This is a genomic window from Georgenia sp. M64 (assembly GCF_038049925.1).
GTDB lineage: Bacteria > Actinomycetota > Actinomycetes > Actinomycetales > Actinomycetaceae > Georgenia.
Map to the genome: position 1 here is coordinate 3,676,694 of NZ_CP145809.1, position 54,760 is coordinate 3,731,453.

At 73.6% G+C, this 54,760-nt stretch carries 55 protein-coding genes and 1 riboswitch (2 of these 56 cut by a window edge); of the genes, 29 read left to right on the forward strand and 26 right to left on the reverse strand.

Going from position 1 to position 54,760, the window contains the following annotated elements:
* Positions 1 to 785, reverse strand: partial view of an AEC family transporter gene (locus tag AAEM63_RS16305; RefSeq protein WP_341359276.1) — the 5' portion only. Its footprint begins 283 nt before the window's first position; 785 of the gene's 1,068 nt are visible here — the first part of the coding sequence; the start codon lies at positions 783 to 785; the stop codon falls past the left edge of the window.
* A gap of 169 nt (positions 786 to 954) precedes the next feature.
* Here AAEM63_RS16305 and AAEM63_RS16310 point away from each other — a divergent pair, with 169 nt between their 5' ends.
* The 3 genes from AAEM63_RS16310 (at position 955) to AAEM63_RS16320 (ending at position 2,809) form a co-directional block, all read left to right on the forward strand.
* Complete coding sequence (locus tag AAEM63_RS16310) at positions 955 to 2,118, forward strand: mandelate racemase/muconate lactonizing enzyme family protein (RefSeq protein WP_341359277.1); 1,164 nt, start codon at positions 955 to 957, stop codon at positions 2,116 to 2,118.
* 71 nt (positions 2,119 to 2,189) lie between these two features.
* Positions 2,190 to 2,420 (forward strand): hypothetical protein, encoded by a 231-nt coding sequence (locus tag AAEM63_RS16315; protein WP_341359278.1) that lies wholly within the window; start codon positions 2,190 to 2,192, stop codon positions 2,418 to 2,420.
* Positions 2,417 to 2,809 carry a TA system VapC family ribonuclease toxin gene (locus tag AAEM63_RS16320; protein ID WP_341359279.1) on the forward strand — a complete coding sequence of 131 codons (393 nt, stop codon included), beginning with the start codon at positions 2,417 to 2,419 and terminating at the stop codon, positions 2,807 to 2,809. The genes AAEM63_RS16315 and AAEM63_RS16320 overlap by 4 nt, the downstream gene beginning before the upstream one ends.
* Positions 2,810 to 2,943: 134 nt before the next feature.
* On the opposite strand, the gene AAEM63_RS16325 is transcribed toward AAEM63_RS16320, so the two are convergent.
* The 3 genes from AAEM63_RS16325 to AAEM63_RS16335 form a co-directional block, all read right to left on the reverse strand.
* On the reverse strand, positions 2,944 to 4,302 hold the full coding sequence (locus AAEM63_RS16325; RefSeq protein ID WP_341359280.1) for an extracellular solute-binding protein: 1,359 nt from the start codon (positions 4,300 to 4,302) through the stop codon (positions 2,944 to 2,946).
* Positions 4,303 to 4,403: 101 nt separating this feature from the next.
* Positions 4,404 to 5,264, reverse strand: coding sequence for a carbohydrate ABC transporter permease (locus AAEM63_RS16330; protein WP_341361398.1), 861 nt, complete (start codon positions 5,262 to 5,264; stop codon positions 4,404 to 4,406).
* Between the two features lie 76 nt (positions 5,265 to 5,340).
* Positions 5,341 to 6,279 carry a sugar ABC transporter permease gene (locus AAEM63_RS16335; protein ID WP_341359281.1) on the reverse strand — a complete coding sequence of 313 codons (939 nt, stop codon included), beginning with the start codon at positions 6,277 to 6,279 and terminating at the stop codon, positions 5,341 to 5,343.
* A 270-nt stretch (positions 6,280 to 6,549) separates the two neighbouring features.
* On the opposite strand from AAEM63_RS16335, the gene AAEM63_RS16340 reads away from it, so the two are divergent.
* Together AAEM63_RS16340 and AAEM63_RS16345 are read left to right on the forward strand one after the other, a co-directional pair.
* On the forward strand, positions 6,550 to 6,699 hold the full coding sequence (locus AAEM63_RS16340; RefSeq protein ID WP_341359282.1) for a hypothetical protein: 150 nt from the start codon (positions 6,550 to 6,552) through the stop codon (positions 6,697 to 6,699).
* 161 nt (positions 6,700 to 6,860) lie between these two features.
* A complete protein-coding gene (locus AAEM63_RS16345; protein ID WP_341359283.1) occupies positions 6,861 to 8,939 on the forward strand; it encodes a DUF6807 family protein in 2,079 nt (692 codons plus the stop codon).
* 602 nt (positions 8,940 to 9,541) lie between these two features.
* Here AAEM63_RS16345 and AAEM63_RS16350 read toward each other — a convergent pair.
* On the reverse strand, positions 9,542 to 10,891 hold the full coding sequence (locus AAEM63_RS16350; protein ID WP_341359284.1) for a Gfo/Idh/MocA family oxidoreductase: 1,350 nt from the start codon (positions 10,889 to 10,891) through the stop codon (positions 9,542 to 9,544).
* Between the two features lie 321 nt (positions 10,892 to 11,212).
* Between AAEM63_RS16350 and AAEM63_RS16355 the strand changes: the two genes are divergently transcribed.
* On the forward strand, positions 11,213 to 12,373 hold the full coding sequence (locus tag AAEM63_RS16355) for a PatB family C-S lyase (RefSeq protein WP_341359285.1): 1,161 nt from the start codon (positions 11,213 to 11,215) through the stop codon (positions 12,371 to 12,373).
* Positions 12,374 to 12,488: 115 nt separating this feature from the next.
* On the opposite strand, the gene AAEM63_RS16360 is transcribed toward AAEM63_RS16355, so the two are convergent.
* Complete coding sequence (locus AAEM63_RS16360) at positions 12,489 to 13,049, reverse strand: hypothetical protein (protein WP_341359286.1); 561 nt, start codon at positions 13,047 to 13,049, stop codon at positions 12,489 to 12,491.
* Between the two features lie 124 nt (positions 13,050 to 13,173).
* Here AAEM63_RS16360 and AAEM63_RS16365 point away from each other — a divergent pair, with 124 nt between their 5' ends.
* The 11 genes from AAEM63_RS16365 to AAEM63_RS16415 all read left to right on the forward strand — a co-directional run bounded on the left by AAEM63_RS16365 (position 13,174) and on the right by AAEM63_RS16415 (position 21,972).
* Positions 13,174 to 13,854, forward strand: a complete 681-nt coding sequence (locus AAEM63_RS16365) for a response regulator transcription factor (protein ID WP_341359287.1) — start codon at positions 13,174 to 13,176, stop codon at positions 13,852 to 13,854.
* On the forward strand, positions 13,851 to 15,146 hold the full coding sequence (locus AAEM63_RS16370; protein WP_341359288.1) for a HAMP domain-containing sensor histidine kinase: 1,296 nt from the start codon (positions 13,851 to 13,853) through the stop codon (positions 15,144 to 15,146). Before AAEM63_RS16365 ends, AAEM63_RS16370 begins: the two co-directional genes overlap by 4 nt.
* Before the next feature lie 85 nt (positions 15,147 to 15,231).
* Positions 15,232 to 15,975 carry a hypothetical protein gene (locus AAEM63_RS16375; protein ID WP_341359289.1) on the forward strand — a complete coding sequence of 248 codons (744 nt, stop codon included), beginning with the start codon at positions 15,232 to 15,234 and terminating at the stop codon, positions 15,973 to 15,975.
* Positions 15,975 to 16,373 carry a hypothetical protein gene (locus tag AAEM63_RS16380; RefSeq protein WP_341359290.1) on the forward strand — a complete coding sequence of 133 codons (399 nt, stop codon included), beginning with the start codon at positions 15,975 to 15,977 and terminating at the stop codon, positions 16,371 to 16,373. Before AAEM63_RS16375 ends, AAEM63_RS16380 begins: the two co-directional genes overlap by 1 nt.
* Positions 16,370 to 17,344: an FAD:protein FMN transferase gene (locus tag AAEM63_RS16385; protein WP_341359291.1), complete on the forward strand. Its 975-nt coding sequence runs from the start codon at positions 16,370 to 16,372 to the stop codon at positions 17,342 to 17,344. Before AAEM63_RS16380 ends, AAEM63_RS16385 begins: the two co-directional genes overlap by 4 nt.
* Positions 17,337 to 18,059 carry a hypothetical protein gene (locus tag AAEM63_RS16390; RefSeq protein ID WP_341359292.1) on the forward strand — a complete coding sequence of 241 codons (723 nt, stop codon included), beginning with the start codon at positions 17,337 to 17,339 and terminating at the stop codon, positions 18,057 to 18,059. The genes AAEM63_RS16385 and AAEM63_RS16390 overlap by 8 nt, the downstream gene beginning before the upstream one ends.
* The gene (locus tag AAEM63_RS16395; RefSeq protein ID WP_341359293.1) at positions 18,056 to 19,360 is read left to right on the forward strand and encodes an NADH-ubiquinone oxidoreductase-F iron-sulfur binding region domain-containing protein; all 1,305 of its coding nucleotides are present in this window, start codon (positions 18,056 to 18,058) and stop codon (positions 19,358 to 19,360) included. Before AAEM63_RS16390 ends, AAEM63_RS16395 begins: the two co-directional genes overlap by 4 nt.
* Complete coding sequence (locus tag AAEM63_RS16400) at positions 19,357 to 19,569, forward strand: ferredoxin (RefSeq protein ID WP_341359294.1); 213 nt, start codon at positions 19,357 to 19,359, stop codon at positions 19,567 to 19,569. Before AAEM63_RS16395 ends, AAEM63_RS16400 begins: the two co-directional genes overlap by 4 nt.
* 493 nt (positions 19,570 to 20,062) lie before the next feature.
* Complete coding sequence (locus AAEM63_RS16405) at positions 20,063 to 20,662, forward strand: hypothetical protein (RefSeq protein ID WP_341359295.1); 600 nt, start codon at positions 20,063 to 20,065, stop codon at positions 20,660 to 20,662.
* 99 nt (positions 20,663 to 20,761) lie between these two features.
* Positions 20,762 to 21,400, forward strand: a complete 639-nt coding sequence (locus tag AAEM63_RS16410) for a signal peptidase I (RefSeq protein ID WP_341359296.1) — start codon at positions 20,762 to 20,764, stop codon at positions 21,398 to 21,400.
* Positions 21,397 to 21,972 carry a TasA family protein gene (locus AAEM63_RS16415; RefSeq protein ID WP_341359297.1) on the forward strand — a complete coding sequence of 192 codons (576 nt, stop codon included), beginning with the start codon at positions 21,397 to 21,399 and terminating at the stop codon, positions 21,970 to 21,972. Before AAEM63_RS16410 ends, AAEM63_RS16415 begins: the two co-directional genes overlap by 4 nt.
* 62 nt (positions 21,973 to 22,034) lie before the next feature.
* Here the strand turns inward: AAEM63_RS16415 and AAEM63_RS16420 are convergent, their stop codons facing one another.
* From AAEM63_RS16420 to AAEM63_RS16460, 9 genes are all read right to left on the reverse strand, one after another.
* Entirely contained in the window at positions 22,035 to 22,256 is a 222-nt protein-coding gene (locus tag AAEM63_RS16420; protein ID WP_341359298.1) for a hypothetical protein, read from the reverse strand.
* A gap of 214 nt (positions 22,257 to 22,470) precedes the next feature.
* A complete protein-coding gene (wecB, locus tag AAEM63_RS16425; protein ID WP_341361399.1) occupies positions 22,471 to 23,331 on the reverse strand; it encodes a UDP-N-acetylglucosamine 2-epimerase (non-hydrolyzing) in 861 nt (286 codons plus the stop codon).
* Positions 23,328 to 24,464, reverse strand: coding sequence for a YibE/F family protein (locus tag AAEM63_RS16430; protein WP_341359299.1), 1,137 nt, complete (start codon positions 24,462 to 24,464; stop codon positions 23,328 to 23,330). Before AAEM63_RS16430 ends, wecB begins: the two co-directional genes overlap by 4 nt.
* Entirely contained in the window at positions 24,445 to 25,608 is a 1,164-nt protein-coding gene (locus tag AAEM63_RS16435; RefSeq protein WP_341359300.1) for an ATP-binding protein, read from the reverse strand. The genes AAEM63_RS16430 and AAEM63_RS16435 overlap by 20 nt, the downstream gene beginning before the upstream one ends.
* A complete protein-coding gene (locus tag AAEM63_RS16440; protein ID WP_341359301.1) occupies positions 25,605 to 26,309 on the reverse strand; it encodes a response regulator transcription factor in 705 nt (234 codons plus the stop codon). Before AAEM63_RS16440 ends, AAEM63_RS16435 begins: the two co-directional genes overlap by 4 nt.
* A 118-nt stretch (positions 26,310 to 26,427) precedes the next feature.
* Positions 26,428 to 27,018, reverse strand: coding sequence for a peroxiredoxin family protein (locus tag AAEM63_RS16445; RefSeq protein WP_341359302.1), 591 nt, complete (start codon positions 27,016 to 27,018; stop codon positions 26,428 to 26,430).
* Positions 27,015 to 27,980, reverse strand: a complete 966-nt coding sequence (locus AAEM63_RS16450) for a cytochrome c biogenesis CcdA family protein (RefSeq protein WP_341359303.1) — start codon at positions 27,978 to 27,980, stop codon at positions 27,015 to 27,017. The genes AAEM63_RS16445 and AAEM63_RS16450 overlap by 4 nt, the downstream gene beginning before the upstream one ends.
* Positions 27,980 to 28,267 carry a glutaredoxin gene (locus AAEM63_RS16455; RefSeq protein ID WP_341359304.1) on the reverse strand — a complete coding sequence of 96 codons (288 nt, stop codon included), beginning with the start codon at positions 28,265 to 28,267 and terminating at the stop codon, positions 27,980 to 27,982. Before AAEM63_RS16455 ends, AAEM63_RS16450 begins: the two co-directional genes overlap by 1 nt.
* A 160-nt stretch (positions 28,268 to 28,427) precedes the next feature.
* Positions 28,428 to 29,096: a DUF305 domain-containing protein gene (locus AAEM63_RS16460; RefSeq protein WP_341359305.1), complete on the reverse strand. Its 669-nt coding sequence runs from the start codon at positions 29,094 to 29,096 to the stop codon at positions 28,428 to 28,430.
* Positions 29,097 to 29,399: 303 nt separating this feature from the next.
* Positions 29,400 to 29,544: riboswitch (cyclic di-AMP (ydaO/yuaA leader) on the forward strand.
* Between AAEM63_RS16460 and AAEM63_RS16465 the strand changes: the two genes are divergently transcribed.
* A complete protein-coding gene (locus AAEM63_RS16465; protein WP_341359306.1) occupies positions 29,542 to 30,360 on the forward strand; it encodes a C40 family peptidase in 819 nt (272 codons plus the stop codon). (Overlaps the previous riboswitch by 3 nt.)
* Before the next feature lie 141 nt (positions 30,361 to 30,501).
* Here AAEM63_RS16465 and AAEM63_RS16470 read toward each other — a convergent pair whose 3' ends face one another.
* Entirely contained in the window at positions 30,502 to 31,533 is a 1,032-nt protein-coding gene (locus AAEM63_RS16470) for a F510_1955 family glycosylhydrolase (protein WP_341359307.1), read from the reverse strand.
* Between the two features lie 282 nt (positions 31,534 to 31,815).
* Between AAEM63_RS16470 and AAEM63_RS16475 the strand changes: the two genes are divergently transcribed.
* The 3 genes from AAEM63_RS16475 (at position 31,816) to AAEM63_RS16485 (ending at position 33,650) form a co-directional block, all read left to right on the forward strand.
* The gene (locus tag AAEM63_RS16475) at positions 31,816 to 32,157 is read left to right on the forward strand and encodes an SHOCT domain-containing protein (RefSeq protein WP_341359308.1); all 342 of its coding nucleotides are present in this window, start codon (positions 31,816 to 31,818) and stop codon (positions 32,155 to 32,157) included.
* On the forward strand, positions 32,157 to 32,258 hold the full coding sequence (locus tag AAEM63_RS16480) for a twin-arginine translocation signal domain-containing protein (protein ID WP_341359309.1): 102 nt from the start codon (positions 32,157 to 32,159) through the stop codon (positions 32,256 to 32,258). The genes AAEM63_RS16475 and AAEM63_RS16480 overlap by 1 nt, the downstream gene beginning before the upstream one ends.
* 93 nt (positions 32,259 to 32,351) lie before the next feature.
* Positions 32,352 to 33,650 carry a multicopper oxidase family protein gene (locus AAEM63_RS16485; RefSeq protein ID WP_341359310.1) on the forward strand — a complete coding sequence of 433 codons (1,299 nt, stop codon included), beginning with the start codon at positions 32,352 to 32,354 and terminating at the stop codon, positions 33,648 to 33,650.
* Between the two features lie 66 nt (positions 33,651 to 33,716).
* Here the strand turns inward: AAEM63_RS16485 and AAEM63_RS16490 are convergent, their stop codons facing one another.
* Positions 33,717 to 34,220 (reverse strand): DUF4190 domain-containing protein, encoded by a 504-nt coding sequence (locus AAEM63_RS16490; protein WP_341359311.1) that lies wholly within the window; start codon positions 34,218 to 34,220, stop codon positions 33,717 to 33,719.
* Between the two features lie 158 nt (positions 34,221 to 34,378).
* On the opposite strand from AAEM63_RS16490, the gene AAEM63_RS16495 reads away from it, so the two are divergent.
* Positions 34,379 to 35,023: a cation transporter gene (locus AAEM63_RS16495; RefSeq protein ID WP_341359312.1), complete on the forward strand. Its 645-nt coding sequence runs from the start codon at positions 34,379 to 34,381 to the stop codon at positions 35,021 to 35,023.
* Between the two features lie 62 nt (positions 35,024 to 35,085).
* On the opposite strand, the gene AAEM63_RS16500 is transcribed toward AAEM63_RS16495, so the two are convergent.
* The 7 genes from AAEM63_RS16500 to AAEM63_RS16530 all read right to left on the reverse strand — a co-directional run bounded on the left by AAEM63_RS16500 (position 35,086) and on the right by AAEM63_RS16530 (position 42,848).
* Positions 35,086 to 36,123 (reverse strand): hemolysin family protein, encoded by a 1,038-nt coding sequence (locus AAEM63_RS16500; protein ID WP_341359313.1) that lies wholly within the window; start codon positions 36,121 to 36,123, stop codon positions 35,086 to 35,088.
* Positions 36,120 to 37,484, reverse strand: a complete 1,365-nt coding sequence (locus AAEM63_RS16505) for a hemolysin family protein (RefSeq protein ID WP_341359314.1) — start codon at positions 37,482 to 37,484, stop codon at positions 36,120 to 36,122. The genes AAEM63_RS16500 and AAEM63_RS16505 overlap by 4 nt, the downstream gene beginning before the upstream one ends.
* 132 nt (positions 37,485 to 37,616) lie before the next feature.
* Positions 37,617 to 38,942 carry an AI-2E family transporter gene (locus AAEM63_RS16510; RefSeq protein ID WP_341359315.1) on the reverse strand — a complete coding sequence of 442 codons (1,326 nt, stop codon included), beginning with the start codon at positions 38,940 to 38,942 and terminating at the stop codon, positions 37,617 to 37,619.
* A 302-nt stretch (positions 38,943 to 39,244) separates the two neighbouring features.
* Positions 39,245 to 39,565, reverse strand: coding sequence for a hypothetical protein (locus AAEM63_RS16515; RefSeq protein WP_341359316.1), 321 nt, complete (start codon positions 39,563 to 39,565; stop codon positions 39,245 to 39,247).
* 66 nt (positions 39,566 to 39,631) lie between these two features.
* On the reverse strand, positions 39,632 to 40,486 hold the full coding sequence (locus tag AAEM63_RS16520) for a hypothetical protein (protein ID WP_341359317.1): 855 nt from the start codon (positions 40,484 to 40,486) through the stop codon (positions 39,632 to 39,634).
* A 228-nt stretch (positions 40,487 to 40,714) separates the two neighbouring features.
* Positions 40,715 to 40,933: a hypothetical protein gene (locus tag AAEM63_RS16525; protein ID WP_341359318.1), complete on the reverse strand. Its 219-nt coding sequence runs from the start codon at positions 40,931 to 40,933 to the stop codon at positions 40,715 to 40,717.
* A gap of 52 nt (positions 40,934 to 40,985) precedes the next feature.
* Entirely contained in the window at positions 40,986 to 42,848 is a 1,863-nt protein-coding gene (locus AAEM63_RS16530) for a DUF4012 domain-containing protein (RefSeq protein WP_341359319.1), read from the reverse strand.
* Positions 42,849 to 43,128: 280 nt separating this feature from the next.
* On the opposite strand from AAEM63_RS16530, the gene AAEM63_RS16535 reads away from it, so the two are divergent.
* Genes AAEM63_RS16535 through AAEM63_RS16550 form a run of 4 tightly spaced genes read left to right on the forward strand, consistent with a single transcriptional unit; the run spans position 43,129 to position 48,767 of the window.
* A complete protein-coding gene (locus tag AAEM63_RS16535; protein ID WP_341361400.1) occupies positions 43,129 to 44,301 on the forward strand; it encodes a glycosyltransferase in 1,173 nt (390 codons plus the stop codon).
* A complete protein-coding gene (locus AAEM63_RS16540) occupies positions 44,301 to 45,491 on the forward strand; it encodes an LCP family protein (protein WP_341359320.1) in 1,191 nt (396 codons plus the stop codon). Before AAEM63_RS16535 ends, AAEM63_RS16540 begins: the two co-directional genes overlap by 1 nt.
* Positions 45,488 to 47,350 (forward strand): exopolysaccharide biosynthesis polyprenyl glycosylphosphotransferase, encoded by a 1,863-nt coding sequence (locus tag AAEM63_RS16545; RefSeq protein WP_341359321.1) that lies wholly within the window; start codon positions 45,488 to 45,490, stop codon positions 47,348 to 47,350. The genes AAEM63_RS16540 and AAEM63_RS16545 overlap by 4 nt, the downstream gene beginning before the upstream one ends.
* Positions 47,351 to 47,357: 7 nt before the next feature.
* Positions 47,358 to 48,767 (forward strand): glycosyltransferase, encoded by a 1,410-nt coding sequence (locus tag AAEM63_RS16550; protein ID WP_341359322.1) that lies wholly within the window; start codon positions 47,358 to 47,360, stop codon positions 48,765 to 48,767.
* Here AAEM63_RS16550 and AAEM63_RS16555 read toward each other — a convergent pair.
* Positions 48,734 to 49,837 (reverse strand): glycosyltransferase family 1 protein, encoded by a 1,104-nt coding sequence (locus tag AAEM63_RS16555; protein WP_341359323.1) that lies wholly within the window; start codon positions 49,835 to 49,837, stop codon positions 48,734 to 48,736. The genes AAEM63_RS16550 and AAEM63_RS16555 overlap by 34 nt on opposite strands.
* Before the next feature lie 43 nt (positions 49,838 to 49,880).
* Here AAEM63_RS16555 and AAEM63_RS16560 point away from each other — a divergent pair, with 43 nt between their 5' ends.
* From AAEM63_RS16560 to AAEM63_RS16570, 3 genes are all read left to right on the forward strand, one after another.
* A complete protein-coding gene (locus AAEM63_RS16560; RefSeq protein ID WP_341359324.1) occupies positions 49,881 to 51,038 on the forward strand; it encodes a glycosyltransferase family 4 protein in 1,158 nt (385 codons plus the stop codon).
* Positions 51,039 to 51,142: 104 nt separating this feature from the next.
* Positions 51,143 to 51,946: a polysaccharide pyruvyl transferase family protein gene (locus AAEM63_RS16565; RefSeq protein ID WP_341359325.1), complete on the forward strand. Its 804-nt coding sequence runs from the start codon at positions 51,143 to 51,145 to the stop codon at positions 51,944 to 51,946.
* Positions 51,947 to 52,025: 79 nt separating this feature from the next.
* Positions 52,026 to 53,930: an ABC transporter ATP-binding protein gene (locus tag AAEM63_RS16570; RefSeq protein WP_341359326.1), complete on the forward strand. Its 1,905-nt coding sequence runs from the start codon at positions 52,026 to 52,028 to the stop codon at positions 53,928 to 53,930.
* Here AAEM63_RS16570 and AAEM63_RS16575 read toward each other — a convergent pair.
* Positions 53,893 to 54,760, reverse strand: the 3' portion of a protein-coding gene (locus tag AAEM63_RS16575; protein WP_341359327.1) for a hypothetical protein. The gene runs 17 nt beyond the window's last position; only the last 868 of its 885 coding nucleotides appear in the window; its start codon lies off the right edge, out of view; its stop codon occupies positions 53,893 to 53,895. The two genes, AAEM63_RS16570 and AAEM63_RS16575, sit on opposite strands and share 38 nt — an antisense overlap.

Sequence of the window (54,760 nt, forward strand, 5' to 3'; positions counted from 1 at the left end):
CCCCGCAGCGACATCCCGAAGACGAGGAGGGTGAGCGGGACCGCGGCCCCGGCCAGCAGCGACACGGGCTCGGTCACCCAGTCGGGCAGGTCCAGGCTCAGCAGGTTCGCGGCCAGGCCGAGCAGCGACGCGACGATGAGGGGGTTGCGCAGCGGCCTGGTCCACCGTGCCAGGCGGGCGCGGCGGTCGGGGTGGTCGGCGCCGGCAGCGCCCACGCGACGGTCGGCGTCGCCCTGGCTCGCGGCGCGCGGCCGGTCTGCCAGGTCCGGACGATCGGCCCGGTCCACCCGGTCAGCCCGGTCAGCCCGGTCAGCCCGGTCAGCCCGGTCAGCCCGGTCAGCCCGGTCAGCGACGATGTCGAGCACGGCCAGGGCGACGGGCGCGGCGAGGACGAGCTGGAAGAGCAGGACGGGTGCGACGTAGGAGGCGTCCCCGAGCACGTAGAACGCGATCGGGATGCCGAGGTTGGCGCCGTTGACGTACGACGACGCCAGGCCGCCGATGACCAGCTCACCGGTGCGACGCCCCCACCACCGGGCGACGACCACGAACACCAGGGCCACGATCGTGCTCGAGAGCGCCACCCCGACGAGCAGGAGCGAGAGCACCGTCTCGACGGGCGCGTCGAGGAGCGTGGTGAACAGCAGCGCCGGCGAGGCGTAGGTGAACGCGACCTTCGCCAGCACCTCCTGGCTCCCGGGCGGGAGCGTGCCCCGCCGGGCCGCGAGGTATCCGATCGTGACGAGGACCAGCAGGATCGCGAAGCCCGTGAGGATCCCGCCCACACCGTCTCCCGTCGTCCTGTCGTCTGCCGGCGACCGGCTGGACCCGCCTGTCGTCGGCCGGCGCACGGCCGGACCCGGTCGCCGGTGGTGGCGGCGCTCCCACCGGCGCATGTGAAAGCGCTTCCGCTAGGCTACACGAATTCAGTCGCCAGCCCGCCGGGAGACCACGATGCGCATCGTCGACATCCGGGAGCGGACGCTCCCCATCAGCTCGCCCATCCGCAACGCCTACATCGACTTCTCGACGATGACGCTGAGCCTGGTCGCCGTCGTCACCGACGTGGTGCGCGACGGCCGGCCGGTGGTCGGGTACGGCTTCAACTCCAACGGCCGTTACGGCCAGGGCGCGCTCCTGCGGGAGCGGTTCATCCCGCGCGTCCTCGCCGCGGACCCGGCGTCCCTGGTCGACGACGACGGCACGAACCTCGACCCGCACCGCATCTGGGCGACGGCGATGACGAACGAGAAGCCCGGCGGGCACGGCGAGCGCTCGGTCGCCGTCGGCACGCTCGACATGGCGGTGTGGGACGCCGTCGCCAAGATCGCCGACCGGCCGCTGCACCACCTGCTGGCCGAGCGGTACGGCAGCGGGACCGCGGACCCGCGGGTGTTCGTCTACGCCGCGGGCGGCTACTACTACCCGGGCAAGGACGTCTCGGCGCTCCAGGACGAGATGCGCGGCTACCTCGACCGCGGGTACCGCGTGGTGAAGATGAAGATCGGCGGCGCCGGGCTGGGCGAGGACGTGCGCCGGATCGAGGCGGCCCTCGACGTGCTCGGCCCGGGCCGGCAGCTCGCCGTCGACGCCAACGGCCGCTTCGACCGCGACACCGCCCTCGCCTACGCCGACGCCCTGAGCGCCTACGACCCCTTCTGGTACGAGGAGCCCGGCGACCCCCTCGACTACGCCCTCAACGCCGCCGTCGCCGAGCGCTACGCCGGGCCGCTCGCCACCGGCGAGAACCTCTTCTCCGCCCAGGACGCGGCCAACCTGCTGCGTTACGGCGGGATGCGCCCGGACCGTGACTGGCTCCAGCTCGACTGCGCCCTGTCCTACGGGCTCGTGGAGTACCTGCGGGTCCTCGACGTCGTCGGCGAGCACGGCTGGTCCGCGAGCCGGTGCATCCCGCACGGCGGCCACCAGATGTCGCTCGCGATCGCCGCGGGGCTCGGGCTCGGCGGCAACGAGTCCTACCCGGACCTCTTCCAGCCCTTCGGGGGCTTCCCCGACGGCGTCGCCGTGGTCGACGGCTACGTCACCCTGCCGGACCTGCCAGGCATCGGGTTCGAGGGCAAGAAGGACCTCATCGAGGTCATGCGCTCCCTCGCGTAGGGGGTCGCGCTCCGCCTGCGACCTGTGCATCCAGCCTTCTGCATCATAGGTGCATCACCTATGATGCACCCATGCGCACGACGATCGACCTCCCCCCGGCAGTGCATCGTCGGGCTCGTGAGCTGGCGGCTCAGCGCGGGAAGTCCCTCTCCGCCGTCCTCGTCGACCTCACGGTCCGGGGCCTGGCGCAGCTGGACAGCCCGGTCGAGCTCCTCACCGACGAGCAGACCGGCCTGCCGGTCCTCTCGCTCGGACGGCGCATCACCTCCGCCGAGGTGGCAGACGTCCTGGACGACGAGTGAGCCCCTGTCTCCTCGACGCCAACGTGCTCATCGCCCTGGTGGTCGCGGAGCACGAGCACCACGACCGGGCCGGCCACTGGCTCGCGAGCGTTCCCACCTTCGCCGTGTGCCCGGTGGTCGAGGGCGCACTGGTCCGCTTCGTGCTGCGGATGGGCGAGAGCACCGCCACCGCCACAGCCCTGCTCGAGCGGATCACCGCGCACCCGCGGTGTCTCTTCTGGCCCGACGACATCTCGTACAAGGATGTTGCTCTGACCGGCCTGCAGGGCCACCGCCAGGTCACCGACGCCTATCTCGCCGAGCTCGCCGCCGCCCATGGCGGAAAGCTGGCCACCTTCGACCGGGCACTGGCCGCCCTGCGCCCTGAGACCACCCTCGTCATCCCCTGACCAGTCATCCCCTGACCCGCACACGGCGACGGCGCCACCCCCTCGCGGGAGTGGCGCCGTCGTGGCACCCGGTCCGGACAGCCGGTGCCGGTCCGCGGTCGGCGCCGGCTGCTCGCCGACGCCGACCCTGTGGATCAGCCGGTGACCGAGGCGGCCTCCTCGATGAAGGCCTCGGCGGCGGCCATGGGCTCCATCTGGCCGAAGAGCACCTGCTCGTTGTAGCGAGCCAGGATCGCGGCGACCTCACCGGCGCCGACGGGCGGCGGGGCGGGGGCGTCCTCGATGTCGGCGCTGACGTCCTCGATGAACTCGGCCGCGTACTGCTCGGCCTCGCCCAGCTCGGGCAGGATCGCCGCACGCACGTCCTCGTTCGCGGGCAGGCCACGGTCGGAGAGGATGATCTTCCCGGCCTCCTCGCTGTTGAGCATCCAGTCGATGAACGTGGCCGACGCCTCGGGGAACTCCGTCTCGGCCGACATCGAGATGGCCATCGCCGGCTTGAGGTACAGGCCGGTCCGGTCGAACTCGGTCTCGCCCGGGTAGCGCAGCATCTCCAGGTCGCGGCCGGCGGCCGAGGAGATCGCCTCGAGCTGGTTGGTCCAGAACCGGGCGACAGCGGCGCGGTTGGTCGCGATCAGGGACTGCTCCGGACCACCGGCGTCGATCTCGAGCGCCTCGCTGGCCGGCGGGGCGCCGCCGTCCTCGATGATCTGCAGTGAGCGCTCCCACAGCTCGGCGATGAGCTCGGCGTCGACGGCGATCTCACCGTTCTCGTCCCAGAGCGCCTGGCCGTGCTGGCGGGCCCAGATCGACAGGTCGGGCTCGATGAATCCGTAGTCCTGGGCGCCGTAGCCCTCGGTGTTCTCCGCGATCTGCACCATGAGGTCGTGGTACTCGTCCCACGTCCAGGTGGTGTCGTCCGGCATCTCGACGCCGGCCTCCTCGAAGATCTGCGGGTCCGCCATCATCACGCGGACGTTGACGCCGGTGGGGATGCCGTACAGGCCGCCGTCCAGCTCGCCGGAGGAGACGAGCGCCTCGTCCATCGCCGAGGTGTCGATGTCGTACTCGCTCAGGTCGGCCAGGACCCCGCGGTCGGCGTACTCGCGCAGGTAGCGCTCCTCCTGCATGAGCACGTCGGGCGTGTCACCACCGGCGGTCTGGGTGGCGAGCTTGTCCCAGTAGCCGCCCCAGTCCGTGTAGTCGGGCACCACGGTGATGTCGGGGTGCTCCTCCATGAAGGCGTCGATGAGGTCCTGGTTCAGCTGGTGGCGGGTGTCCGAGCCCCACCAGGAGAAGCGGATCTCCGCCTCGCCCTCACCCCCGGCGGCCGTCTCGCCGCCGGCGGCGGAGGTCTCCTCGGCGGCGCCACCCTCGGCGTCCTCCTCGAGGTTCTCGGCCTGGCCGCACGCGCTCAGCGCCAGCGATCCGGCCATCACCAGGGCCGCCGCCTTGAGGACGGTGCCGCGTCGGTTCGTCTTGTTGAGTCTCATCATCTTTTCCCTGTGCGGTTCGCAGGACGGCAGAGCGGCCACGGTGCGGCCCTCCGGCCGGGGACCTTCGTCGGTCCCCGGGCTTGCTGTGGTGCGCATGGTTACTTGATCCCCGTGGTCGCGATCCCCTTGACCAGGTAGCGCTGGCCGAAGAGGAACACGAGGAAGAGCGGCAGGAGCGAGATGACCGACATCGCGAACATCGGTCCCCACGAGCTCTCGCCGGTGGAGTCCAGGAACGTCCGCAGCGCGATCGGGACGGTGTACATGTCCGGGTCGGTGAGGAAGATCAGCTGGCCGAAGAAGTCGTTCCACGTCCAGATGAAGGTGAAGATCGCCGTCGTCGCCAGCGCCGGCAGCGAGAGCGGGAGCATGATCTGGAAGAAGATCCGGATGTGGCCCGCCCCGTCGATTCGGGCCGCCTCGTCCAGCTCCTTGGGGATGCCCCGGAAGAACTGGACCATGAGGAAGACGAAGAAGGCGTCCGTGGCCAGCAGCTTCGGCACGATCAGGGGCCAGAAGGTGTTGATCCAGCCGAGCTCGGAGAACAGCACGTACTGCGGGACGATGATGACGTGGATCGGCAGCATGATCGACATGAGCATGATCCCGAACCACAGCCCGCGGAGCCGGAAGTTCAGCCTCGCGAAGGCGTAGGCGGCCAGCGAGGTGGACACGAGGTTCCCGATCACCGACCCGGCCACCAGGATGAAGGAGTTCATGAGGTAGTGGCTGAACGGGTTGAGCAGGGCGGTCCAGCCGCGGCCGTAGTTCTCGGCGGTGGTCTGGCTCGGGATGAGGCCGGGCTCGCGGAAGATGAGGGCGTCCGGCTTGAAGGAGCTGGCCACCATCCACAGCAGCGGGTAGATCATCGCGAAGCCGGCGAGGATCAGCAGCGCGTGCTTGACCAGCGACCGGGCTCGACCGCCCCACTCACCTGAGGGGCGCGCGCCGTCGGGCATGGAGTCGGCGATCTCGGTCAGGGTCTCCGGGCGCCGGGGCTCGGCCGGCGTCAGGACCTCGGATGCGGATGCGCGGTCAGTCATTGTAGAAGACCCAGAACTTGGAGGCGTAGAAGTTGATGGCGGTCAGGCCGGCGATGATGACCAGCAGGAGCCACGCCATCGCCGACGCGTAGCCCATGTCCAGGGCTGCGAAGCCGCGCTGGTAGAGGTAGAGCGTGTAGAAGAGCGTCGAGTCGACCGGTCCGCCCGTCCCGTTGCTGACGATGTAGGACTGCGTGAAGCTCTGGAACGCGCCGATGACCTGCAGGACGAGGTTGAAGAAGATGATCGGCGTGAGCATGGGGATGGTGATCGAGATGAACTGCCGCACCTTCGAGGCGCCGTCGATCGAGGCGGCCTCGTAGTACATCTCCGGGATCTGCCGCAGGCCGGCCAGGAAGATGATCATCGGTGAGCCGAACGTCCAGACGTTGAGGATGATCAGCGTGCCCAGGGCGGTGTCGGGGTTGGAGATCCACGACTTGCCCTCGACGCCGACCAGCGCGAGGACCTGGTTGATGAGGCCGTTGCTGCCGAAGATCTGGCGCCACAGGATGGCGACGGCGACCGAGGAGCCCAGCAGCGAGGGCAGGTAGAAGACGGACCGGTAGATCGCCAGGCCACGCAGGCCGCGGTCGAGCAGGAGCGCCAGGCCGAGGGCGGCGGCGAGCTGCAGCGGGACCGAGACGAAGACGTAGACGAAGGTCACCTTCAGCGAGGCGAGCAGGCGCGGGTCCTCGGCCATCCGCTGGTAGTTCTCCAGCCCGATGAAGTTCGGGTCGGAGAGCAGGTCGTAGTCCGTGAAGGACAGGTACAGCGACGCGACCAGCGGCCCGGCGACGATGAGCACGAGACCCACGAACCACGGTCCGAGGAAGAAGATCGCGTACTTGCCGTCGTTCTTCTCACCGGGGCTGAGGCTCCGGGCGCCCTTCTGCCTGCGTAAGGTGCTGAGCTCAGAGAGCGCGGACATGACCCTGCCCTCCTGCTGCGGGACGGGCGACGTCGCGCCGGCGTCCCGCGGTGGGGGTGCGGCTCATGCGTCCTCCTCGGTGGATCGTCGTTGATGAACCCGGGGGCGGCCCGCGCACGTTCATGGGGCCGATGGAAGTAGGTAAGCGCTTCCACTATGCGGCCCGGGACAGTGTGGCGTCAAGCACAGCTCAACGGCGAGACGCGATCGTGACCAACTTTCGCCGGGCCGGCTGGGTACTTGCCGCCGGACGCGGCGCGGCGCGGCGCAGTGCGGCCAGCACACCCGGCCGCCCAGCGCGGCCAGCGCGGCCAGCGCGGCCAGCGCGGCCAGCGCGCCCTGCCTGCCCAGCGCGCCCTGCCGGCCCAGCACGCCCTGCCGGCCCAGCGCGGCGCCGCCCGGCAGGGTGTCGCTCCATGACGTGCGGCGGCAGGTCGCACTGCACTGCCGTGCAGGTCGCACTGCACCCTCGCCCATGCCGTCAAGGACGTCCCTCACCCGCGCTACGCTCGGCAGGAGGCTCCACCTCCGCGGAGCCGTCCTCGCTTGACATCCCCACTGAGGGCGGAAACGCTTTCGCCATGGTTGATGCCGCCGTACCCGAGCCCGCCCGCCCTCTGCGCGTCGCCGTCGTCGGAGCGATGGGCTACGGCGTCAACCACCTGCGCGCCCTGCGCGGGCTCGCCGCCGAGGGTCGGGCCGTCCTCGTGGCGGTCGTCGACCGCCGTCCGCTCGAGGGCGAGGCCGCGGAGCTCGCCGGCGACGCCGCCTACCACCAGGACCTCGCCGACGTCCTGGCCGTCGACCCGCCCGACATCGTCACCATCGCCACCCCCATCCCGTCCCACGCCCCGCTCGCCACGGCGGCGATGCGGGCCGGGTGCCACGTCCTGCTGGAGAAGCCCCCGACGGCCTCCCTCGCCGCGTACGAGGAGCTGCTCGCCGTCGCCCGGGAGACCCGCCGTGCCTGCCAGGTCGGTTTCCAGGCCAACGGCTCGAGCGCCTACGCCGTCATCGACGAGGTCGTGGCCGACGAGGAGATCGGCGAGGTCACCGGCATCGGTGTCGTCGGTACGTGGGTGCGGCCGACCTCCTACTTCGAGCGCGCCCCGTGGGCCGGGCGGCGGCGCCTCGACGGGGTCGACGTCGTCGACGGTGTCGTGACCAACCCCCTCGCCCACGCCGTCGCCGCGGCCCTGCGGATCGACGGCTCCACGCGCGCGGAGGACGTCGCCGTCGTCGAGGCCGAGCTCTTCCGCGCCAACGACATCGAGGCCGACGACACCTCCTCCGTGCGGATCATCACCACCGGCGGGCGCAAGATCGCGCTCGGGCTGACCGTGTGCGCGGCCGAGGCGTCCGAGCCGCGCGTCATCGTCCACGGCACGGACGGCCAGGTGGTCTTCCGGTACAAGACCGACGAGGTGGACGTCGACGGCGTCTCGGGCCGGCGCACCGTCACGTGCACGACGACGCCGCTGCTGACCAACCTCGTCGACCACCTCCACGACGCCGACGTCCCGCTCCTCAGCTCGCTGGAGGACGCCGGCGCGTTCATGCGCGTCCTCGAGGCCGTGCGCACCGCCGACGAGCCGGCGCCGATCCCGGCCGCACTGGTGGACTGGCGCGAGGGCGAGGAGGGCCGCCACGTCGTCGTGCACGACGTCGAGCACTGGTGCGCGCGGGTGGCGGACGAGCTGCGCACCTTCACCACCCTCGGTGCGCCGTGGGCGCCCGCCCACGCCGCGCTCGCCAGGCTGACCGTCGACGGGGCCGACGTCGCGACCTACGTCGACGGCGCCGGCACGTCGGCGCTGGACAGCCCCCGCCCTCACCTGCACCCGGTACGCACCCTTGCCGGGGTGTGCGTCACCGACGTCGCGCCGTCGGACCACACGTGGCACGCCGGCGTCGGGCTGGCGGTGCAGGACGTGGACGGCAACAACCTGTGGGGCGGGCGCACGTACCTTCCCGGGCGCGGGTACACCTGGCGGCCCGACCACGGCCGGATCACCCACGAGGGGTGGGTGGAGCCGCCGACAGGTGCGGTGCAGCCTGACGTCGGGGGCGCCGAACCGGCCACCGGCGCCGAGGCCTCCACGGGCCGCGCCGTCGAGGGCCTCGCCTGGCGGGGTCACGACGGCACGGTGCTGCTCACCGAGACCCGCACCCTGACGTGGACCGCGGCGCCGGAGGGCTGGGAGCTCGGCGTGGAGTCGGTGCTCACCGCCGACGGAGCCCCCGTCACGCTCGGCTCACCGGGCACGAACGGTCGCGAGGGCGGCGGCTACGGCGGTTTCTTCTGGCGGCTGCCGTCGTGCACCGACGTCGACGTGCACACCCCTGAAGCCGCCGGCGAGGAGGCCGTCCACGGCACGGTCGCCCCGTGGCTGGCGTGGTCGGCGAGCACGTCCGGCGGGAACTTCACGCTGGTCCTGGCGGGCGCGACGTCCGAGACCGCCGCCGACCCGTGGTTCGTCCGCGTCTCGGGCTACCCGGGGATCGGCTCGGCCCTGGCGTGGGAGGAGCCCGTGGTGGTGACGCCGGGCAAGCCCCTGACTCGCGCGTTCCGGGTGCTCGTCGCGGACGGACGGTTGTCCGGCGAGGCGGTGGCCTCCGCCGGTGCGCGCCTGGCGACGGGGGCGTCCGCGCCGGCCTGAGACGGCTCGGCGCCCGGGCGCCGGGGCGGTGTCACGAAGTCGTCCCGCGTCCGCGGAACCGCAACGCCGCAATCAGCAACGACCGAAGTCACGACCCGCGCCGCAGCCACCACCCGCGAGCGCGATGTGACGGAATGGTCGTCCCGACTCCGCGAAGAACCGCACTAACGCAACATCGCAGGGCCGGAGCCGCTAGCCGGAGCGCGATGTGACGGAATGGTCGTCCCGACTCCGCGCGGAACCGCACTAACGCAACATCGCAGGGCCGGGAGCCGCTAGCCCGAGCGCGATGTGACGGAATGGTCGTCCCGACTCCGCGCGGAACCGCACCAACGCAACATCGACTGGCAGGGTCGCGTGCCGCGCCTTCCGGGTGCCGCCCCTCGACGGATGGCGGCAGCCAGCTCGCACCTGGCGCATCGAGTTGGGGGTTGTTGCAGTCCCGAGGCAGATTGGGCAGCCACAACCCCCAACTCGACGACGCGCGTGACCGGCGGACCCACGCGCGGGCGCGGACCCGCGGACCCACGCGCGGGCGCGGACCGGCGGACCCACACCGATCGCCGCACCGTGCGCGCCCGATGACGACCCCCCGCGCCCGGTCAGCGCTTGGCGAGCTCCACCCCGAGCTCGAGGTCGTCGACGACCACCGGCAGCCCGGTGCGGATCGACTCGTTCGCCGCGATGCCCACAGCCACCGCCCGCACGCCGTCGACGTAGCCCGCGGGCCGGCCCAGCGGGTCCTCGCCGGGGCCGCGGAAGACGTCGGAGAGCAGGATCCTGTCGCCGCCGCCGTGCGAGCCCTCCCCCATGGGGATCTCGACCTCCTGCGCGCGCTCCCAGTGGTTCTGGACGATGAGGCGCTCACCCTTGGGGCGCAGCACATCGGCGCTCTCGGCCTCGCGGGCGCTGGGGTCGAGGACCGCCCGGCCGGACGCGTCGAACTCCACCGACCCGCGCTCGACGACCTCGAGCTCGGCGCGGCCCTTGGTGCCGTTGACCGTGACCTTGTAGCCCTCCCACGGCGCGTGGGCGTTGAGGGAGTACGTGAGCAGGGCGCCGCCGCGGTAGTCGACGATCACGGCCATGTTGTCCTCGATGGTGATGCCGGGGGCGAAGACGTCCTGGTCCCGGTGGTAGCCGTCGTAGCCCTCGGCGTCGAGGTAGAGCCGCCGCAGCCGCTCGTCCTGGCGCATGTCGAGCGACCAGCGGTCGCCCGGCTCGGCGTCGACCCCGCGGGCCGGGCGCGGGCCGGCCTGCGCGGCGCCGGCACCCTGGTCCCCGTAGAAGGCCAGGCGTCCGCGGGCGTAGACGCGCTCGGGCGCGTCGTCGAGCCACCAGTTGACCAGGTCGAAGTGGTGCGACGACTTGTGCACGAGCAGGCCGCCGGAGAGGGCCTTCTCCCGGTGCCAGCGGCGGAAGTAGTCCGCGCCGTGGACGGTGTCGAGCGCCCACTCGAAGTGCACAGACGTCACCTCGCCGATCCGGCCGGACGCGATGACCTCCTTGAGCGCGGAGTTGCGCGGCGAATAGCGGTAGTTGAACGTCATGACGACGTTGCGGCCGGTCCGTTCAGCACCGGCGGTGATCTTCTTGCAGCCCTCGGCGTCGATGGTCAGCGGCTTCTCCACGACGACGTCGGCGCCGGCGTCCATGGCGCGGGTGACGAGGTCGGCGTGGGTGTGGTCCGGCGCGGTGATGACGACCGTCTCGATCTGGTGCTCGTGCACCATCTCCTCGAGCTGGCTCGGCTCGTAGCGCGGCAGCGGCTTCCTGCCGGCTGCGCCGATCACCTCGTCGTAGTAGGCGGCGCGGCCGGGGTTCGGCTCGCACCAGGCCACGAGCTCGGCGACCTCGGCGTGGTCGCCGACCATGGCGTCGATGTACATCTGGGCGCGGTGACCGGTCCCCGCCACGGCGTAACGGCGGACGATGGTGAGCTCGGACGTCATTGGCGTGCTCCTCGAGTTGTGAAAGCGCTTACCTACAGTCTGCCACGTCACGGCCGGCGGCGGCAGGCCCCTGGTCCTCCAGGTCGCGGCGCCCGCACTCCCCGGACCGCCGAACCGACACGACCCCGGGCTGCCGAGCCGGGACACCGGGCGACCGAGCCTCGCACGCACGTTCTCCGAGCACTGACGCCCCGCCCCCGGGCCCGCGAGCACACACCGCTGCCGCACGCCTGCGGGTCCCTTTCCGCGGCCGGCGGACCGCCGTAGGGTCGTAGCGACATTTACGGACGGCAGGGCGCTGCCGCCTTCCCGGGAGGTCCCATGAGCACCGACTTCGACGCCATCACCGTCGAGGAGCTGCGCGCCGTCGGCGGGCTCAAGTGGTCGGCCTTCCCCGACACCATCGGGGCCTGGGTGGCCGAGATGGACTTCGGCGCCGCCGAGCCGGTCACCGCCGCTCTTCACGCGGCCGTCGACCGCGGGCTCTTCGGCTACCTGCCCACCGCCGTCGCCAAGGAGATGTCGGCCGCGTATGCCGGGTGGGCGCGCGAGCGCTACGGCTGGGACGTGCCGACCCGCAACGTCCGGGCCATGGCCGACGTCCTGGCCACCCTCGAGATGACCATCACCCACTTCACCGCGCCGGGCTCGCCGGTCATCCTGCCCACGCCGGCGTACATGCCCTTCCTCACCCTCCCGCCCGCGCTGGGGCGGGAGGTCATCCAGGTGCCGCTCCTGGTCGAGGACGGCCGCTACGTCTACGACCTCGACGGCGTCGACGCTGCGTTCACCGCCGGCGCCGGGCTGCTCATCCTGTGCAACCCGCACAACCCCGTCGGCCGGGTCCTGGAGCGGTCGGAGATGGAGGCGATCGCCGCCGTCGTCGACGCCCACGGCGGCCGGGTCTTCTCCGACGAGATCCATGGCCCACTCGTCTACCCCGGGCGCACCCACGTCCCGTACGCCTCGATCTCCGCGACGACGGCGGCCCACACCATCACCGCGACGTCGGCGTCGAAGGCCTGGAACCTGCCCGGGCTCAAGGCGGCGCAGGCCGTGCTCTCCAACGACGCGGACCGGCGGCGCTGGACGGAGGTGGCGACCTGGGCCGAGCACGGCGCCGCCAACCTCGGCGTCATCGCCAACACGGCCGCCTACACCGACGGCGGGCCGTGGCTGGCGCGGGTGCTGGACTACCTCGACGGCAACCGCCGCCGCCTGGGAGAGCTCCTCGCCGAGCGCATCCCCGAGATCGGCTACACCGAGCCGGAGGGCACGTACCTCGCGTGGCTCGACTGCCGCGCGCTCGAGCTGGGCGACCGGCCGTCGGAGTTCTTCCGCGCCGAGGCGAAGGTGACCATGATCGACGGGGTGCTCTGCGGCGGGGCCGGTGCGGGCTTCGCCCGGTTCAACTTCGCCATGCCGCGCCCGGTGCTCGAGCAGGCGGTCGACCAGATGGCCGAGGCGCTGGCGCGGCGCTGAGGCGGGCCACCGGCGCCCGTTGCCGGCCGGCCACCGACGCCCGTCCCCCGACGCCACCGACGCCGGGCCGGCGCCCCCTGCGCATCCGGTCCCGGCGTCGGCCCCTGCCGTGGTCTCAGTCCTCGTCGGAGTCGTCCTCCACCGAGGCGGTCGGGACCCCGTCGACGCACACAGCCTGCACCTTGGTCTCGGACTCCCCGCTCCTGAACTCGACCTCGAGTTCGTCGTCGTCGGCGTCGCCGAGGTCCACGGTCCACCCCTCCACGGGTGTGGCGTAGAGCAGGTGGAGCGTCGCCCCCCGGCACACCACACCCACCTGGCCGCCGGCGACGTCCCAGGTGCGGGCGACCTCGCCGGCCCCGGTGGGCGCGTCGGTCGGGTCCGCGGTGGGCTCCGGGGTCGGGCTCGGTGTCGTGCTCGGCGTCGGGCCGGCGGTGGGATCGGGCGCCGCGGCCTCCTGGGCCGCGCGGGCCGACTCGACCTCGACCGGGCTGAGCACGCTCGCCCGGCCCTCGCCCGGGTCGACGACGGCGGCCACGGCCCACCACGCGACGACACCGACGAGCGCGACGGCGAGCACCCAGGCGAGGACCATGACCGCGCCGCCGACGCGGCTCGCGCCGTCGCCGCCGGCGCTCCCGCCCCGGCGCCCTGCGCCGCCGCCCGTCCCGTCCATGCCCCCATGGTGGCGCGCCGGAGGGTTAACGCGGGGCTAAGGCGGTCACAAACCTGTCGTGGGACGCCGCCCGTCCGTCCACAACGCCCGCGACGGCCCGCTGTCATGCCCTACCGTCAGGATCGTGGCCGACGTGCTCATCGTCGAGGACGATGCGACGATCCGCACCGCTCTGGTGCGGGCTCTCAACGCGCGTCACCACTCCACCATGACGGCGCCCGACGCGATGAGCGGGCTGCAGTCGCTCGTCGAGCACCGCCCCGACGTCGTCCTGCTCGACCTGGGCCTGCCCGACCTCGACGGCGCCGCCCTCCTGGCGATGATCCGGGCCGTGAGCGACGTGCCGGTCATCGTCGTCAGCGCCCGGGACGAGGGGGCGGGGATCGTCGAGCTCCTCGACGCCGGGGCGGACGACTACCTCGTCAAGCCGTTCGCCGCGGACCAGCTCGAGGCCCGCATCCGGGCGGTGCTGCGCCGCGCCGGCGCCCCGGGACCGTCCGGACCCCTCACCGTGGGCGGCCTGGTCGTGGACCCGCGCGCGCGAACCGTCCGGCTCGACGGCGCCGACATCGAGCTCAGCCCCAAGGAGTTCGACCTCCTGCACTACCTCGCCGAGCGCCCCGGCGAGGTGGTCAAGAAGCGCGAGCTGCTCGCCGAGGTGTGGAACCAGCCCTACGGCGGGGCGGACAAGACGGTCGACGTCCACCTGCACTGGCTGCGGCGCAAGCTCGGCGAGACCGGCGACGGCCCGCGCTACCTGCACAGCGTGCGCGGCGTCGGGGTGAAGCTGGCCCCGCCGCCATGAGGCGCCTGCTCCTGCTGTACGGCCTGGCGATGACGACGGCGGTGCTCGTCGCGTTCCTCATCCCGCTCGGCCTGCTCGCCCGCTCGCTGGCGCAGGAGCGCGCGCTCGACGCCGGCCGGCAGGACGCGCAGGGCGTCGCGGTCTTCGCGGGCGGGGTGGCGGCCGACGCCGCCCGGCTCGAGGCGGCCGTCCTCGACGTCAACGCCGGTCCGCGCACGACCACCGTCTTCCGCCCCGACGGGTCCCTCGTCGGGCCGGCCGCGCCGGTGTCGACGGCGGTGGAGGTGGCTGCCGGTGGTCGCGCACTGACCGCCCGGACCGACGGCGGCGTGGAGGTGCTCCTGCCCGTGGGCGGCGCCGACGGCGTGAGCGTGGTCCGCACGTTCGTCCCCGACGGCGAGCTCACCGCCGGGGTGGCGCGGGCCTGGCTGGTGCTGGCCGGGGTCGGGGCCGTCGTCCTGGCGGCGACGGTGATCGCCGCCGACCGGATCGCCGCGCGGCTCTCCCGCTCGGTGCTCGACCTCGCGACGGTCGCCGGGCGGCTCGGCGCCGGGGACCTCACCGCGCGCGTGGAGCCCTCGGGGCCGCGGGAGGTGGTCGCCGTCGGGCACGTGCTCAACGGCCTCGGCGCACGGGTGTCGGCGCTGCTGGCGGACGAGCGCGAGCTCGTCGCGGACCTCTCCCACCGGCTGCGCACCCCGATCACGGCGCTGCGCCTGGACACCGAGCTCCTCACCGACCCGGCCGAGCGCGAGCAGGTGACCGGCCACGTCGACCAGCTCGTCGCCGGGCTGGACGCCGTCCTGTGGGCGGCGCGCCACCCCGCCCACGAGGGGGCCACCGGCCGCTGCGACGCCGCCGCGGTCGTCCGCGAGCGCGGAGCGTTCTGGGAGGTGCTGGCGTCCGAGCAGGGTCGCGTGCTCACCGTCGAGGCGGCCGGCCCCGCCGAGGTGGCCGTGGGCGCGGACGAGCTCGGTGCGGCCCTGGACGTCCTCATCGACAACGTCTTCAGCCACACCCCCGACGGCACCGCCTTCCGCCTGGCGGTGGAGCGCGACGCCGTCGGGACGGGCGACGCGCCGGTGGTGAGGGTCGTCGTCGAGGACGACGGGCCCGGGTTCGTCGACCTCCGGCTGGCCGAGCGCGGTCGCTCCGGCACGGGGTCGACCGGTCTCGGGCTCGACGTCGCCAGGCGGACGGCCGAGCGGGCCGGCGGTCGCCTCGTGCTCGGAAACGGAGCGACCGGCGGAGCACGGATCGTCCTCGAGCTGCCGGCCTTGAGGGAGCCTTAACCGTTCCTTGCCGCGGCGCTCACCTCGGCGGCGCGAGCGTGGGGTTGTCAGGTCGAACAGACCCCCCGCAGTGAGAGGAACGATCATGAGCTGGAAGAAGCGCACCGCCGTCGCGGCGGCCTCGGCCGCCCTGCTGGCCACCGGCGGCTTCGCCGTCGCCAACGCCGTGGGCCCGGCCCCGGCCGAGAAGGACACGGCGCCTGTCACCCACGACGCGTCCACGAGGTCGGCGCTCGAGCAGGAGCTCGACGCCCTCATGGCTCAGGTCGACGCCATGGAGTCGGCGGCCCCGGACGGCAGTCACGACGCGTTCGACGACAAGGGCGGGGAGCGGCCCGAGGGCATCTCCGACGACACCGGCTACGACGACAACGGCGGCGACCGCCCCGACGGCATCTCCGACGACACCGGCTACGACGACAACGGCGGCGACCGCCCCGACGGCATCTCCGACGACACCGGCTACGACGACAACGGCGGCGACCGCCCCGACGGCATCTCCGACGACACCGGCTACGACGACAACGGCGGCGACCGCCCCGACGGCATCTCCGACGACACCGGCTACGACGACAACGGCGGCGACCGCCCCGACGGCATCTCCGACGACACCGGCTACGACGACAACGGCGGCGACCGCCCCGACGGCATCTCCGACGACACCGGCTACGACGACAACGGCGGCGACCGCCCCGACGGCATCTCCGACGACACCGGCTACGACGACAACGGCGGCGACCGCCCCGAGGGCGTCTCCGACGACGATGACGACGACGCCTGGGACGACCACGGGCACGACGACGATGACGACGACTGGGACGACGACTGATGTCGACCCCGCAGCGGTCGTGGGCGGCACTCGTGCTGCTGCCTGCCACCGCCGGGCTCTTCGGCGGGACGCTGGCCTGGGCGGTCGACCACGACCCCTCGGGAGCCGCACCGCTCCCGACGACGATCTCCCCGGCCGGGTCGCTCCCGGCCGGGGAGTCCGGGGTCGCCGAGCCTGTGACCGGCGCGGTCGTCGGACCCGGCGCGGCGGACGAGGACCTCGCCGAGCTGGCCGGACGGATCTCCGAGGCCCGCGAGCGCATCGAGACGCTCCGCGCGACGCTCGAGGACCGGCCGGTCGCTCCGGCGCTCCCCGCCGCGCGGACGGGGGACGGCACCGCCCCGGCGGCCGGCACCGACACGGTCCCGCCGGTCGACGCGACCACGGGGGCGTCATGAGCGCCGTCACGACCACCGCGCCGGCCGTGCGCGAGTTCCGCTCGATGACCAGCCCCGTGCGGGTGACCCTCACCGACCCGGGCTCGGCCGCCCAGGAGCTGCTCGACGACGTCGAGACCGTCTTCACCGAGGTCGCTCGAGACTGCACACGGTTCGGCCCGGTCGGCCCGCTCGTGGCGGCCAACGCCGACCCCGGCGCCTGGCACGACGCCCCACCCGCCCTGGCCCACGCGCTGGTCCAGGCCCAGCGCGCGCACCGCGCCACCGACGGCCTGTTCGACCCGCGCGTGCTCGACGTCCTCACCGCCTGGGGCTACGACCGCACCCTGCCGTTCACCGACGACGGACCAGGACCGGTGGTCGAGCCTCGCCGCACCGCCGCGGTAGCCGGTACCGCGCCGACGCCGTGGGAACCGCGGGTCGAGCGTCGCACGCACGGCTGGCGCATCCACCTCGGCGGCGTCCCGGTCGACCTCGGCGGCATCGGGAAGGGTCTCGCGGTCCGCTGGGCGGCGGCCTTCCTCGCCCGTGCCGGCCAGGCCTTCCTCCTCGACGCCGGGGGTGACCTCGCCGTGCGCGGCCCCGCCCCGCACGGCGGGCCCTGGCGCGTCGCGGTGGAGGACCCGGCCGGCGGTGGCCCGCGCCTCGTCCTCTCCCTCGACACCGGTGGGTGCGCGACGTCGTCGACCCGGCGTCGCCGCTGGGTCTGCGGGGAGCAGGCCGTCCACCACCTCGTCGACCCGCGCACCCGACGGCCCGGCGGCGCGGGCCTGGCCGCCGTGACGGTCGTCGCAGCCGACACCGCCTGGGCCGAGGTGTGGAGCAAGACCCTCTTCCTCGCGGGTGCCGACGGCGTGCGCGAGCGGGCGGCGGAGCTCGGGCTGGCTGCGGCGTGGGTGCGCGAGGACGGCGGCGTCGGCACCACCGCGGCCCTGGACGACCTCGTCATCTGGCGGCGGACCGATGGCTGAGCGCGGGCGAAGGGGCCGCTCCCCCCGACCGCTCGCCCTCGCCGAGGGGGCGGCCGTCGTCCTCGTCGTCGTCGCCGGGGCGGTGTCGGTCGCCCTCGCCACGGTCCTGGTCCTCGACGTCGCGCAGGGCGAGACCGCCCTGTGGGTCCTGGGCCGGGCCAGCGGGGTGACGTCCTACGTGCTGCTCGTGGCGCTGGTGAGCACCGGCCTGCTCCTCGCCCACCCCTGGGCCCGGCGGCTGCGCCGTCCCCGGCCGACGACGGTCCAGGCCGTGCACGTCTCCCTCGCCACGTTCACGCTCACCTTCACCGTGCTGCACGTGGCCGTCCTCGCCACCGACCCGTGGGCACAGGTCGGCTGGCGCGGCGCGCTGCTGCCGATGGCGTCGCAGTACCGCCCGGTCGCCGTCACGCTGGGGGTCCTCGCGCTCTGGTCGGGGCTGGTCACGGGGCTGACCGCGCGGCTGGCCGGGCACGCCGCCGCACGGGTGTGGTGGCCGGTGCACAAGGTCGCGGCCGGGGTGCTGGTGCTCGTGTGGGCGCACTCGGTCCTCGCGGGGACCGACGCCGCCGCGCTGCGCGGCTTCTACCTCGCCACCGGTGCGCTCGTGACGGGCCTCGCGCTCACGCGGTACGCCGCCCGGACGCCCGCCGACCGGGTCCGCGAGCTCGGCCGACCACTGCCCGCGACCCGTCGCACAGGATCCCGACGATGACCACCACCGCTTCCGCCACCTCTCGCGCCACCACCCACGACGCAGGACTCCTGCTGGACCCGGTGCGCCTGCCCCGCGCCTCCGCCGGCGCGTGGGCCGGCCCGCCCGAGGCCCTCGCCGCGCACGTCCGTCGTCTCGGTCCCCGCCCGGCCGGCGGGGCGTGGCTCCTCGCGACCATCGACGCCGCCGGCCTCACGGGGCACGGTGGCGCGCACGCCCCCACGGCGAGCCGGTGGCGCGCGGCCATGGACGACGACGAGCCCGCCGTCCGCCGCCGACCCACCGCGGACGCCACACCCCGCCGCCCGCTCACCGCGGTGGCCAACGCCGCGGAGTCGGAGCCGCTCAGCGCCAAGGACGCCACGCTCCTGCGGCAGCGTCCGCACCTCGTCCTCGACGGGCTCGACCTCATGGCCGAGACCCTCGGTGCCGACCGCGCCGTGCTCTGGTTGCACGACGACGACCGCCCCACCCGCGCCGCCGTCGAGCTCGCCCTGCGGGATCGCCCCGTCGGCCGGGTGCCGGTCGAGGTCGCGGCCGCCCCGGCCCACTACCTCTCCGGCGAACGGTCCGCGATCGCCCGGGCCCTCGCCGGCGGACCGGTCCTGCCGCTGGGCCGGCCCGCGCCCGAGGTGCGGACGCGGTGGCCGCGCACGGTCGTCAGCAACGCCGAGACGCTGGCGAGGGCGGCACTCCTCGCCCGTGGCCTCCCGCCGCTGACCGGCCGGCTGCTCACGGTGCTGACGCCCGCCGGCCGGGAGGTCGTCGAGGTCCCGGCCGGAACTCCGGCCGACGTCGTCCTCGCCGGTGCGGGTTGGCGCGAGGCCCCGCAGGCGGTGCTGCTCGGCGGTTTCGGCGGAATCTGGGCGCCCTGGCACGCCGTCGCCACGTTCGACGAGGCGGCCCTGCGCCCGGCCGGGCTGAGCGCCGGGGCAGGCATCGTCGCCCCGCTGCCCCACGGCGCCTGCGGGCTCGCCGAGACCGCCGCGATCACCGGCTACCTCGCGGCGATGAGCGCGGGCCAGTGCGGGCCGTGCGTCTTCGGTCTGCCTGCCCTGGCCGACGACGTGCGCCGCCTCGCCGCCGGGACCGCCCGCCGCACCGCCCGTCTCGGTCGGCCCGACCGGCTCACCGAGGACCTCGACCTCGTCGCCGGTCGCGGGGGCTGCCACCACCCCGACGGCGCCGTCCGGCTCATCCGCTCGGCGCTGTCCACCTTCGCCGACGACGCCCACGCCCACTCCCGCGGCCGCGCCTGCCGGGTGGGCACGTTCATTCCGGTCCCGGTGGTGCGGTCATGAGCGGTGGGGTGCTGCGCGTCGACCCCGTCGCGTGCGACGGCGTCGGGGCTTGTGCACTCGCCGCGCCCGCGCTGGTCGACCTCGACCGGTGGGGCTACCCGCTCCTTCCCCGCCGCGACCTCGCCAGTGCGGACATGCCGGCCGCGCGTGCCGCTGCGCGAGCATGCCCACGCAGGGCCCTGTGGCTGGAGGAGGCCGCGGCCGGCTGACCGACCGGCGCAGGCTCCCGGTGCGCCCCCGCCCAGGTCGCATCGGACTTCACTGCGTGGTCGGGTTGCCCCGGTTCGCTCCCCGCAGCGCCAGGTCTCGGGCCACAAGTCCTGCACCGGGCAGGACGTTGGCCCCTTCCAGCCCCCCGGAAGTGAGGGCGTACCTTCGATCTTGGGGGGCCAGGGCCCGCACGGGCCTGGGGCTCGACAACTGAGGGGCCGCCATGACACGGCAGGCTCCGGGCCGCATCTTCCGGCCCGCGCCGCGCGGCTGGTGCTGCGCGCACCACCTCGGCAGTGGCCGAGGCCCGCCGGCCCACGGCACGCGGTGAGACGCGCCCCGCGGTGCACCCGCGGAGCGCGTCAGCAGCGGATCGAGCGGACGGCCCTACCGCTGCCTCCATGCTACGCGCGCATCGCCCCGTCATCGGCGCGGTCGCGCCATCCGAACCAGGATCGCGGGCGCGCTCGCGCGCGCCCTGATGGAGGAATCATGTTCAACCGCAAGAAGTTCGCAGGTCTCGCCAGCACAGCCGCCGTCGGCCTCGCCCTCGTGGGCGTGGGCACCGGCGCGCAGTGGGCAGACTCGGTCGACGCCGTCGAGGACCTCACCACCGGCACCGCCGACCTCCAGATCATCGACGCCTACGCCCTCTCGGGCGCACCCGAGAGCATCGTCATCGCCGCCGACGGCGACTCCGTCACCTTCACGACGCCGCTCGAGGATGGTTCGTTCTCCTACATCCAGGACGTCATCATCCAGAACGTCGGGTCACTGCCGATGAAGGCCGCGTGGTACGAGGTTGATGTCGCGGGTGACCTGGAGCTCACCGACAACGTCATCATGAGGCTGAACGACGTGCGTGACGCTGCGGACGGCGTCAACGGCCCCGCCAGCGGTTCCCACCTCTACAAGAGCCCCGGCTATGCCATGCCCGCCGGTTCGACCACGACCCTGTGGTTCGACTTCTGGACCGACACCGTCCTGCCGGACGCCGCCCAGGGCAAGTCCATGACCGTCACCGTCACCTTCCACGGCGTGGACGGCGACGGCGGCACCCCGATGCTCGAGATCCCTGAGGTGCGCAGCTAGCCATCACGGTGCCGGCCCGCCTTCGGGCCGGCACCCACCGGCGGTCCGGTGGTGACAGCACCGGACTCGCCGTCCAGAAGGACCGATGAGGGAGGCGAGATGCCGCGGACCACGGACCACCGCGGACCCACGCCACGATCCGGCCGGGCCGCCCCACGACCGCGCGGGCTCCCGCCCGCGCTCCGCACGGCGGCCCGCCGGCTCAGCACACTGGCGCTGGTCGCGGCGGTGCTCGTGGTCGCGGTGTCCGCCACCGCGGTCGTCACGGGCCGGTGGCAGGCCCACCCTGTGCTGTCCGGAAGCATGGAACCCGACCTCCCGGTCGGCTCCATCGCCGTGGTGCAGCGGGTCCCGACCGCCGACCTCGCCGTCGGCGACGTCATCACCTTCCGTGACCCGGGCGACGCCGACGAGCTCATCACCCACCGCATCGTCTCCATCACCGTCCTCGACGGGGAGCGCGTGTACGAGACCAAGGGCGACGCGAACGACGACCCAGACCCGTGGCAGGTGACCCTGCGCGGCGAGGACTCCTACCGCCTCGCCGCCGCCGTCCCCTACCTCGGCTACAGCGTCGTCGCCGTCCGGCAGCCGGAGGCCAGGAGTGCGCTCATCGTGGCCGGTGCCGGCGTCGTGCTGTACGCCCTGGTGTCGCTGTTCCTGCCCGACCAGTGGTGGCGAGGACGGGTCCGCGCCGCCCACCCCGTCCCCGTAAGAGAAAGTGAGGACGCGCCATGAGCCGCGCCCGACTCCCGGTCCGCACCAAGCTCGCATGGAGCGCGAGCCTCCTCCTCGCCGCCGTGCTGGGTGCCGGCCTCGCGGGCCAGGGCACCTACGCCGTCTGGTCCGACAGCGTGGCGGTCACGCACACCATCACCACCGGCCATCTCAAGCTCAAGATCGTCGCGGTCGACGGAGCCGCCCTCGACGTCCCGGCGGACGAGTACGCCCTCGCCGACGACGTGCGCGGCTCGCAGGTGGACCTCACCCGCGTGGTCGAGATCCGCAACGACGGCACGCTCCCCGTCGCCGTCCTCACCCTGACGACGACGCCATCGCCCGACGACGTCGCCGTCCTGGCCGAGGAGCTCACGCTCGAGGTGCGGGTGACTGACGAGTCCGGTGACGCCGTCAGCGCGGCGACGCTCGCCTCCTGGGAGTCGTCCGGCCCCGCCGACCTCGGCCTCCCGACGACGATGGAACCGGGCGAGGCCGTGCTCGTCACGCTTCACGTCACGGGCACGCTCACCGGGCACGAGAAGGACTCCGGCGTCCAGCCGGTGTACACCTTCACCGGTCTGGAGTCGTGAGCCGTCGGCGCTCGGCGGCCCGGTGCAGCCGGTCAGCGGCCGCGTCGGCTTGGTGCCGCCGGTCAGCGGCCGCGTCGGGGAAGGCCGGCCAGCCGGGCCCCGAGGTAGCCGACGACGGCCCCGCCGACGAGCAGCCTGGCGGTGAGGTACCACCGGCCGGGCGACTGCTCGCCGTAGACGCCGAGCGCCGCAGCGAGACCGACGACGACGAAGACCAGCGCCGCCACGATCAGCACCCAGCCGGCGACAGTGCGCAGGGATGCGCCGCCGCGCCTCGCGCTCACCGGTCAGCACCCGTCATCACGCCACATCCGACCGTGCCCGTCGCCACGCCGCATCCGTTCGTCGAGTTGGGGGTTGTTGCTGCCCGACCGTCCTCCGGACTGCAACAAACCCACAACTCGGCGCCGCGCATCCCCGCACGACTCGGGCCCCTCAACACCCCGCAGCTCGGCGCCGCGCATCCCCGCACGACTCCGCGCCGCGGACTACCCGCGGTCACACCCCCGCCAGCTCCGGCTCGAAGTCCGGCATCCGCGCCCCGAGCCCGAAGAACGCCTCGATCGCGGCGACCACCCGCTCCCCCGCCCGGCCGTCCCCGTAGGGGTTCACCGCCCGGGACATCGCCGCGTACGCGTCCGGGTCCGTGGCCAGCTGGGCGACGGCGGCGACCACCGCCTCCTCCTCCGTCCCCACGAGGCGGACCGTCCCGGCCTCGACCGCCTCGGGCCGTTCGGTGTTCTCACGCAGCACGAGCACCGGCTTGCCGAGCGCCGGGGCCTCCTCCTGCACGCCACCGGAGTCGGTGACGACGATCGACGACGCCGCCACGACCGCGGTGAACTCCCCGTACGGCAGCGGCTCGGTGACCACCACGTTGCCCAGACCGGCCACGGCCGGCAGCAACGCCTCCCGCCCGGTGGGGTTGCGGTGCACGGGCAGGACGAAGGTGTGCCCGGGCAGCATCAGCGCCAGGCGGGCGACCGCCCGGCCGATCCCCGCCATCGGGGCGCCCCAGCTCTCGCGCCGGTGGACGGTGACGAGCACCAGCGGCCGCCCGGCGGCCATCGCCGCACGCAGCCGGGGGTCGGTGACAGTGGTGGGACGTCCCACCGCGTGCAGGAGGGCGTCGATGACCGTGTTGCCCGTGACGACGACGTCACCGGCGTCCACGTGCTCGCGCACGAGGTTCGCCCGCGCACCCGCCGTCGGTGCCAGGTGCAGCGAGGTCACCTGAGAGGTCACCCAGCGGTTCGCCTCCTCGCGGAACGGCGAGGAGAGGTCGCCGCTGCGCAGCCCGGCCTCGAGGTGGAACACGGGCACGCGCCGGTGGAAGGCCGCCCCGCCATCGGGTCTCAGTGCCGTCGCGGCTGCCGGCGGACGAGGACGGCGGCGATGCCGGTCGTGATGGGGATCGCCAGGACGAGCCCGATCGAGGACACGAGCGTTCGGACGACCTCCTCCGCGATGTCGCCGGACATCACCGTGTCGAGCGGCGCCCGGTCCCACAGGCTGGCGACGATGAGCAGGGGCAGAGCGGTGCCGACGTAGGCGAAGGCAAGGGTGTAGACCGTCGAGGCGATGTGGTCGCGGCCGATCCGCATGCCGCGTCCGAAGAGCCGCCGGCGCGACGCCCGTGGGTCGGCGGCGTGCAGCTCCCACACGGCCGAGGCCTGCGTGATGGTGACGTCGTTGAGCGCGCCGAGGCCGGCGATGACGATGCCCGCGAGCACGAGGTCACTCAGCCGCACCCCGGGGAAGGACTCCTGGATGATCGGCACGCCGTCGCCCGAACCGGTGAGCTCGGCCGCCCGGGTGCCCCACGCGGCGAGCGCGATCGTGATGGCGAGACCGGCAAAGGTGCCCAGCAGCGCCGTCGTCGTGCGGATGGAGATGCCGTGGGCGAGGTACACCGCCAGGAACATCATCGCCGAGGAGCCCACGAGCGCGACGAGGAAGGGCGACTGCCCCACCATGATCGCGGGCAGCACGAAGTACACGGTGACCGCCAGGGAACCCACCAGGCCCACGACGGCGGCCAGGCCCCGCCCGCGGGCCACCACGGCGACGGACAGCAGGTAGGCCAGCGCGAGCCAGAGCACCGGCGACCGGCGGTCGAAGTCCCAGAACGAGTACTCCCCGCCCTCCGGACCGGGCGAGGCGACCTTGACCCGGTCACCCGCGTCCGCCTCGGCGGCCAGCGCGGGGGGAAGCTGGACCGGAACCTGGTCACCCTCGTCGGCGCCGCTCGTCAGCTCGACGACGATGGTCTGCCCCGGCGGCGTGGCCACCCGTTCGACGACGCCGTTCTCGATCGTCACACCCTCCACCGTCAGCGGCATCGACCCGACCGGGGTCTCCCCGCGTGGCCACAGCACCACCAGGCCGACGATCGTGGCGAGAAGCAGCGGGAGCACGAACGCGGCCAGCACCGTGCGCACCCGACGGGCCTCCCCCGTCTCGAGCCGGACCTCACCGTGACCGTGCGCCATGGTTCCCCTCCTCCCGACCGACGACGCGCGCCGGCGTGACCGACACGGGCAGGGTGACGGTGAACCGTGCGCCCGCGCCGGGCCCGTCGCTCGCGGCCCGGACCGTGCCGCCGTGAGCCTCGACGATCGCCCGGACGATCGCCAGCCCCACCCCTGAGCCGCCGCGGGTGCGGTCCCGCGCCGAGTCCACCCGGTAGAACCGCTCGAACAGGTGCGGGAGGTGCTCGGCGCTGACGCCCTCGCCGTCGTCGGCGACCGTCACGGCCACGCCCGGGCCGATCCGGCGGGCCTCGAGGGCGACGTGCCCCCCGGCCGGGGTGTGCCGCAGGGCGTTGTCGAGGAGGTTGGTCAGGACCTGCCCGAGCCGGTCGGCGTCGGCGTCGAGCACCACGGACCGAGCGTCCGGTGCCGCCCGGACGGCCAGGTCGACGCCGAGCTCGGCGAACCGCCCCGCGGCCTGCGCGTGCGCGGCGTCCACGACCGTGCCGACGCCCACCGGCGCGCGGCGCATCGCCAGGCGCCCCTCCTCCGCGGTGGTCACCAGGGCGACGTCCTCGGCGAGGCGGGCCAGCCGGACGACCTGGCCCCGCAGCATCGCGACCGTCTCGGCGTCGGCCGGCTGGACGCCGTCGGCGATCGCCTCGAGGTAGGCCTCGAGGGTGGCGACCGGCGTGCGCATCTCGTGCGCGAGGTCACCGAGCATCCGGCGGCGGCCGGACTCCACCGAGCCGAGATCTGCGGCCATGGTGTTGAAGGCAGCGGCGAGCTCGTCGAACTCGCGGCCGATGCCCACCGCCGGCACGCGCGCGGAGTGGTCGCCGGCCGCGACCCGTCCCGCGGCCGTCGTCGCGAGGGTGAGGGACCGAGCGGCCCGGCGGGCGATGAAGGCGCTGACCGCGGCGGCGGCGAGCACACCGGCGACCAGGCCGAGCGTGAGGGACAGGCCCGCGGCGTCGGCGAAGGCGCGCTCGGCGTGCAGGACGGCGTCGGGGTCGTCCACGCCACTGACCGCCAGGTGGTCGTGGAAGACCGACGGCCCGACCAGGGCGGCGATCGCCCAGGCCGTCGCCGCGACGACGAGCACCGCCGCGACCGTGGCCGCGAGCAGTCGCGGCGCGAGGCCCCACGACGCCGCCCGTCTCACGTCCCCGGCCCCATGCGGTACCCCACCCCGCGGACCGTACGCACGAACACCGGCGCCGCCGGGTCGTCACCGAGCTTGCGGCGCAGGTGCCCGATGTGGACGTCGACGAGGTGCTCGTCGCCCACCCAGCCCGGCCCCCACACCTCCTCGATGAGGCGGCGGCGGGAGAAGACCATGGCCGGCCGGGCCACGAGGGCGGCCAGGACGTCGAACTCGGTGCGCGTCAGCTCCACCGGCTCGCCGTCGACATCGACCTCGCGACCGGGCAGGTCCAGGCGCAGCCGGCCGATCCGCACCGGCTCGGCACCGGCGGGCTGCGCGGCCCGGGGGCGGCGCAGCATCGCACGCACGCGGGCGAGGAGCTCGCGCGGGCTGAACGGCTTGGTGACGTAGTCGTCGGCGCCGACGGACAGCCCGACCAGCTTGTCCACCTCCTCCGCGCGGGCGGTGAGCATGACGATGTAGCAGTCGGAGAACGACCGGACCGCGCGGCACACCTCGATCCCGTCGACGCCCGGCAGGCCGAGGTCGAGCACGATCACCGTGGGCCGCCACGTTCGGGCGTGCTCGACCGCGCTCGCGCCGTCACCGACGACCGCGACGTCGAACCCGTCCCGCTCGAAGTACCCGGCGACCAGCCGGGCGAGCGGGGCCTCGTCGTCGACGACGAGGATGCGCGGCGGCGGGTCCGTGGCTCTCACCCGGACATTGTGCGGGCCGAGGTACCCGCACGCCGAACCTGGTGCGGACCCGGGCCCGATGTTCACCGGATCTTCAGGGTTGGCGTCCTGGTCGTGCCGGTGGGCGGGCCGCCTCCGCTCACAGGCGCGAGGTGACCTCCTCGAGCAGGTCGGCGGGGGCGAGCCACATCGAGGGGTACTCGCCCTGCCACCGCTGGACGCCGTCGGCGTCGACGAGGACGAAGCCGTGCCCGGGCAGCCCCTCGTGCATCCCGGTGCCGAGCACGCCGTACGCCTCGGAGACGGTGCCGTCGTCGAGGAGGTAGGGGGTGGTGGCCCCGTACGTCTGCAGGTCGGGCAGGATCTGCTCAGCCGTGTTCATGACGATCGGGAGCACCTCGATCCCGGCCTCGGCGAAGCCCGGCTCCTGCTCGATCGCGGTCATCTGCACGGTGCACGAGCCGCACCCGGCCCCCTCGTTGAAGTACAGGACCACGGGCGAGCCGCGCAGCTCGGACAGGGTGACGCTCCCGCCGTCCGTGGTCGGCAGGGTGAAGTCCGGTGCCGTCCGGACGGCGTCGCTGTCGGTGGCCCGGGCGCCGAGGAGGGCGGCGACGGCGACGGTCACCACGACGAGCAGGCCCACGACCCAGGCGATCCGGGCCCGGCGCTCCCGCCGGGAGGGGGTCACGCCCGGGTGGGCCGGGGCGGGAGCGGTGCGTGCGGTCATCGGACCAGGCCTTCCGGACGTGTGGGGTGGGAGGACGTGTCGTCGGCCGGCTCGGGGGTCGCCGGACCTGTCCCCGGCGCGTCCCCGTCCGGGCGGGCGCCGCGGCGCCGGTCCCGGAGCGTGGCGACGACGAACACCAGGGCGAGCAGGAGCAGCGCCGCGCCGAGGACGGGCTCGGGGACCGGTGCCAGGCGGTCCTGGAGCGCGCCGAAGATCCGCGCGAGCCCGGCACCGACCGACTCCTGCGCCGCCGTGCCGCCGGTCATGTCGGGGCTGCCGGCGAGGGCGATGACGCCCGCACCCATGACGGCGAACGCGACGGCGACGACGATGTTGAGGGTGTTCGTCACGAGCACGCGGCCGGCGAGGCGGATGCGCACCAGCCGCGCCCGGAAGAGCTTGCGCTCGCCCAGCCGCGCCCGGTCCCACACCAGGGCCATGACGAAGAGGGGGAAGACCATGCCGAAGACGTACGCGAGGCCGAGCACGAGACCTCCGGCGGCCGAGCCGGACAGCGCCGAGAGGGTCATCACGCCGGCGAGGACGGGGGCGCAGCACGAGGAGGCGATGCCGGCGAAGACCCCGAGGGCGAAGAAGCTGGCGGTGTCACCGCGGGAGGTGTCCGGTGCGCGCAGGAAGCCGGGCAGGGACCACATGCGCCCCGAGAGCGACAGGGCCGCCAGGGCGAGCATGAGGAGCCCGCCCGCCCAGTACAGCGGTGCGTGGTAGCGCGCGATCGCCCCGGCCACCAGGCTCATCCCGAGCGTGATGGGCACCAGGACGAGCGCGAGGCCGGCGGTGAAGACGAACGTGAGCGGCAACAGCTTCCACCGGTGGTTGCGCACCGCGCCGGCGAGGTAGCTCGGCGCGAGGAAGACGATGCAGCACGGCGCGAAGAGGGCCACGCCACCGGCGAGGAAGGCGGCGAGGACGCTGCCGGTGGCGAGGAGCTCGGTGCCCATCAGCGGGCTCCGGCCGCGGCACGGCGCGACCGCTCGGCCAGCGCCTTGAGCAGCTTGCGGCGCGGGAGGCGCCCGGCGCTGAACCGGGCGCCGTCGAGGAGGACGAGGGGGTTCATCGCCGGGCGGTGCTCGGCGGCGAGCCGCCGGCCCTCCGGGGACTCGAGCTCGACCACCTCGACGCGCAGCGGCTGCACCGCCGCGATCTCCCGCAGCGCCTCCACGGCGTCGTCGCAGAGGTGGCACGCGGGGGCGTGCACCACCGTCAGCACCGGGACCTGACCGTCCACGCCGGACCTCCTCCAGGCCGGCTCGCTCGCGCCGGCGTCCAGGCCGGCTCGGGCGCCGGTCCGCTCCGGCAAGCCTGACCCCCGCACCCAGGGGGTCTGATCACGCTGCGGTCAAGAATCGATGAAGATCCCGGCGGGGGCGTGCCCCGCCGGGAGAAGGTCACAGACCGGCGAGCAGCTCCTCCATCTCGGCGATCTCCGCCTCCTGGTCGGCGATGATCTGCTCCGCGAGCGCGAGCGCGGCAGGATCAGCTCCCTCGTCGAGCTGCCCCTCAGCCATCTCGATCGCTCCGCGGTGGTGCTCGATCATGAGCTCGAGGAAGCGCCGGTCGAGGTCGGCGCCCTCGGCGCTCTCCAGCTCGGCCATCGCCTCCTCCTGGCTCAGCCCGCCCATGTCCATGCCGCCGTGGTCCATCCCGGCCATGTCCTCCTCGGCCGCCCCGGCCTCGCCCCAGGCGTCGAGCCAGGAGGTCATGAGGTCGATCTCCGGTCCCTGGGCTGCACTGATCCGCTCGCCGAGGGCACGCACCTCCTCGGTGCTCGCGTCCGAGGCGGCCAGCTCGGCCATCTCGATCGCACCCTCGTGGTGGACGATCATCATCTGCGCGAACTCGGTGTCGGCGTCGTTGTGCGCGGCGTCCGTCATGGACTCGTCCGTCGTGGACTCGCTGGTGGCCTCGTCGGCCGCCCCGGTCGCCGCTGTGGTGGTCGATGCCGTGGTCGGCGTCGCTGCGGGGTCGGCCGCCTCCGAGCAGGCGCCCAGGACGAGGACGGTGGCGAGGGTTGCGGCGGCAACCGCGGATCGGCGGTTCGTGAGGGAGCGGAGCATGAGCCTGCCTTCTTTCGGACGTGGTGGGTGTCGTGGCGCCGACGCGGCGCGACGCCGGCCCGCAGCAGGGTCAGGCTCGACGACCGCGCCGGGACGCGCAAGCGGGTAGGGCCGAGTTCGTCAGTTCTTCATGAACGACGTGGCCGCCGCACGTCGTGTCCTCATGGACGACGGGACTGCCGCGGGAGTTGATGATGTTTCGATGAAGGCCGTTACCGCAGCGTGACTTCGCCGGCCCGGCGCGGATAGCGTGACGTCCGCCGGCACGCCGCCCGGCCCCGGACGGACGTCGAACCCTGCTGCCGCCCGCGGACACCGACACCGCAGCAGGGGCGGGGGAACCACGCACGTGGCCCCCCGGGGCCTTGGGGTCAAGCGCGAGTCCTCGCGCCGGCAGCTCTCCCGCCGAACCCGACAGCTCACCTCGCAGACGACCAGGAGAACTGTGACCACACACGCACGGCACCGTGCCGCGCTCCGCCCGTCCACGCCGCTCACCGTCGCCCTCGAGGGGGTCCCCGTCCGTCGCGGTCTCGCCGCGATGGCGTCCTCCGGCCTCGTCCTGACCATGGCCGCGACCTCGGCCACCGCCACCCCCGAGGCGTCCTCGCTACCCAACGTCGACGTCCGAGCCGCGACGAGCGAGGCCCTGACCGCGATGGTCACCACACCGACCGTCAAGGTCCCGGCGGACATCGTCTGGACCGTCGACGACGTCGCGACGGCCCAGGCCGCTCCACCGCCCGCGCCCGAGCCGGAGCCGGTGCCGGCGGCCGCCGCTCCGGTCGACCGCACCTCGGCCGCGGTCTCACGCTCGGCCGAGCGCGCCGCGCCGATCGCCGCCGCGGCCGAGCGCGCCGCGCCGATCGCCGCCGCGGCCGAGCCCGCGCCGGTCGCCGAGCCCGCCCCCGCACCTGCCGCCGCACTGAGCGGGGAAGCCGTGGTCGCGTACGCCCGACAGTTCCTGGGTGTGCCGTACGTGTGGGGCGGGACGACCCCCGCGGGTTTCGACTGCTCCGGGTTCACGAGCTACGTGTACGCCCAGTTCGGCGTCGCGCTGCCGCGCACCTCTGCCGCGCAGGCAACGATCGGCACCCGGGTCTCGGCCGCCGACGCACGGCCCGGGGACCTCGTCACCTGGCCCGGGCACGTCGGCATCTACACGGGCAACGGGAACAACATCGCCGCCCGCCAGCCGGGGACACCGCTGACCGAGGGCCCGATCTACAACTCCAGCCCCACATTCATCCGCGTCACCGGGTGACCGGCCCCACGGGCGTGTGCCCGGCGCAGTGCCCCTGCTCGGGCACCGCCGTGGCCACCTGCCCGGGGCTGGGTCGGCCGGACCGCTGAGGGACTCCTGGCCTCGGCACCCGGTCCGGCCGATGCCTTCAGCGTCGGCGACTCAGGAGATGGCGTCCCAGGTCTGGCCGCTGTCCCGGCTGCGGAGCACCACGGCGTCGACGGCGGCCAGGAGGGTCTCCTCGTCGAGGGCCATGAACGCCTCCGGGGCTCCGCCGGGACTTCCCGCGACGTGCCAGGTGCCGTCCTGGAGCGACCAGACCGTCCCGTCCAGACCCAGGCCGACCAGGGCCGCCCCGGCGTGGTCGACGAGCAGCAGCGGCTCGGGAGGCTGGTGGTCGTGCGGACCGAAGGTGGCGCCGCCGTCGTCGGAGACGACCAGGCCGGCGTCGGTCGTGGCGACGAGCCGGCCGTCCGCGGTGGGGTCGGCGTCGAGATCGCGCAGGCCGAGCACGGCCCCGCCGCTCCACGAGGCTCCGCCGTCGTCGCTGCGCAGCACCGTGCCGGTCGTGGCGTCGAAGCCGTAGACGTGCTCGCCGGTGGCGGTGAGCGAGTGGAAGTCCACCTGCCCGCCGAGGGCGAGCTCGGTCCAGCTGAGCCCGCCGTCGGTGCTGGCGAGGACGCCGAGGTTCGCGTTGCCGGGTTCGTCCGGCCCGGGGTGGCCGCTGATGAGGAACGTGCCCGGTCCGGCCGCCGTCAGCGCCATGACGTCCTGGCGGTCCTCACCCACGGCGTACGCGGCGCCGTCGAGAAGCACGAACAGCCCGTGGTGGGTGCCGGCGTAGACCCGGCCGTCCGCCTCGTCGATGGCGAGGTCGTGCACGTGGCCGAGGTCCGCCGCGGTGGCTGGTGTCGAGGTGGCGAGCAGCCTCGCCGCGCTGGGTTCGGCGGCGCCTGCAGGCGCTGCGTCGTCGGTGGCGTCCACCCCGAGCGCGGCGGCTCCGGCGGCACCGTCGACACCGGCCCCGCGCGGTGCGTCCTCGACGGCGGCCCCGGAGGCGTCCGACGTGACCGCGAGCTCGACCCTTGCGACGTCGCCGGCGTCCCCGCCGGCCGCGCACGACGTGAGCAGCGCTGCCGCGAGCGCAGGCACGACCACGCGGCCGAGCCGGCCGGGCGTGCGGTGGTCAGGCATGACGTCCTCGGGGGTCCACGGGGGCGGTCACCGCCCCGGCCCCGCCCAGTCAGGGGCCGGCCCTTACGATGGCCGCCCGGACCGGGTCGGGTCAAGACGGTCAGCGGGTGCTGGGGGCATCGTCGTCGACACCCGTGACCGCACGGGTGTCGACACACGGCTGTCGTGAAGAGTTCGTGAAGCCTGCGCCCGGAGCCGCCGGGCCCGGCCCGCCCCGGCATACGCTCGACGTGCGGGCCGCGCTCGGACGAGCGCCACGGCCCGCACCGGGAGGGGACAGCGATGATGTGGGACGGCTGGGGCATGGGCGGCTCGATGGGGTGGGGCTGGCTCTTCTGGCTGCTGCTCGTCGTCGGGATCGTCCTGCTCGTGGTCCTCGTGGTCAGACTCCTCGGAGGTGGCGTCGACCGCGGCGGCGATCGCGCCCTGCCGCCGCCGGGCACCGCCGGGCCGTCGGGTGAGCCGTGGCAGCCGGGTGAACCGGGCCGGCCGGGTCACCATGGTTCCTCGTGGCCGTCCGGTCCGGGTGCTTCACGGGCGCGGGAGATCCTCGCCGAGCGCTACGCGCGCGGCGAGATCGACACCGCCGAGTACGAGGAGCGGCTCCAGCGGCTGCAGGACTGATGCGCCCCCTCACCAGACGGCAGGCCCTCGTCCTCGGCGCCGCGGGCGTGGGCAGCGTCGTCGTCGGCGGCATCGGCGCCGCGCAGACCCCGCTGCCCTGATCCGCCGCGCCGCCGGACGCCCACGGGCCGGGCGGGCGCGCGGGAGGCGGCGTCACCCCGGGCGCCGACGGCGCGACGCTCACCGAGCCGGTCGTGCTCGCGAGCGAGGGCGGCGTCCTCGAGCTCGAGCTGGAGATGGCGGAGCGCGAGGTGAGGCTCGGCGACGTCACCGCCCGGCTTCTCACGTACAACGGCACGGTGCCGGGCCCGACGCTGCTGCTGCGCCCGGGCGACATCCTGCGGGTCCGCCTCGTCAACCGGCTCGACGACGTCACGAACCTCCACGTCCACGGCCTGCACGTCTCCCCGGAGGGCAACGGCGACAACCCGTTCCTCGCAATCGAACCCGGGGAGAGCTTCGACTACGAGATCGCGCTCCCCGACGACCACCCGACGGGCACGTTCTGGTACCACCCCCACCACCACGGGATGGTGGCGGACCAGATGTTCGCCGGCCTCTACGGCGCCATCGTCGTCGAGGACGACCTGCCGGCCGGCCGGGTCCTCGTCGTCTCGGATCTCTCTCTCACCGCCGACGGCGCAGTGCGGCAGGTGTCCATGCCCGAGCGGATGATGGGCCGTGAGGGCGAGACCGTCCTCGTCAACGGCCAGGTCCGGCCGAGGATCACGGCCGCACCGGGCGAGCGGCAGCGCTGGCGGGTGGTCAACGCCTGCACCTCCCGCCACCTCCGGCTCGAGCTCGAGGGTCAGGAGGTGACGGTGCTCGGGGTCGACCTCGGCCGCGAGGCCGAGCCGCCGTCGCTCGGCGACCTGCTCCTCGCGCCCGGCAACCGGGCGGACCTGCTCGTCACCGCCGCCGAGGGCACGGCGACCCTGCGGGCCCTGCCCCACGACCGGGGCGGGATGATGGGGATGATGGGCGGGGCGACCACCTCCTCGGAGCCGGTCACGCTCGCGACCCTCGAGGTGGCGGGGCCGGCGGCGGAGCCACCGGCCGAGCTCCCGCCGGCCGGTGACGTCCGGGACCTGCGCGACGTCGAGCCGGCCGCCCGCCGCACCCTGACCTTCACCATGGGCATGGGCCGCGGCCGGGGACCGGGCGGGATGACCTTCGGCTTCGACGGTCGCGGGTTCGACGCCGAGCGCACGGACCAGGAGGTCGCGGCCGGCGCCGTCGAGGAGTGGGTCATCGACAACCCCACCCCGATGGACCACCCGTTCCACCTGCACGTGTGGCCGATGCAGGTGGTGGAGGCGGCCGGCGCCGCCGTCGCGGCCCCCACGTGGCGCGACGTCGTCGCCGTCCCGGCGGGCTCACGCGTGGTGGTGCGGGTGCCGTTCGAGGACCTCACCGGCCGGACCGTCTACCACTGCCACATCCTCGACCACGAGGACGCCGGGATGATGGGCGTCGTCGACGTGCGGGCCTGAGGCTTCGACGCACGTCCGAGGACGCCGGAGGGCCGGCCACCCGCGGTGACCGGCCCCCGCAGGACGTCAGATCGTGCTCATCGACTCCATCGACGCCACGCCGAGGACGACGAAGAGGATGAGCGCGATGACCCCGAGGATGCCGAGGATGGTGCCGATCCAGCCCAGGACCTTGCCCGCGGTGGCGGGCTTGCCGAGGCGCTCCGCCTTGCCGGACTGCCACAGGGCGAGCGGGCCGAAGATGATCGGCATGAGAACGACCCCGAGGATGCCGAACACCAGGGACAGGGTGACGGCCTTGTCGGCGTCGACGCTCTGCTGGGAGTACTGCATCGGCGCGGCCGGGGCCACCGGCGCGCCGTACTGCGAGCCGTAGCCCTGCTCGTAGGAGCCGGTCTGGCCGTACTGCTGCTGGCCGTACCCGCCCTGGTCGTAGGTGGGGGTCTGGCCGTACTGGCTGCCGTACTGCTGGCTGCCGGTCTGGTGGGCGCCGGCGGAGTCGGCGGAGGGGGCGCCGTAGGCGTCGGGGCTGTTCGACCCCTGGCTGCTGTCGCGGGTCCAGTCGGACATGGGTGTGGTCTCCTCAGGGGAAGGGGTCGGGCATCTGCCTCGGCCTCAAGCGAACCACACGCGATGCCCGGAATGCCCCGCAAACGCGCCGCACGCGCCGGGCGGGTCACTGAAGCGCCCCAGGGTCATTGCCGCGACGACCGTAGGATCTCACCATCATGAGCGCGCCCACCCACCTCAGCCCGGCCCAGACCGAGGCCGTCACGCGGCGCGGCCTTCGCCTCGCCCGGTTCACCGTCGGCTACAACGTGGTGGAGGGCGCCGTGGCGATCACGGCCGGGCTCGCCGCGGGCCTGGTCTCGGTGGTGGGGTTCGGCATCGACTCGGCCATCGAGTCCATCTCGGGCGTCCTCGTCGCGCTGCGCCTCTCTGCGCGCCTGCGGCACGGCGAGGCCGACGAGCACAAGGAGCGCATCGCGCTGCAGCTCGTCGCCGTGACCTTCTTCCTGCTGGCCGCGTACGTGACCGTCGAGGGGATCCGCAGCCTCGTCGGCGGCGAGACGCCGGACGCCTCCCCCGTGAGCATCGGCCTGCTCGTCGCCTCGATCGTCGTCATGCCGCTGCTGGCCGCCGCGAAGCGACGGGTGGGCATGCAGCTCGGCGGCGACCGGCTCATCCTCGCCGACGCCGCCGAGACGCGGATCTGCGTGCTCCTGTCGGTCTCCACGCTTCTGGGGGTGGGCCTGTTCCAGCTCACCGGTGCCGCGTGGCTCGACCCGGTGGCCGGGTTCGTCATCGCGGCCTTCGCCGTCCACGAGGGGCTGGAGGCCTGGGAGGGCGAGCTCGTCGAGGACGAGGACTGACCGCAGCGAGGGCCGGGTCATGGTGGACCCGGCCCCTCGCCGTCGTCGAGCCCGCCGGCGCCTCAGTCGCGCCGGGTGGCGTCGCGAACCTCGCCCACGAGCTCCTCGAGCACATCCTCCAGGGCGACGACGCCGAGCAGCGCGCCGCCCTCCTCCACCGCCGCGAGGTGGGCGCCCTCGCGCTGCATGACCCGCATGACGGTGCGCAGCGAGTCGTCCGAGCGCACCTGGGACAGGGCGCGCAGCCGGGCCGCCGCGACCGGCAGGTCCCGGTCGGCCGGGTCGGTGGTGAGCAGGTCCTTGACGTGGACGTACTCACGCATCGCACCGTCGCCGGAGCGGATCGGGAAGCGCGAGAAGCCGGTGGTGGCGCTCAGCTCCTCCAGCTCGGCGACGGTGGACTCGCGTGTGGTGGTGACCAGCTCGGCCGAGGGCAGGAGCACCTGGGACACCGTGCGCTCCTCGAAGCCGAGCGCGCCGATGAGCAGCTGGAGCTCCTCCTCGTCCAGGAAGCCCTCCCGGCCGGACTCGGCGACCAGGCCGGCCACCTCGTCGCGGGTGAAGGCGGTGGTCACCTCGTCCTGCGGGGCGACCCGCAGGAGACGCAGCACGACGTTCGCGGACTCGTTGAGGATCCACACGACCGGCCGGACGACCCACACGATGCCGTAGAGGATCGGCCCGAGGACGAGCGCGGAGCGGTCGGGTCCGGCCAGGGCGATGTTCTTCGGGACCATCTCGCCGAGCACCATGTGGAAGAACACCACGATCGCCAGGGCGATCGTGAACGCGACCGGGTGCACGAGCCCCTCGGGCACCCCGAGCGAGGCGAAGACCGGCTCGAGCAGGTGGGCCAACGCGGGCTCGGCGATGGCGCCCAGCCCCAGGGAGCTGACGGTGATGCCCAGCTGGGCGCCGGCCATCATGAGCGAGACCCGCTCCATGGCGCGCAGGGTCACGCGGGCCACGCGTGAGCCCTCCGCGGCGCGCGGCTCGATCTGGGTGCGCCGGGCGGAGATGAGCGCGAACTCGGCCCCCACGAAGAACGCGTTGGAGATCAGCAGCCCCAGGGCCACCAGGAGTGCGGTTCCGGTGCTCATCGGCGGGCCTCCTCGGCGCCGTGGTCGAGCGGCAGGAGGCGGACCCCGGCGACCCGGTGGTGGTCCATGCGCACCACGGTGGCGCGCACCTCGACGGTGCGGCGGCCGACGTGCTCGACGTCGGAGTGGTCCGCGCACTCCAGGACCACCTCGTCGCCGACCTCGGGCAGGCGCCCGAGGAGCTCGGTGACGAGTCCGCCGACGGTGTCGGAGTCCTCACCCTCGGGCAGCTCGAGGTCGATGAGGTCGCTGACCTCGTCGGGGCGCAGCAGACCGGAGACGGTGAGGCTGCCGTCGGCGCCGCGGTGGTGACGCCGTTCGCCGTCGTCCTGCTCGTCCTCGATCTCCCCGACGATCTCCTCCAGGAGGTCCTCGAGGGTGACGATGCCGGCGGTGCCGCCGTACTCGTCGACGACGACGGCCATCTGCAGGCCGGCGTCGCGCAGCGTGGCCAGGAGCGGGTCGAGCTCCATGGTCTCCGAGACGGCCTGCGGCTCGACCATGACGTCGCCGATCGGCCGCTCGCCCCGCTCGGCGGCGGGCACCGAGAGGGCGTGCTTGAAGTGGACGAACCCGACGACGCGGTCGACGGTGTCGACGATCACCGGGAAGCGGCCGTGGCCGGTGGCGCTGGCCTGGGCGATGACCTCCGCGACCGGGTCGTCGGCGCGGAGGAAGTGCACCCGGGTGCGCGGGGTCATGACGTCCCCGGCGCTGTGGTGACCGAACTCGATGGAGCGCATGACGAGTTCCGCCGTCGGCCGGTCCAGGGTGCCCTGGCGGTGGGAGCGGTCGACGAGGGAGGACAGCTCCTGGGCCGTGCGCGCCGAGGCGAGCTCCTCGCGCGGCTCGATGCCCATGGCCCGCAGGACCAGGTTCGCGGCGCCGTTGAGGAACCGGATGACCGGCCCCGCGACGGTCGCGAAGATCTTCTGGGGCAGCGCGACGGCGCGGCCCACCCGCAGCGGCTCGGCGATGGCCCAGTTCTTGGGCACGAGCTCGCCGACGATCATCTGCACGTAGGTGACGACGACGAGGGCGAGGGTGAGGGACAGGCCGGTGATCGCGGCGTCGGGCAGGCCGGTCAGGCCCAGCGGGCCGCGCAGCAGCGTGGCCAGGGACGGCTCGGCGAGCGCGCCGACGAGCAGCGAGGTCACGGTGATGCCCAGCTGGGCGCCGGAGAGCTGGGTGGACAGCGTCTTGAGGCCGCCGAGGAGGGAGCGCGAGCGCTTGTCCCCACCCTCGGCCTCCCGCTCGACGGTGGCCCGGTCGACGGTGATGTAGGCGAACTCGACGGCGACGAAGATCGCGTTGGCGAGGATGAGGACGAGTGCGATCGCGAGGAGGAGCCACTCGGTCATGCGCTCACCCGCCGGGTGGCAGGGGCGGGGCGACGATGGTGGCCCGGACTGTCAGGGTCCGAGCTGTCCGCGGCCTCGGCCACGGGGATCCCACCGGCGCCCGGACGGGCGTCAGGGTTCTGGTTCACGCCTCTACTGTACGGAACGCCGGCGCAGCGGCCTCCGGCCGGGTGCGGCGACGGCGGCGTCACCGGGTTCGCGGTCGCACACCTCGTCCGGGCCGCGGTCCGGGTCGGTGGCGCGCCACTCCTTGAGGGCCGCCCAGGCGACGGCGGCGATCGGCACCGCCAGGAGCGCACCCACGATGCCGGAGACGATCGTCCCGGCGGTCAGGGCGAGGAGGATCGCCAGGGGGTGCAGCGCGAGCGCCTTGCCGATGACGACCGGGGCGAGGAGGTCGCCCTCGAGCTGGTTCACGCCGATGACGACGGCGACGACGATGAGCGCCGTCACCGGGCCGTTGGCGACCAGGGCGATGAGGGCGGCGAGGGTGCCCGCGAGGGTGGCGCCGATGAGAGGGATGAACGCGCCCAGGAACACGATGGTCGCCAGCGGCAGGGCCAGCGGGACGCCGAGGATGACCAGGGCGACCCCGATGACGACGGCGTCGACGAGCGCGACGACGGCCGTGCCCCGGACGTACCCGCCGAGGACGGTCACCGAGCGCTCCCCGATCCGCCAGACCCGCGGGCGGACGTCCTCGTCGAGCGGGCGCAGGAAGAACCCGAAGATGCCGCGGCCGTCCTTGAGGAGGAAGAAGAGGATGACGATGCCGAGCAGCAGTCCGGCCACCACCTCGATGGCGGCGGAGGCCCCGGCGATCGCCCCACCCTGGACGGTGTCGGACGTGAGGAACTCGGTGAGCTGCTCGCGGGCGGCGGTGATCTGCTCCTCGCTGATCCCGAGCGGGCCGGTGGCGAGGTAGTCCTGAAGCTGGTCGAGGCCGCGCTCGGCGCCCTCGACGAGCTGGTCGGACTCGTCGCGGATCTCCCGGCCGACGAGCCACAGGATCGTGCCCAGGCCACCGAGCCCGACGATGAGCGTGGCCCACGTGGCCAGGGCGTTGGGCCAGCCGTGACGGCGGAGGAAGGCCACCGCCGGGCTCATCGCCGCGGCGAGGATGGTGACGATGAGGATCGGGATGACGAGCAGCTTGAGCTCGCGCAGCCCGATGACGAGGACGGTGGCGAGGCCGAGGACGAGCAGGACCTGCGCGGCGCGGATGGCCGCTCGGCCCAGGCTGTCCTCCCAGATCCCCCGGCGACGGCGCCGCGAGCCCTGGGTGATCGCGGCGGCAGCGCCGGAGGCGGCTGCGGGGGGTGCCGTGCCGGCGGTGACGCCGGGCTGGGCGGCTGCGGCGCCGGGTGTCCGGGGGGCGGCGACACCGGGCGCGGACGACGTCGCGGTTCCCGGGGTCTTCGTGGCGGCGTCACGGGAGCGCGGTCTGCGGATCTTCACCGCCCCAGGCTTGCACCCCCGCCGCCGCGCGGCACGTCAGGGGCCGCGGGTGGTCCCCCGTCGCTACCGGGCGGGTGAGCTCCCAGCAATGCACCGCCCCGCAGCCGCGCCGGCCTGCCGAGCGGTTCCCTCGTGCATGAGCGATCCCTCTGGCGCCACTTCCTCCGCCGCGAGCGATCCCTGCGTCGCCCAACGATCCCTCCGGCGCCACTTCCTCCGCCGCGAGCGATCCCTGCGTCGCCCAACGATCCCTCCGTCGCCGAGCGAGAGCGGTGTGCGGGGATCTCTCGGCGACGGAGGGATCAGTCGCGACCGAGCATCCCGTTGCGCCGATCACCCAACGGCGCCCACCGGCCGCGGTCGCGCCGCTCCACGGCGGCGCGGCCGGTCGAGGCCAGCGCGGCGACCTCGGCGACGGCGGCATCCGCGGCAGTCAGGGCCTCGCCGTCGTCCGCGGCGGTGAACCGGACCGTCACGACGGCGCGGCCGGCGACGACGGCGAGGTCGCGCGCCTCGACGCTGACGAGCCTGGCGACGGCGTTCGACGCGGCGGGCAGCACGCTCTCGGGCGCCACCCCGGGGTTGAGCAGGCCGACGGGGACGCGGACGCGGTAGGACGGCACCGGCGTCAGCCTACGTCCGTCGTCGTGCCGCCCTCGGCCCAGTGGTGGTGGAGGCGGTCCGCACGGTCAGGCGAGCGGTGCGACCGAGCCCTGCTCGACCGAGCTCTCGACGAGGTGCAGGCGGGTGACGAGTCGCTGGGCGAGCTGGTTCGGGGGCCAGCAGATGTACGTGGAGAGCTGGTAGACGTCCTCGCTCGGGCTCTCCCGGTAGACCTTGTCGTCGATGTTGAGGTCCGACTCGTACAGGGCGAAGCTGCCCTCGGCGTCCTCCGGCGGGACCACCTCGTAGACGTACCGGTAGACCAGGTCCGGCTCGCTGGGGTGCGGCGTCCAGATGGTCACCCGGTCCCCGACCTCCATGACGCCGCTGGCGCCGGCGACCCGGCCCTCGTGCTCCTCGCCGTTGAGCGCCACGGAGCCGTCGATGCCCAGCACGTTGTGCAGACCGATGACGAGCTCGTTGGGGTCGGTGATGGTGTCGATGACCGCGCCCATCATGAGCAGCCGGTTGCCGTCCCGCGGGTCGACCATGGCCGTCAGCCGCAGGACGGCCTTCTCGCCCGCCGCCGGGCGGTCGTAGTCGCCGCCGAAGAAGGCGTCGTAGGCGGAGTCGGCCATGACGGCGGACTCCGAGGTCCGGTCGCCGCGGTACTCCATCTCGATCGCGCCGACGAAGTCCTCGTGACCGAAGATGCCCGGGTCCAGGGGCGGCGGTGCCTCTCCCGGGTCGGCCTCAGCCTGCTGGGTCACCCCCGTGGTCTCGGCCGGGTGCTCACCGGCCGTCTCGCCGGCCTCCCGGGAGGACTCAGCGGCGGAGAGGGCGGGAGTCGGTTCGGGGTCGTTGCTGCACGCCGCCAGGCCGACGGCGGCCGCGAGCGCGAGGCCCAGCACTGCCGCCGCGCTGCTCCTACGTGGGTTCATCGTCGCGTCCTCACAGCCGTGTGCGTCTCGTCACCAGTGGAGCACAGCACCGCGCGGCAGCGTGGCCGGTTGACGCACCCGGAAGGGAACGCGCCGGACGCGCGCGACCACGGCACCACCGGGTGGGAAGAGGGACCGCACCGCAACGGTGCGATCCCTCCCCCGGACGGACAACCTCGCCACCGCGAGTCCAGGAACGGGGCGCCCCAGAGCCCCGCGTCCCGGACGTCAGCGGGTCTGCAGCGTCCGGATGACCTTCTGCGTGGGAGCAGGGGTCGGCTTGGGCGTGGGCTTCTTGTCGTCGTCGTCCGGGCAGACGCCGCCGTACTCGGGAGCCTCGGCCTCGCAGGACTGGTCGGCGACGTGGCCGTCGGCGAAGGCTGCGCCGGGGATGGCGACAAGCGCGGCGACGGCGGCGATGGACACGACGGTGCGGGAGAGCTTCATGATGTGCCTCATTCAGTCAGGGGCTAATCTCGACAACCGTAGCGCAAGCCTCTCAGCATGGGGAGTCGTTCACGACGACTTCTGTCGGGCTCGCGAGCGGCGTCGTCCGGACCTGGGCCGGGGCGTCCTGACCTGCGGCGGTCTCGACGTCGACCTCGAGGACGTGGGACGCCCCGGGGGTCAGGGTCACGCGGGTGACCGAGACGACCATGCCCTCGTGGGCGTAGAAGCCGGTCACCGACTCCTCCGAGCCGTCGAGCCGCACGGCATCGATCCGCCCGCCGGCGGGGCTGTAGACCATGACGTTGGTCCACACCTCACCGGGCGTCAGCCAGCCGCGGCCGGTGAGCTGGTCGGGGTAGGAGCTGACCTCCTCGGGGGCGGTGGAGGCGATGTCCAGGGTCAGGGTGAGCGCCCGGGCGCCGTCGGACAGGCACGAGGTCCGCTCGACCGTGACCGCGGTGTCGAGGTAGTAGCTCATCTTCGTGGCGCTGGCGTCGTTGAGGTAGACACCGAGCTCGGGTGCGCCGTCGACCTCGCCGAGCAGCTCGCCGCTCAGCACGGTCCCGGACAGCAGGCTCTGCTCGCGCGGGTCTGAGGACCACAGCATCAGCCGGCCCTCGTCGGCGGACGACGCCAGGGCGGGCAGGAGCGCGGCGGGGTTCCCGCCGCCGGCGAGGAGCCTGGTGAAGGCGGCCCTGGCGGCGTCGGCGAAGACGGCGTCCTGCTCCTCGGCGCGGAAGAGCTCGACGTAGACCTCGTTGAGGAGCACGCGCGCGGCGTTGTCCCCGTCCAGGCGCCGGCCGTCGGCGAGCTCGACCGGTCCGGTGACCCCCAGCACCCGCTGCAGGACCACCGGGTCGACGGAGACGACGCCGTCGACGTGCTCCCCGCGCGCCCCGGTCCACATGGCGCTGACGATCTCCGCGGTGCGCGGGAAGTCCGGCGTCATCGAGGGGTTGGCCCCGAACACGGCCAGCCGCTCGGTGAAGAGGTCCGTCTCCTCCGCGGTGAGCTCCACGACCGGCTCCTCCGTGCTGAAGGGTCCGGCTCCGAACTGCTCCCCGAGGGTGATCGACCCGTCACTGGCGGTGAGCGAGATCCACGCGCCGAGGATGCCGCCGGTGGCGCGCGCCTCCGCCGGGTTCTGGGCGACGAGCACGTAGCGGCGCTCGCCGTAGGCGCCGAGCATCGAGGGCAGGAGCTGGACCGCGCGGGACGCCGTCGCCGTCGTCATCGCGAGGTCGTCGACCATCCCCCGCAGCTCGGTGAGCGGGCCGCGGACCTCCGGCAGCACCCGCTCGGAGTCGGCGGCGGCGAGGCGGATCGCCGCTTCCCGCACCTCGTCGTCGGCGGCGGTGACCCGGGGGGCGATCTCGATGAACGGGTCGAGCTCGATCCGGCCCTCCTGCGGGGAGAGGACCGCGGGGTCGAGGACGGCGGTGGCGTCCGCGAGCTCGGGAAGGGCACCGGTGGCGAGACCGTCGACCACCTCGGTGACGGTCTGGACGGCCTTGACGCTGGCGCCGACGACGGGCATCCGGGCGGCGAGCCACCAGTGCGGCCCGTGGGTGTCGGCGCGTGCCTCCGCGGCGTCGGACCGGAGACGGTCGAGGGTGGTCGCCGCGGCCTCGCGGTCGCCGTCGAGGACCTGGGTGCGCAGGGTCCCGACGGCGGAGCCCGCCGTGCGCAGGCTCGCCTGCGCCCGCAGCGCGTCCAGGCCCACGAGGACGGCGGAGAGGACGAGGACGAGGATCGCGAGCGTGAGGATGAGGGCGACCCACCGCCCCGGGTGACGGCGCCGCGGTGGGCGCCCCGGGCGACCGCGCCGACGCCGGCGGGCCGGGCGGCCGTCGACCGGCGCGGCGGCGGGCGCGTCGTCGACCGTCGCCGCGGTGCGCCGGGGGTCGGTCATGGCGTCATCGTAGGAGCGGCCGCTGACGCAGGTGCCCGCTTTCGTCGCACCGAACCGCCTCCGGTGTGACCCGCCTCACCCCGCCTCACCCTCTGTGCCAGAGGGGGTGAAAGCGGGATATCACCCCCGTTTTCATCCTCGCGGCTATCGATGTGCGCGCGCCGCTGGGGGTCAATGGGGTTGTCAGTTCGGCGACTGGGGGCGCATCAGAATGACTCGCGGAGTTGTCCTCGCACACGACTATGCGACGCAGCGTGGCGGCGCGGAGCGTGTGGCCCTCATGCTGGCCCAGGCGTTCCCGGGCTCGCCCATGTACACGACGCTGTACGACCCGAAGGGAACCTTCCCCGAGTTCGGCGACATCGACCTGCGCACGAGCGGCCTCGACCGCCTCTCCCTCCTGCGCCGCAGCCACCGGCTGGCGCTGCCCCTGCTCGCGCCGGCGGTCAGCTCCCAGAAGGTGGTGGGCGACGTCCTCGTGGCCAGCTCCACGGGCTGGGCGCACGGCTACCGCGGCGCCAAGCACACGGTGGTGTACTGCCACGCCCCCGCCCGCTGGCTCTACCAGCGCGATCGGTACCTCGGCTCGCACACCAACCCCGGCCTCTCCGGCCGCGCCGTCCACATGATCTCCGCCGCGGCGCTGGGCGGGCTGTCGGGGCGCCTGCGCCGGTGGGACGCCCGCGCGGCCGCGCACGCCGACCTCTACCTCGCCAACTCCACGGTCACCCAGCGGGCGATCGCCGAGACGTACGGCATCGAGGCGCAGGTCCTCTCCCCGCCGCCGGCCCTCATGCCCGCCGGCGGCGAGCGGGCCGTGCCGGGCGTCGAGCCCGGTTTCGTGCTCTGTGTGGCACGGCTCATGCCGTACAAGAACGTCGACGCCGTCATCGCCGCGGTCAACTCCCTGCCCGACGTCCGCCTCGTCGTGGTCGGCGCCGGGCCCGACCGGCCACGGCTGGAGGCCATGGCCGGCGAGCGCGTCCGCCTCCTGGGCCGGGTCGACGACGACGAGCTGCGCTGGCTCTACCGCAACAGCGCCGCACTCGCGGCCGCGTCGTACGAGGACTACGGGCTCTCCCCGCTCGAGGCCGGCGCGTTCGGCAAGCCCTCGGTCGTGCTGCGCGACGGCGGCTACCTCGACACGGTGGTCGAGGGCCGCAACGGCGTGTTCTTCGACGCCCCCCGCGCCGACGCCATCGCCGACGCCCTCGTCGAGGCCCTCGAGCGCCCCTGGGACCGCCGCCTCATCGAGATGCACGTGGCGCACTTCGGCGTCGAGAGCTTCAACCACCGGCTGCGCATCGCCGTCGGGCGATTCCTGCCGCAGCCGCTCACCGCCTCCCAGCCCGGCGCGAACCACCTGGCGACGTCGCTCGGCGCCGACGAGCCCATGGCTGCGCGGATCGCGGAGAAGCGCGTCACGCGCGCGCGGCACCGAGCGGCGGCCTGATGACGCCGCGCCCCGCCACCGCCGACCCGCCGGGCGGCCTGCTCCTGGCGCAGCCCGACGGACGGCTCCCGGACGGGCGGGTTCCGGGCCCGTCCGCCGACGACCACGCGCCTGTCGGCGGCGCACCTGACGCCCGCCGCACGCGCCGGGTGCTCGTCGCCGTCGCCGCCGTCGTCGCGGTCCTCGGCGTGGTGCTCGTCGGGGTGGTCGTGACCGTCCAGCAGCGGGTGGGTGAGGCGGTCGAGTGGCTCGACGACCCCTTCCTCGCCCTGCCCTCCCGGCCCCCTGCGGCCGGCGCCGCGGGCGAGCAGGCCCCGGACCCGGCCGCAGGCTCCGCCGCCGTCGCCGCGACCGGCGCGCCGCTGACCGTGCTCATCCTCGGCTCGGACAGCCGGATCTCGGCGGGCGACCCGGACCAGTGGGCGTACGGCGCCCAGCGCACCGACGCGATCATGCTCGCCCAGCTCTCCGGCGACCGCGAGAACCTCACCGTGATGTCGCTCCCGCGCGACTCCTGGGTGGAGGTGCCCGGGCACGGGCCGGCGAAGCTCAACGCCGCGTTCTCCTGGGGCGGGCCGACCCTGATGATCCAGACGGTCGAGCAGCTGACCGGCGTGCGGGTGGACCACTTCGCCGTCGCTGACTTCGAGTCGTTCTCCCGTCTGACCGACACCCTCGGCGGTGTCGAGCTGACCCTGCCCGAGGGCCTGGACACCCGCGGGCAGGTGTACCCGCCCGGCACCCATGTGCTCGACGGGGAGGCGGCCCTGGCCTACACGCGTGAGCGGTACGGCCTGCCCGGCGGCGACTTCGACCGGGTCCAGCGCCAGCAGAACTGGCTGCGAGCGATCGTCGAGTCGGCGGTGGACAAGAACGTCCTCGCCAACCCGGTGCGCACGGCGGGACTCGTCACCGTCGTGGCGGAGTCCCTCGCCGTCGACGGCGGGCTGGGTGTGGACCAGATGCGCGCCATCGCCCTGGACCTCAACGGGATGGAGCGCGAGGACGTCCTCTTCGTCACCGCCCCGCACCTGGGGACCGGGTGGAGCCCGGACGGCACCCAGTCGATCGTCCGGCTCGACGACGCCCGGCTCGCCGAGGTCTCCCGCGCCTTCGCGGAGGACCGGGTGGCCGAGCTCCTCAAGGCCCGGCCCGACCTGGCCACCGTGCTCGGCGAGGAGGTGCGGTGACCGTGCGCGCGCGCGAGATCGTCGACCTCCTCGCCGGAGAGTCCCCCGCCCGGCGCCGCCGTCACCCGAGCGGGCTGCGCCTGGTCCAGGGCAGCCTCTCGGCGCCCTCCCCCGAACCGGCGGCGGGCACCGGCCGGCACCGCGCCGCGGTCGAGGAGGACGTGGCGGCGGGCCGTGCCCCGGCGAGCCCGGCCGTCGCCGGGTCGATCGCCAGTCCCACCACCGCCGGCCCCGTCACCAGCCCCACCACCGCCGGGCGGCTCACCGACCCGCCTGCCGGCCCCATGCTCCCCGGCCCGCCCGCGGGCGCACCTGTCGACGAGCCGCAGCCCGTGGCCGTATCCCCAGCGCGTGACGCCCCCGTCCGGCTGGCCCCTCAGACTCCCGGTCCCCAGGCCGGGAATGGCGTGGCGCCGTCGTTTCCTTCCCCCAGGGACGACGGCGTCACTCCGCCCTGGTACGGCAGGTACCGCACCGTCCTCCTCGTCGTCGACGCCACGATGGTCACGCTCACCCTGCTCGCCGCCCAGTTCGCCCGGTTCGGTGTCCGCGGTGCGGAGGGCCGCGTGTTCGTGGCGGGTGAGCTCTTCTCGTACGCCGTCGTCGGCGCCGCCTTCGCCGCGGTGTGGATGCTGGCGCTGTCCGCCAACGAGTCCCGCAACCGCCGCGTGGTCGGGGCCGGGCTCGACGAGTACCGCAAGGTCGTGACGGGCACCTTCACCGCCTTCGGGATCGTCGCGATCGGCTCCTACCTCCTCCAGATCGAGCTCTCCCGCGTCTACTTCGCTGTCGCGTTCCCGTTGGGCCTCGCCTTCGTCCTCCTCGGTCGGCTCGCCCTGCGGATCCACCTCGGGGCCCGGCGCCGCGAGGGCCGGCACATGACCGGCGTCGTCGTCGTCGGCAGCCGGCCCGAGATCCGCCGTGCGCTGGACGAGCTGCGCCGCAACCCCGAGGCCGGGTACCGCGCCGTCGCCGTCTCGATCGTCGACGCCCAGGACGACGCGGACCGCCACGACGGCCTTCCGCACGTCCCGCGCCGGAACCTGCGGGCCTTCGTCGACACCCCGGCCGTCGGAGCCGTCGTCGTCGCCGGCGGCCTGCCCCGCATGGACATCCGGCTGCTCGCCTGGGAGCTGGAGAACACCCACGTCGAGCTCATGCTCGTCTCCCAGCTCACCGACGTCGCCGGGCCGCGGGTCCACGCCAGCCCGGCCCACAACCTCCCGATGGTCCACGTGGACCTGCCGCAGTACTCAGGCTTCAACCACCTCGCCAAGCGCGCGCTCGACGTCGTCGTCGCGTCCCTGATCCTCGTCGCGATGGCTCCCGTGCTCGCCCTCGTGGCCCTGGCCATCAAGCTCGAGGACGGCGGACCGGTGATCTTCCGGCAGCTGCGGGTGGGGCAGAACGGCGAGACCTTCACCATGCACAAGCTCCGCTCGATGGCCCTCGACGCCGAGGATCGGCTGGCGGAGCTGCGCGGTCACGACGACGGCAACGGCGTGCTGTTCAAGATGCGGGACGACCCGCGGGTCACTCGTGTCGGACGCCTCATCCGCCGGTTCTCCCTCGACGAGTTCCCCCAGTTCTTCGACGTGCTGCTCGGACGGATGTCCGTCGTGGGGCCGCGGCCGCCGCTGCCGTGCGAGGTGGAGGGGTACGCCGGGCACGTGCGCCGGCGCCTGCTCACCCGGCCGGGAATCACCGGCCTGTGGCAGGTGAGCGGCCGCTCGGACCTGTCCTGGGAGGACGGCGTCCGGCTGGACCTGGCGTACGTGGAGAACTGGTCGGTCGCCGGTGATCTCATCATCATCCTCAAGACCGCCAAGGCCGTCATCAGCGCCCGCGGCGCCTACTGAGGCTGCGATGCTGCAGCCACGCCGGGTCAACCGGTCGGCCGGGCGGGAGGGCGGCAGCGTGGGACGTCGGCTGGTGGTGGTGGCGTCGACGTTCCCCGCGAGCGCGGACGACCCGGTGCCCGCCTTCGTCCGCGACCAGGTCCAGGCGATGCACCGGCTCGACCCGGCGCTGGAGATCCACGTCCTCGCCCCGCACGACCCCCGCTCGCAGACCCGTGGACTGACCACCCACGAGCACTTCGTCGAGCACCGCTTCCACTACTTCTGGCCGCGCCGCGCACAGCGGCTCGCGGGGCGGGGCATCTTGCCGGCACTGCAGGAGAACCCGTTGCTGTACGGGCTCGTGCCGTTCCTCTTCGTCGGGGAGTTCCTGGCGCTGGTCCGACTGATCCGCCGCGTCCGCCCCGACCTCGTCTACGCCCACTGGTTCACCCCGCAGGGCGTCACGGCATGCTGGGCCTGCGCGCTCACCCGGGTGCCGTTCGTGTTCACCACTCACGCCGCCGACGTCGCGGTGTGGGGCAAGGTGCCGGGGCTAGGGCCCCGGGTGGTGCGGTGGCACGCCCGCCGGGCGCGCAGCGTCTCGGCGGTGAGCCGGCGCTCGCTCGAGCGGCTCGGCGCGTTCTTCCCGGCCAGGGAGTGGGACCGGCGCTCGTCCGACGTGCCGATCCTGCCGATGGGGGTGGACACGGTGCAGGTACTCCCCGGCGCGGTGGCCCCGCTCGCCTCGCCCTCGCCGTCGCCGGCGGCCGGGGACGTCCCGCCGACGATCCTCTTCCTCGGCCGGCTCGCCGAGAAGAAGGGGGTCGCCTACCTCCTCGAGGCCTTCGCCGACGTGCGCGGGTCGCTGCCCGGGTGGCGCCTCGTCGTCGCCGGGGACGGACCGTTGCTCGGCGACCTGCAGGAGCAGGCCACGAGCCTCGGGCTCTCGGACTCGGTCGAGTTCACCGGCTACGTCGCCGGCACTCGCAAGTCCGAGCTCCTCACCGCGGCGACCGTCCACGTCGTGCCGTCGATCATCACGGACACCGGGGACGCCGAGGGGCTGCCCGTCTCCCTGCTCGAGGGGCTCGCGCACGGGCGTACCTGCGTCGCGACCGCCGAGAGCGGCGCGGACGACATCCTCGTCGACGGCGTCAACGGCTTCCTCGTGCCGCACCGCGACGCCGGGGCGCTCGGCCGGGCGCTCGTCCGCGCCGCGACGATGCCTCACACCGAGCGGGCGGCGATGAGGGCGGAGGCCGTCGCGACTGCGGCGGCGTTCGCGTGGCCGGAGGTCGCCGGGCGGTACCTGGAGTGGCTGTTCCCGGGGCCGGCCGCAGCGGGCGGGACCACCCCCACGGCCGCTGCCGAGGCCTGCACGCCGCCGGTGCTGCCGGATGCTCAGCCCCCGACGGCGGCCCAGACGGCCGCGTGACCAGCGGCGCTGCGTTCCCAGGTGAACCCCGCAGCACGCTCCCGCCCCCGTGCGACGAGAGCGTCCACGGCCGTGTCGCCCGACAGCGCCCAGAGGATGCCCTCGGCGATCTCCGCCGGCGTCGGCTCGACGAGGATGCCGCCGTCGCCGACCACCTCCGGCAACGAGGAGGTCCTTGCCGCGACGACCGGCACCCGCGCCGCCATCGCCTCGAGCGCCGGCAGGCCGAAGCCCTCGTAGAGGGACGGCACGACGACGGCGGACGCGCCGGCGAGCAGCCCGGCGATGAGACCGTCGGGAACCCGCCCGACCTGCCGGACCCCGGCGAGGTCCCGGAAGAGGGCGTCCCGGCGCGGGTGCGGCGGGCCGGCGAGGACGAGGGTGAGCTCCGGCCGGCTGCGGCGCACGGACGGCCACGCGGCGGCGAGCCCCTCCAGGTTCTTCCTTCGGGACGCACCGCCGGCGTGCAGCACGTAGGGACCTGTGACGCCGAGCCCGGCGAGCTGGTCGGGGGACGCGGCGGTGGCGTCGAGATAGCGGCTGTCGACCCCGTTGTGGACGACGACGGGGTCCACGACGCCGAGGAGGTCGACCGCCTCGGCCGCGGAGAACGCAGACACGCAGATGACCGCCGCCGCGCGCCGGATCTCCTCGGGCGCCGCGGCAACCGGGGCGGACTCGTCGGGGAACCGCCACGCGACGACGTCGTGAAGGGTGACGACGTCCAAAGGGGCAGGCGGCAGCTCGAGGGTCATGCGGTGCACGACGGCCCCGCGCGGGTACAGCGCGGCCCCCGCGAGGCGCCGCGTCCGGAGCCCGGCGCGACTGAGCGGGCCCATCGGCAGCCGCTTGTTGCCCGGCAGGGTCGAGCGCATGGACCTGGCCACGAGGCGCGAGACCCGCCAGGTTTCTGACGGCTGGCCGCGCGCCGCACCTTCGGCCGTCACGCCGTCCGCTGCGGTCGTCACGCCCGCCAGCGCGGACACGGCCCGTGCCGCGATCTCCTCCTGGTAGACCTGCGCCCCCATCGGCGCGCCGACGGCGGTCGTGGCCAGGACGAGCTGCGGCATCAGTAGTCCCCTCGGTGGGTGGGCGCCGTCCCTATAGTGGCAGGTGAGAGGTTCCTTCGAGGCGGGGGTGGGCATGGCTCCTGGCCCGATCGCCCTGGTCGCCAGCTCCTACCACCCGCACGTCGGCGGGGTCGAGGAGCACGTCCGACAGGTGGCCGCCGAGCTCCGCCGTCGCGGGCGGCAGGTGGCGGTGTGGACAGTGGACCGGGGGGAGCATCTCGGAACCGCACAGGTCGACGGCGTAGAGGTGCGCTACCTCCCGTGCCCGCTGCCCTCGGCGTCTGTCGGCGGGGTGCTGCGCTTCATCCTCGCCCTTCCGCCCGCAGTGAGGGCCTGGCGGGCCGCCTACCGGGCGCTGCGACCCAGCGTGCTGCACGTGCAGTGCTTCGGGCCCAACGGGATCTGGGCCTGGGCGCTCGCGCGGCGCACGCGCACACCGCTGGTCATCAGCTCGCACGGCGAGACCTCCGGCGACGACCACAACGTCTTCGAGAAGTCGACGTTGCTCCGCTGGTCACTGGGCCGTGCCGTCCGCGACGCCTCCCTGACGACCGGGTGCTCGGAGGTCGTCCTCGCCGACCTGCGGCGTCGTTTCGGTCTGGACGACGGCGTGGTGGTGCCCAACGGCGTCAACCTCGACGAGAAGCTGGACCCCGCACATGTGCAGGCCTGCGGGCCTGTCGTCCTCGCCCTGGGCCGCATCGAGCGCACCAAGGGTTTTGACCTGCTCCTGCGCGCCTTCGCCCGGGCGGACCTCCCACCAGGCACCCGGCTCGCACTCGGGGGGGACGGCACCGAGGTCGCCGTCCTCCGCGCGCTCGTCACGGAGCTGGGGGTGGCCGATCAGGTGTCGTTCCTGGGGGTCCTCCGCCGCGATGGGGTCGCCGGCTGGCTCGACGCCGCCACGGTCCTCGTCGTGCCGAGCCGGTACGAAGCCTTCGGGATTGTCATCCTCGAGGCTTGGCGGGCGGGGACGCCGGTCATCGCGACATCGCGGGGCGGACCGGCCGAGATCGTCACCGAGGGGGTCGACGGGCTGCTCGTCGACCCCCTCGACGTCGACTCCCTCGCCGCTGCTCTCGCCACGCTGCTGCGGGACCGCGACCTGGCGCGCCGCCTCAGCGTGGCCGGCCGCCGCACCGTCGAGCGCTACACCTGGGCCCGGACGACCGACAAGTACGAGGAGCTCTACCGACGATGAAGGGACCGCTTCTCTCGTACGACCAGGCCCCGCGGCGGCGAACGCGCATGCTGTTGCGCTTGGGAGCTGCGGCACTTCGACCAAGCCTCTACCCGAGCAGCCCCGTGGTCCCGGCCTACTGGTGGGACGGGCACCCCAACTTCGGCGACGGACTCACCTCATGGCTTCTGCCTCACTTTGGCGTGATCCCGGTACACCGTGTTCCCGGCCGGGCCGAGATGGTCGGTGTCGGCAGCATCATCGAGCACATGCCCGAGGACTTCTCCGGCGTGGTCTGGGGCTCTGGCCTCATGCACGACGAGCAACGACCGCTGCCTGGTGCCACCGTCCTGGCGGTACGCGGCGAGCTGACGCGTGCGCGTACCGCCGCACCCGCCGACACCCCGCTCGGTGACCCGGGCCTGCTCGTCTCGCACCTGATGCGCAGACCGCCGGTTCGGTGGCGCGTGGGTCTCGTGCCCCACGGCCACCACCGGTCGAACCGGGCCGTACTCGCGCTGGCCGAGCGGTACCCCCGTGACGTGCACCTCATCAACGTGCACGGGCGCACAGGAAGCGTGGTCCGCGAAATCGCGTCGTGCCGGTACGTCATCTCGTCCTCGCTCCATGGTGTGGTGGTCGCTGACGCGTTCGGGATTCCGGCCGCGTGGACGTCGCTGGAGCCGGATCTGCCGGGTGGTACGTTCAAGTTCCGCGATCACGAGACCGTCGTCGGCGACGATCGATTCCTGGTCTTGGACGAGTCGTCCTCGCTCGAGGATCTCCTCGACCAGGTGCGCCCGGCGGACAGGAACAGGGTGGCCGCCGCCACCGGCGACCTTCAGCGCTCGGCCGCCCGCCTGCGCGAGCACTTCGCCGACCGGACGATGCCCCCACCGCTGGCACTGAGCCGCATGCTCCGGTCGTGAGGATCGCCGTTCCGGCGCGGATCGACGCTGTTAGGCTCGACGACGAGGCTCCAGCAGGCCGAAGGCCGAGCCACGAGGGGTGAGGACGACCGTGCGCGACCTGCTCGGCAAGCTCAATGACATCTTCGACCGGCGGACCAAGCAGAAGCTCATCCTCGCGTCGGTGATGTCGATCGCGATCGCCCTTCTCGACACGATTGCGATCGCACTGGTCCTCCCGCTGGTCAACCTCGCCACCGGCGCTGCCGACGACGCCGGGTCGGCCGGGTTCGTTTCGCGCCTGCTGGGCGACCCAGAGCCGCAAACACTCACCCTCATCCTCACAATTGTGGTGGTGGCGCTCTTCATCCTCAAGGACCTCGGGGCGATGGCCTACACCTGGTGGATGGCCGGCTTCAAGGCGATCAACCGCGTCGACCTCTCCTCACGGCTGCTCCGCCACTTCCTCACATCCCCGTTCACCGTGGTCGCGCGGCGCAGCTCCTCGGAGATGATCCGCACGATGAACGACGCCGTCACCCAGGTGTTCGGGACCACGGTGTACGGGCTCATGGGCATGGTCTCCAACGTCACCTCGATCGCGGCCATCCTCACCGCCCTGCTCATCTCGGCCCCCGTCCCGACCCTCGTCGTCGCGGTCTACTTCGGCCTGGCCGCCCTTCTCTACCTCAGGGTCGTGAAGCCACGGGCGACCGCTGCCGGCGTCGTGGCCTCCGAGGCAGCCCGCGATGCGTGGCGCACCGCGCTGGCCGCGCTGGGCGGGATCAAGGAGCTCAACCTCCGCGGCACGCAGGAGCACTTCGTCAGGAACTACCGAGATGCGGCGATGCGGGGGGCGCGGGCCGGACGGACCGCTGAGTTCATCTCCGGGATGCCGCGGTACCTTCTCGAGATCCTCTTCATCGTGGCCGTCGGCATCATCCTCGTCGTGGGGATCAGCACGTCGGGACAGGATGCGACCGCCGGTGGGACGATCGGCGTACTGGCGATGTTCGTCGCGGCGGGCTTCCGTGTGCTGCCCTCGGTGACCGGGCTGCTCGGCAACATTGGCGGACTGCGGTTCGGGGCCCGGTACCTCGACATCGTCCACACCGAGGTCACGGAGGCGCGGCGTATCGAGGAACGGCACGAGGAGGACGGGCCCCCCATCACGTTCGCCGAGGCGCTGCGCGTCGAGAAAGTCTCCTTCCGCTACCCCGACGGGTCGGCCGACGTCCTGAGTGGCGTCACACTGACCGTTCCGCACGGCAACTCGGTGGCCCTCGTCGGGGGCAGCGGCGCGGGAAAGACCACCCTGGTCGACATCATGCTCGGGCTGCACGACCCGACAAGCGGGCGAGTCGCCGTCGACGGGGCCGACATCGCCGGACGTAAACGACGCTGGCAGGGCGGCATCGGATACGTGCCACAGGACGTCTACCTCCTCGATGCGACACTCGCGGAGAACATCGCCTTCGACCAGGACCGGTCCGCGATCGACCGGGAGCTTCTCGCCAGTGCCATTGCGCAGGCCCAGCTGGACGAGCTCGTCAGCGAGCTCCCAAACGGCATCGACACGCCGATCGGCGAGAAGGGCTCGCGCCTCTCCGGTGGTCAACGCCAGCGTGTCGGCATCGCCCGGGCGCTGTACCGTCGCCCGCACCTCCTCGTCCTGGACGAGGCCACGTCCGCGCTGGACAACGAGACCGAGCACCGCATCGGCGAGACGATCACGGCGCTGCACGGGTCGATCACCGTGGTGATCGTCGCACACCGCCTCTCCACGGTGCGCGACTGCGACAGCATCGCGTTCATGAAAGTGGGCCGGATCGAGTGCACGGGCACATTCGAGGAGGTGCGCGCCAGCAACGCCGAGTTCGCCCGCCTCGTCACACTCGGGTCGCTCGAGCCCCTCGACGACTCCCGCCCCGACGACCACCGCAGCGCACAGGAGCCAGGCGAGCGCGTCACCTCTCCGAGCGAAATGCCGGGCCACGCCTTCTAGGGACGCGCAGGGGGCTCAGGCGAGCGGAGAACGCCCTGCGGCTAGGCAGAACGGCCCTCGCGATGCTCACCGGTGTGAGAGGCGTCGGCGGCACGGCGAACTCCGCGCTCATGCGTGCACCCACCGGGCGACCGAGGCCGCCCATGCTGATGCCGGAGTGGTTCTCCCCGGTCCCCACGGCGTACAGGGCCCCGGGGAACGGCAGCGGCCTCAATGGGCTGCCGTGCGCGGCCAGGTACTCCACCACAGTGACGTGGGAGGCGAGGAGGTGGTGGAGTCGCGATCCGAACGCCTCGGCGATCTCCGCCTGTGTGACGCGGAGAGGGTCGAGGTCGGGCGCGCGGAAGAGGTCGGTCCGGACGATGTGTGACGTGCCGCAGTGCCGGTAGAACTCGGGCTGTGGCCGCACGGACGCCCGCTCGGCGCTATAACGCCAGCCCGAGGTCACGTACCAACCTGCGACGCCCGGGTTCCGGGCGACATGGGCCGCGATCTTCCGGCTGACGAAGTCGTCCGCGTCGACGGCCATCACGTGGGTGGGGCCGTGCTCACGTGCCGTCAGGAGTGCGACCGCCAACTTCGTTCCCTTGTCGAGCAGCACGGCCTCCCTGCCGGTCTGCGGCCCTTTGACGGCGGAGGGAGGTGGGAAGTCCACGCGTACGAACCGAGCGCCTGCGGGGAGCGTGAACGACGGCTCGCGGTTCCCGACAATCACCGCGACACGGTCCTGGACGGACTGTCCCGCCATCGAGCCGAGCGATGCCTGGAGCAGCGCTTCCACGCGACCGTAGTTGGCGGAGTTCTCCGGGTGCCGGAGCGACGTGATGAAC

Excerpts from the sequence above, each read along its gene's own strand:
- AAEM63_RS16310 (WP_341359277.1), top strand. The coding sequence starts at position 955 with ATGCGCATCGTCGACATCCGGGAGCGGACGCTCCCCATCAGCTCGCCC.
- AAEM63_RS16315 (WP_341359278.1), top strand. The coding sequence starts at position 2,190 with ATGCGCACGACGATCGACCTCCCCCCGGCAGTGCATCGTCGGGCTCGT.
- AAEM63_RS16325 (WP_341359280.1), bottom strand. The coding sequence starts at position 4,302 with ATGAGACTCAACAAGACGAACCGACGCGGCACCGTCCTCAAGGCGGCG.
- AAEM63_RS16330 (WP_341361398.1), bottom strand. The coding sequence starts at position 5,264 with ATGCCCGACGGCGCGCGCCCCTCAGGTGAGTGGGGCGGTCGAGCCCGG.
- AAEM63_RS16335 (WP_341359281.1), bottom strand. The coding sequence starts at position 6,279 with ATGTCCGCGCTCTCTGAGCTCAGCACCTTACGCAGGCAGAAGGGCGCC.
- AAEM63_RS16345 (WP_341359283.1), top strand. The coding sequence starts at position 6,861 with ATGGTTGATGCCGCCGTACCCGAGCCCGCCCGCCCTCTGCGCGTCGCC.
- AAEM63_RS16350 (WP_341359284.1), bottom strand. The coding sequence starts at position 10,891 with ATGACGTCCGAGCTCACCATCGTCCGCCGTTACGCCGTGGCGGGGACC.
- AAEM63_RS16355 (WP_341359285.1), top strand. The coding sequence starts at position 11,213 with ATGAGCACCGACTTCGACGCCATCACCGTCGAGGAGCTGCGCGCCGTC.
- AAEM63_RS16360 (WP_341359286.1), bottom strand. The coding sequence starts at position 13,049 with ATGGACGGGACGGGCGGCGGCGCAGGGCGCCGGGGCGGGAGCGCCGGC.
- AAEM63_RS16370 (WP_341359288.1), top strand. The coding sequence starts at position 13,851 with ATGAGGCGCCTGCTCCTGCTGTACGGCCTGGCGATGACGACGGCGGTG.
- AAEM63_RS16375 (WP_341359289.1), top strand. The coding sequence starts at position 15,232 with ATGAGCTGGAAGAAGCGCACCGCCGTCGCGGCGGCCTCGGCCGCCCTG.
- AAEM63_RS16380 (WP_341359290.1), top strand. The coding sequence starts at position 15,975 with ATGTCGACCCCGCAGCGGTCGTGGGCGGCACTCGTGCTGCTGCCTGCC.
- AAEM63_RS16385 (WP_341359291.1), top strand. The coding sequence starts at position 16,370 with ATGAGCGCCGTCACGACCACCGCGCCGGCCGTGCGCGAGTTCCGCTCG.
- AAEM63_RS16390 (WP_341359292.1), top strand. The coding sequence starts at position 17,337 with ATGGCTGAGCGCGGGCGAAGGGGCCGCTCCCCCCGACCGCTCGCCCTC.
- AAEM63_RS16395 (WP_341359293.1), top strand. The coding sequence starts at position 18,056 with ATGACCACCACCGCTTCCGCCACCTCTCGCGCCACCACCCACGACGCA.
- AAEM63_RS16400 (WP_341359294.1), top strand. The coding sequence starts at position 19,357 with ATGAGCGGTGGGGTGCTGCGCGTCGACCCCGTCGCGTGCGACGGCGTC.
- AAEM63_RS16405 (WP_341359295.1), top strand. The coding sequence starts at position 20,063 with ATGTTCAACCGCAAGAAGTTCGCAGGTCTCGCCAGCACAGCCGCCGTC.
- AAEM63_RS16410 (WP_341359296.1), top strand. The coding sequence starts at position 20,762 with ATGCCGCGGACCACGGACCACCGCGGACCCACGCCACGATCCGGCCGG.
- AAEM63_RS16415 (WP_341359297.1), top strand. The coding sequence starts at position 21,397 with ATGAGCCGCGCCCGACTCCCGGTCCGCACCAAGCTCGCATGGAGCGCG.
- AAEM63_RS16430 (WP_341359299.1), bottom strand. The coding sequence starts at position 24,464 with ATGGCGCACGGTCACGGTGAGGTCCGGCTCGAGACGGGGGAGGCCCGT.
- AAEM63_RS16445 (WP_341359302.1), bottom strand. The coding sequence starts at position 27,018 with ATGACCGCACGCACCGCTCCCGCCCCGGCCCACCCGGGCGTGACCCCC.
- AAEM63_RS16450 (WP_341359303.1), bottom strand. The coding sequence starts at position 27,980 with ATGGGCACCGAGCTCCTCGCCACCGGCAGCGTCCTCGCCGCCTTCCTC.
- AAEM63_RS16460 (WP_341359305.1), bottom strand. The coding sequence starts at position 29,096 with ATGCTCCGCTCCCTCACGAACCGCCGATCCGCGGTTGCCGCCGCAACC.
- AAEM63_RS16470 (WP_341359307.1), bottom strand. The coding sequence starts at position 31,533 with ATGCCTGACCACCGCACGCCCGGCCGGCTCGGCCGCGTGGTCGTGCCT.
- AAEM63_RS16475 (WP_341359308.1), top strand. The coding sequence starts at position 31,816 with ATGATGTGGGACGGCTGGGGCATGGGCGGCTCGATGGGGTGGGGCTGG.
- AAEM63_RS16480 (WP_341359309.1), top strand. The coding sequence starts at position 32,157 with ATGCGCCCCCTCACCAGACGGCAGGCCCTCGTCCTCGGCGCCGCGGGC.
- AAEM63_RS16490 (WP_341359311.1), bottom strand. The coding sequence starts at position 34,220 with ATGTCCGACTGGACCCGCGACAGCAGCCAGGGGTCGAACAGCCCCGAC.
- AAEM63_RS16495 (WP_341359312.1), top strand. The coding sequence starts at position 34,379 with ATGAGCGCGCCCACCCACCTCAGCCCGGCCCAGACCGAGGCCGTCACG.
- AAEM63_RS16500 (WP_341359313.1), bottom strand. The coding sequence starts at position 36,123 with ATGAGCACCGGAACCGCACTCCTGGTGGCCCTGGGGCTGCTGATCTCC.
- AAEM63_RS16505 (WP_341359314.1), bottom strand. The coding sequence starts at position 37,484 with ATGACCGAGTGGCTCCTCCTCGCGATCGCACTCGTCCTCATCCTCGCC.
- AAEM63_RS16520 (WP_341359317.1), bottom strand. The coding sequence starts at position 40,486 with ATGAACCCACGTAGGAGCAGCGCGGCGGCAGTGCTGGGCCTCGCGCTC.
- AAEM63_RS16525 (WP_341359318.1), bottom strand. The coding sequence starts at position 40,933 with ATGAAGCTCTCCCGCACCGTCGTGTCCATCGCCGCCGTCGCCGCGCTT.
- AAEM63_RS16530 (WP_341359319.1), bottom strand. The coding sequence starts at position 42,848 with ATGACCGACCCCCGGCGCACCGCGGCGACGGTCGACGACGCGCCCGCC.
- AAEM63_RS16535 (WP_341361400.1), top strand. The coding sequence starts at position 43,129 with ATGCTGGCCCAGGCGTTCCCGGGCTCGCCCATGTACACGACGCTGTAC.
- AAEM63_RS16540 (WP_341359320.1), top strand. The coding sequence starts at position 44,301 with ATGACGCCGCGCCCCGCCACCGCCGACCCGCCGGGCGGCCTGCTCCTG.
- AAEM63_RS16550 (WP_341359322.1), top strand. The coding sequence starts at position 47,358 with ATGCTGCAGCCACGCCGGGTCAACCGGTCGGCCGGGCGGGAGGGCGGC.
- AAEM63_RS16555 (WP_341359323.1), bottom strand. The coding sequence starts at position 49,837 with ATGCCGCAGCTCGTCCTGGCCACGACCGCCGTCGGCGCGCCGATGGGG.